The 57,671-nt window shown below is 63.8% G+C and carries 49 protein-coding genes and 1 riboswitch (1 of these 50 running past the window's edge); of the genes, 30 read left to right on the top strand and 19 right to left on the bottom strand.

The window, feature by feature from the left end:
* Window positions 1–54: the 5' end (the start) of a hypothetical protein gene (locus KBC96_08610; protein MBP6964453.1), read on the bottom strand. The gene continues 204 nt to the left of window position 1, outside the view; only the first 54 of its 258 coding nucleotides appear in the window; its start codon is at window positions 52–54; its stop codon lies off the left edge, out of view.
* Between the two features lie 244 nt (window positions 55–298).
* Here KBC96_08610 and KBC96_08605 point away from each other — a divergent pair, with 244 nt between their 5' ends.
* The 12 genes from KBC96_08605 (at window position 299) to KBC96_08550 (ending at window position 8,448) form a co-directional block, all read left to right on the top strand.
* Window positions 299–1,678: a DUF935 family protein gene (locus KBC96_08605; protein MBP6964452.1), complete on the top strand. Its 1,380-nt coding sequence runs from the start codon at window positions 299–301 to the stop codon at window positions 1,676–1,678.
* A 174-nt stretch (window positions 1,679–1,852) separates the two neighbouring features.
* A complete protein-coding gene (locus KBC96_08600) occupies window positions 1,853–2,716 on the top strand; it encodes a hypothetical protein (GenBank protein ID MBP6964451.1) in 864 nt (287 codons plus the stop codon).
* Between the two features lie 54 nt (window positions 2,717–2,770).
* The gene (locus tag KBC96_08595; GenBank protein MBP6964450.1) at window positions 2,771–3,193 is read left to right on the top strand and encodes a hypothetical protein; all 423 of its coding nucleotides are present in this window, start codon (window positions 2,771–2,773) and stop codon (window positions 3,191–3,193) included.
* 168 nt (window positions 3,194–3,361) lie between these two features.
* Window positions 3,362–4,267, top strand: coding sequence for a Mu-like prophage major head subunit gpT family protein (locus tag KBC96_08590; GenBank protein ID MBP6964449.1), 906 nt, complete (start codon window positions 3,362–3,364; stop codon window positions 4,265–4,267).
* A 166-nt stretch (window positions 4,268–4,433) separates the two neighbouring features.
* The gene (locus KBC96_08585) at window positions 4,434–4,781 is read left to right on the top strand and encodes a hypothetical protein (protein ID MBP6964448.1); all 348 of its coding nucleotides are present in this window, start codon (window positions 4,434–4,436) and stop codon (window positions 4,779–4,781) included.
* Window positions 4,782–5,041: 260 nt separating this feature from the next.
* Window positions 5,042–5,476: a hypothetical protein gene (locus tag KBC96_08580; GenBank protein MBP6964447.1), complete on the top strand. Its 435-nt coding sequence runs from the start codon at window positions 5,042–5,044 to the stop codon at window positions 5,474–5,476.
* 2 nt (window positions 5,477–5,478) lie between these two features.
* Complete coding sequence (locus KBC96_08575; GenBank protein MBP6964446.1) at window positions 5,479–5,784, top strand: hypothetical protein; 306 nt, start codon at window positions 5,479–5,481, stop codon at window positions 5,782–5,784.
* A gap of 11 nt (window positions 5,785–5,795) precedes the next feature.
* On the top strand, window positions 5,796–6,038 hold the full coding sequence (locus KBC96_08570) for a hypothetical protein (GenBank protein ID MBP6964445.1): 243 nt from the start codon (window positions 5,796–5,798) through the stop codon (window positions 6,036–6,038).
* A 171-nt stretch (window positions 6,039–6,209) separates the two neighbouring features.
* Window positions 6,210–6,542 (top strand): hypothetical protein, encoded by a 333-nt coding sequence (locus tag KBC96_08565; protein MBP6964444.1) that lies wholly within the window; start codon window positions 6,210–6,212, stop codon window positions 6,540–6,542.
* A 54-nt stretch (window positions 6,543–6,596) separates the two neighbouring features.
* A complete protein-coding gene (locus KBC96_08560; protein MBP6964443.1) occupies window positions 6,597–7,004 on the top strand; it encodes a M15 family metallopeptidase in 408 nt (135 codons plus the stop codon).
* 19 nt (window positions 7,005–7,023) lie between these two features.
* Window positions 7,024–7,371 (top strand): hypothetical protein, encoded by a 348-nt coding sequence (locus tag KBC96_08555; protein MBP6964442.1) that lies wholly within the window; start codon window positions 7,024–7,026, stop codon window positions 7,369–7,371.
* Between the two features lie 207 nt (window positions 7,372–7,578).
* Window positions 7,579–8,448, top strand: coding sequence for a hypothetical protein (locus KBC96_08550; protein ID MBP6964441.1), 870 nt, complete (start codon window positions 7,579–7,581; stop codon window positions 8,446–8,448).
* Window positions 8,449–9,073: 625 nt separating this feature from the next.
* Here the strand turns inward: KBC96_08550 and KBC96_08545 are convergent.
* The 6 genes from KBC96_08545 to KBC96_08520 all read right to left on the bottom strand — a co-directional run bounded on the left by KBC96_08545 (window position 9,074) and on the right by KBC96_08520 (window position 15,490).
* Complete coding sequence (locus KBC96_08545; protein ID MBP6964440.1) at window positions 9,074–10,480, bottom strand: HNH endonuclease; 1,407 nt, start codon at window positions 10,478–10,480, stop codon at window positions 9,074–9,076.
* A 98-nt stretch (window positions 10,481–10,578) separates the two neighbouring features.
* Window positions 10,579–11,409: a c-type cytochrome biogenesis protein CcsB gene (gene ccsB, locus KBC96_08540; GenBank protein ID MBP6964439.1), complete on the bottom strand. Its 831-nt coding sequence runs from the start codon at window positions 11,407–11,409 to the stop codon at window positions 10,579–10,581.
* Window positions 11,402–12,781, bottom strand: a complete 1,380-nt coding sequence (locus KBC96_08535; protein MBP6964438.1) for a glutamyl-tRNA reductase — start codon at window positions 12,779–12,781, stop codon at window positions 11,402–11,404. The genes ccsB (KBC96_08540) and KBC96_08535 overlap by 8 nt, the downstream gene beginning before the upstream one ends.
* Window positions 12,772–13,395, bottom strand: coding sequence for a bifunctional precorrin-2 dehydrogenase/sirohydrochlorin ferrochelatase (locus KBC96_08530; GenBank protein ID MBP6964437.1), 624 nt, complete (start codon window positions 13,393–13,395; stop codon window positions 12,772–12,774). The genes KBC96_08535 and KBC96_08530 overlap by 10 nt, the downstream gene beginning before the upstream one ends.
* A gap of 159 nt (window positions 13,396–13,554) precedes the next feature.
* Window positions 13,555–14,397: a c-type cytochrome biogenesis protein CcsB gene (gene ccsB / locus KBC96_08525; GenBank protein ID MBP6964436.1), complete on the bottom strand. Its 843-nt coding sequence runs from the start codon at window positions 14,395–14,397 to the stop codon at window positions 13,555–13,557.
* Window positions 14,398–14,536: 139 nt separating this feature from the next.
* Window positions 14,537–15,490 (bottom strand): hypothetical protein, encoded by a 954-nt coding sequence (locus tag KBC96_08520; protein MBP6964435.1) that lies wholly within the window; start codon window positions 15,488–15,490, stop codon window positions 14,537–14,539.
* A gap of 252 nt (window positions 15,491–15,742) precedes the next feature.
* Here KBC96_08520 and KBC96_08515 point away from each other — a divergent pair, with 252 nt between their 5' ends.
* Window positions 15,743–17,161, top strand: a complete 1,419-nt coding sequence (locus KBC96_08515; GenBank protein ID MBP6964434.1) for a Gfo/Idh/MocA family oxidoreductase — start codon at window positions 15,743–15,745, stop codon at window positions 17,159–17,161.
* Window positions 17,162–17,344: 183 nt separating this feature from the next.
* Here KBC96_08515 and KBC96_08510 read toward each other — a convergent pair whose 3' ends face one another.
* From KBC96_08510 to aroF, 5 genes are all read right to left on the bottom strand, one after another.
* The gene (locus tag KBC96_08510; protein MBP6964433.1) at window positions 17,345–19,519 is read right to left on the bottom strand and encodes a hypothetical protein; all 2,175 of its coding nucleotides are present in this window, start codon (window positions 19,517–19,519) and stop codon (window positions 17,345–17,347) included.
* Between the two features lie 25 nt (window positions 19,520–19,544).
* Window positions 19,545–20,180: a carboxypeptidase regulatory-like domain-containing protein gene (locus KBC96_08505; GenBank protein ID MBP6964432.1), complete on the bottom strand. Its 636-nt coding sequence runs from the start codon at window positions 20,178–20,180 to the stop codon at window positions 19,545–19,547.
* Between the two features lie 33 nt (window positions 20,181–20,213).
* Complete coding sequence (locus tag KBC96_08500; GenBank protein ID MBP6964431.1) at window positions 20,214–20,621, bottom strand: carboxypeptidase regulatory-like domain-containing protein; 408 nt, start codon at window positions 20,619–20,621, stop codon at window positions 20,214–20,216.
* Window positions 20,622–20,951: 330 nt separating this feature from the next.
* Window positions 20,952–22,382, bottom strand: coding sequence for a cobalamin-dependent protein (locus KBC96_08495; protein ID MBP6964430.1), 1,431 nt, complete (start codon window positions 22,380–22,382; stop codon window positions 20,952–20,954).
* A 40-nt stretch (window positions 22,383–22,422) separates the two neighbouring features.
* Window positions 22,423–23,445: a 3-deoxy-7-phosphoheptulonate synthase gene (gene aroF / locus KBC96_08490; protein MBP6964429.1), complete on the bottom strand. Its 1,023-nt coding sequence runs from the start codon at window positions 23,443–23,445 to the stop codon at window positions 22,423–22,425.
* A 243-nt stretch (window positions 23,446–23,688) separates the two neighbouring features.
* On the opposite strand from aroF, the gene KBC96_08485 reads away from it, so the two are divergent.
* Window positions 23,689–24,666, top strand: coding sequence for a hypothetical protein (locus KBC96_08485; GenBank protein MBP6964428.1), 978 nt, complete (start codon window positions 23,689–23,691; stop codon window positions 24,664–24,666).
* Between the two features lie 217 nt (window positions 24,667–24,883).
* Here KBC96_08485 and KBC96_08480 read toward each other — a convergent pair whose 3' ends face one another.
* Together KBC96_08480 and KBC96_08475 are read right to left on the bottom strand one after the other, a co-directional pair.
* Window positions 24,884–25,648, bottom strand: coding sequence for a hypothetical protein (locus KBC96_08480; protein MBP6964427.1), 765 nt, complete (start codon window positions 25,646–25,648; stop codon window positions 24,884–24,886).
* Window positions 25,649–25,669: 21 nt separating this feature from the next.
* Complete coding sequence (locus tag KBC96_08475; GenBank protein MBP6964426.1) at window positions 25,670–26,917, bottom strand: MFS transporter; 1,248 nt, start codon at window positions 26,915–26,917, stop codon at window positions 25,670–25,672.
* Between the two features lie 70 nt (window positions 26,918–26,987).
* Here KBC96_08475 and KBC96_08470 point away from each other — a divergent pair, with 70 nt between their 5' ends.
* Window positions 26,988–27,503 carry a hypothetical protein gene (locus KBC96_08470; GenBank protein MBP6964425.1) on the top strand — a complete coding sequence of 172 codons (516 nt, stop codon included), beginning with the start codon at window positions 26,988–26,990 and terminating at the stop codon, window positions 27,501–27,503.
* Window positions 27,504–27,546: 43 nt separating this feature from the next.
* On the opposite strand, the gene KBC96_08465 is transcribed toward KBC96_08470, so the two are convergent.
* Complete coding sequence (locus KBC96_08465) at window positions 27,547–31,629, bottom strand: hypothetical protein (protein ID MBP6964424.1); 4,083 nt, start codon at window positions 31,627–31,629, stop codon at window positions 27,547–27,549.
* A 209-nt stretch (window positions 31,630–31,838) separates the two neighbouring features.
* On the opposite strand from KBC96_08465, the gene KBC96_08460 reads away from it, so the two are divergent.
* From KBC96_08460 to KBC96_08390, 15 genes are all read left to right on the top strand, one after another.
* The gene (locus tag KBC96_08460) at window positions 31,839–33,320 is read left to right on the top strand and encodes a sulfatase (protein MBP6964423.1); all 1,482 of its coding nucleotides are present in this window, start codon (window positions 31,839–31,841) and stop codon (window positions 33,318–33,320) included.
* A gap of 74 nt (window positions 33,321–33,394) precedes the next feature.
* Window positions 33,395–34,642, top strand: coding sequence for a competence/damage-inducible protein A (locus tag KBC96_08455; protein ID MBP6964422.1), 1,248 nt, complete (start codon window positions 33,395–33,397; stop codon window positions 34,640–34,642).
* A 250-nt stretch (window positions 34,643–34,892) separates the two neighbouring features.
* The gene (gene thpR / locus KBC96_08450) at window positions 34,893–35,450 is read left to right on the top strand and encodes an RNA 2',3'-cyclic phosphodiesterase (GenBank protein ID MBP6964421.1); all 558 of its coding nucleotides are present in this window, start codon (window positions 34,893–34,895) and stop codon (window positions 35,448–35,450) included.
* Window positions 35,451–35,592: 142 nt separating this feature from the next.
* Window positions 35,593–36,633: a recombinase RecA gene (recA, locus tag KBC96_08445; GenBank protein ID MBP6964420.1), complete on the top strand. Its 1,041-nt coding sequence runs from the start codon at window positions 35,593–35,595 to the stop codon at window positions 36,631–36,633.
* An 83-nt stretch (window positions 36,634–36,716) separates the two neighbouring features.
* Entirely contained in the window at window positions 36,717–37,415 is a 699-nt protein-coding gene (locus KBC96_08440; protein ID MBP6964419.1) for a regulatory protein RecX, read from the top strand.
* 53 nt (window positions 37,416–37,468) lie between these two features.
* A complete protein-coding gene (gene rny, locus KBC96_08435; protein ID MBP6964418.1) occupies window positions 37,469–39,004 on the top strand; it encodes a ribonuclease Y in 1,536 nt (511 codons plus the stop codon).
* Between the two features lie 114 nt (window positions 39,005–39,118).
* Window positions 39,119–39,919 (top strand): TIGR00282 family metallophosphoesterase, encoded by an 801-nt coding sequence (locus KBC96_08430; protein MBP6964417.1) that lies wholly within the window; start codon window positions 39,119–39,121, stop codon window positions 39,917–39,919.
* Window positions 39,920–40,049: 130 nt separating this feature from the next.
* On the top strand, window positions 40,050–40,958 hold the full coding sequence (locus tag KBC96_08425; protein ID MBP6964416.1) for a PKD domain-containing protein: 909 nt from the start codon (window positions 40,050–40,052) through the stop codon (window positions 40,956–40,958).
* 122 nt (window positions 40,959–41,080) lie between these two features.
* Window positions 41,081–41,956 (top strand): decaprenyl-phosphate phosphoribosyltransferase, encoded by an 876-nt coding sequence (locus KBC96_08420; GenBank protein MBP6964415.1) that lies wholly within the window; start codon window positions 41,081–41,083, stop codon window positions 41,954–41,956.
* A gap of 126 nt (window positions 41,957–42,082) precedes the next feature.
* Window positions 42,083–44,773: a PQQ-binding-like beta-propeller repeat protein gene (locus KBC96_08415; GenBank protein MBP6964414.1), complete on the top strand. Its 2,691-nt coding sequence runs from the start codon at window positions 42,083–42,085 to the stop codon at window positions 44,771–44,773.
* A 144-nt stretch (window positions 44,774–44,917) separates the two neighbouring features.
* The gene (locus KBC96_08410) at window positions 44,918–46,015 is read left to right on the top strand and encodes a PEP-CTERM sorting domain-containing protein (protein ID MBP6964413.1); all 1,098 of its coding nucleotides are present in this window, start codon (window positions 44,918–44,920) and stop codon (window positions 46,013–46,015) included.
* Window positions 46,016–46,125: 110 nt separating this feature from the next.
* On the top strand, window positions 46,126–48,285 hold the full coding sequence (locus KBC96_08405) for a hypothetical protein (GenBank protein ID MBP6964412.1): 2,160 nt from the start codon (window positions 46,126–46,128) through the stop codon (window positions 48,283–48,285).
* A 123-nt stretch (window positions 48,286–48,408) separates the two neighbouring features.
* Window positions 48,409–48,507: riboswitch (cyclic di-GMP riboswitch) on the top strand.
* Window positions 48,508–48,947: 440 nt separating this feature from the next.
* Entirely contained in the window at window positions 48,948–51,317 is a 2,370-nt protein-coding gene (locus KBC96_08400) for a diguanylate cyclase (GenBank protein ID MBP6964411.1), read from the top strand.
* Window positions 51,318–51,345: 28 nt separating this feature from the next.
* On the top strand, window positions 51,346–51,729 hold the full coding sequence (locus tag KBC96_08395; protein ID MBP6964410.1) for a hypothetical protein: 384 nt from the start codon (window positions 51,346–51,348) through the stop codon (window positions 51,727–51,729).
* 130 nt (window positions 51,730–51,859) lie between these two features.
* Window positions 51,860–52,366: a tetratricopeptide repeat protein gene (locus KBC96_08390; protein ID MBP6964409.1), complete on the top strand. Its 507-nt coding sequence runs from the start codon at window positions 51,860–51,862 to the stop codon at window positions 52,364–52,366.
* A 281-nt stretch (window positions 52,367–52,647) separates the two neighbouring features.
* On the opposite strand, the gene KBC96_08385 is transcribed toward KBC96_08390, so the two are convergent.
* The 4 genes from KBC96_08385 to KBC96_08370 all read right to left on the bottom strand — a co-directional run bounded on the left by KBC96_08385 (window position 52,648) and on the right by KBC96_08370 (window position 57,371).
* Window positions 52,648–54,042 (bottom strand): hypothetical protein, encoded by a 1,395-nt coding sequence (locus tag KBC96_08385; protein MBP6964408.1) that lies wholly within the window; start codon window positions 54,040–54,042, stop codon window positions 52,648–52,650.
* Entirely contained in the window at window positions 54,035–54,868 is an 834-nt protein-coding gene (locus KBC96_08380; protein ID MBP6964407.1) for a zf-HC2 domain-containing protein, read from the bottom strand. The genes KBC96_08385 and KBC96_08380 overlap by 8 nt, the downstream gene beginning before the upstream one ends.
* On the bottom strand, window positions 54,865–55,434 hold the full coding sequence (locus KBC96_08375; GenBank protein ID MBP6964406.1) for an RNA polymerase sigma factor: 570 nt from the start codon (window positions 55,432–55,434) through the stop codon (window positions 54,865–54,867). Before KBC96_08375 ends, KBC96_08380 begins: the two co-directional genes overlap by 4 nt.
* 80 nt (window positions 55,435–55,514) lie before the next feature.
* Window positions 55,515–57,371 carry an ABC-F family ATP-binding cassette domain-containing protein gene (locus KBC96_08370; protein ID MBP6964405.1) on the bottom strand — a complete coding sequence of 619 codons (1,857 nt, stop codon included), beginning with the start codon at window positions 57,369–57,371 and terminating at the stop codon, window positions 55,515–55,517.
* Between the last annotated feature and the right edge of the window lie 300 nt (window positions 57,372–57,671).

Below are 57,671 nucleotides of genomic sequence, written 5' to 3'. Positions count from 1 at the left end.
GGCCTCCTTCATCCTGTTCGAAAGATGGACTCCAAGTACTATTCGCTTGCTCATGTCATTCCTCCATCGGATGTTGCAGAACCAGGCTGTCAACCAGGCCATTATACATCATCCTGACCTGCGGGCAGGACCCCGCCCCAAAGTTTCTCGAAAATTTCACGCTACGTTCATTCATTTTGGCCGTTTTCGCGCCCTTCATATATGAGAGAGAAAATTTCGGCCGTCTGCCGGGAGAGGGGCGAGTACGAGTACGATTGCGAGTACGATTACGAGTACGATTACGAGTAGGAGCAGGAGCATGAGGGAAGGTTGGATCAGGGAGAGAATCCTCGGGAGGTTCGAGCGGAAGGCGCCCGAGATGCGGGAGATCGCGGCGGCGAGGTCGGGCCTTGCGAGCGGCGCGTTCCGGCTGGCGGCATACTCGCCGGACGACCTGGTGAGCCGCAAGGGGTTCGCGGTCTACGACGAGATGCAGAACGACGCGCAGGTGCGCTCGTGCCTGAACACCAAGAAGTTCGCGGTTCTGTCGAAGGGATGGAGCGTCCGTCCGGCATCCGACTCTCCGGAGGACGTCCGGGTCGCCCGGTTCGTCGAGTTCTGCCTGAACGACATGAAGGGCTCGGTAGCGGACATGCTCTTCAAGGTGCTCGACGCGATCGCGAAGGGGTTCTCGGTCTGCGAGATCAACTACAGGCGGATCGAGGGCGGCCCGTTCGGCGGGATGATCGGCCTCGCGAGCGTGAAATCGAAGGACCCGGCGGAGTTCGGGTTCGAGATGGACGAGTTCCTGAACGTGCGGGGGCTGACGCATCTGGCTTCGGGGGCCGGAGTACAACTCCGGCCCCAACACTGTGGAGAGCCCCAGAATCTTGGAGGGTCCCAACACTGTGAAGACTCTGGGGCTGGAGTACAACTCGGGCCGCAACATTGTGGAAAGCCCCAACATCTTGGAGGGTCCCAACATAATAGAGACGTTGGGGCTGGAGTTGCACTCCAGCCCCGCCTGCTCCCCGCGGAGAAGTTCATCGTCTACACGCACATGCCGGTCTACGAGCTTCCGCACGGGCAGTCGGACCTCCGCGCGGCGTACAAGCACTGGTGGAGCAAAGAGGTGATCCTGAAGTTCTGGAACCTCTACCTGGAGAAGTTCGGGATGCCGACCGCGAAGGGCACGTACCGCCGGGGCGTCTCGAAGGACCAGCAGGACGAGCTGCTCCGGGTGCTCGACAAGATCCAGCAGGAGACCGCGCTGGTGGTGCCGGAGGACGTGACGATAGAACTGCTGGAGGCTCAGAGGAGCGGCGATGCGGGGTACGTCGCGGCGATCGAGTTTCACAACAAGCAGATCGCCAAGGCGATCCTCGGCCAGACGCTGACGAGCGACGAAGGCTCGCGGGTCGGGTCGCTCGCGCTGGCGAGGGTGCACATGGACGTGCTGAGGTTCTACCTGGAGCGGCTAGAGCGCGACCTGGAGGAGACGGTGATGCGGGAACAGCTCGTGCGGCGGCTGGTGGAGTTCAACTTCGGCCGGGCCGAATGCCCGCGGTTCGCGCTCGGCAGCCTCGAGGAGAGGGACCTCGGCCTGCTCGGCGGGGTGATCGGGAAGCTGATCGAGGGGAAGGTGGTCGCGCCGGACGAGCCGTGGATCAGGGAGCATCTGGGGATTCCGGCAGCGTGACAGAGGAAAACTCGAAGCACGAAGCACGAAGCACGAAACAAACTACAAATAGTGAGAAAGGGAAATCCCTGAAGGACATCCCTGTTCGCCGTTTTGCTCCTTTCCGTCATTTGGCATTGTTTCGAATTTCGTGCTTCGAATTTCGAATTTGCATCACCGAGAGGAGGGAGACCGATGATTCACTTCGATTTCGAGTGTACGCCTGAGGAGATGCCGGTGGAGAAGTCCGCGCGGATCTTCGAGGCGGGGGAGTATCCCGACAAGGGGATCACGGTGACCGAGGCCGACCTCGACGCGATCGTCGAGGGCTTCGCGGAGTGCCCGGTGAAGGTCGAGCATGCCGACAGCCCGCTCGACCCGCTCGGGACCGTGAAGCGGATCTGGCGCAAGGGAAAGGAGCTGTTCGCCACCCTGGCATTCCCGCAGGACCTGGCGAGCTTCCTGGAGCGGCGGGGGATCAGGCGGCTGAGCGTCGGCCTGCTGAGGGAGCCGCTGAGGCTGGCGGAGGTGTCGCTGGTGCTCAGCCCGAGGGTGGCGGGCGCGGCGATGTTTCGGGACGCGGAACGCAACCGCCGATACACGCAAATGGACGCGGATCAAACCGGACCGGATTTCGATTCCATCTGCGTTCATCGGCGTTCATCTGCGGATGAGTCGGAGGATGGAGAGGAGGTGAAGATGATGAGCGAAGACGAGAAGGATCGGCGAATCGAGGAGTTGAAGTTCGCGCTCCGGTCGAAGGTCGTTGAGGCGCGGCTGGAGCTGCTGAGGTCGCAGGGGAAGATCGTGCCCGCGTCGGAGCCGTTCGCGCGGGACCTGCTGATGCAGGGCGAGCAGGTAGTGAAGTTCGCGGATCGCGAGGCGACGGTGGGCGAGGTGTTCCTGAACTTCATCGAGGCCCAGCCGAAGGTGATCGAGTTCGGGGAACTCACTCCCGGCAGCACCGGCATGGCGGCGCGGATACTGTTGAGCGTGGAGGAGGAGGACGTGCTCTCGAAGCTCGGGGTCAGCCGGGAGCAGGTGGAGAAGTATGCGTAGGGCGCACGTCCGACGCGTCCGACCAGTCAGACCCGATGAAAGATGAGGTGAATCATGACAGCAACAACCACAGACAGAGACACCAGGCGCAGTGACGGCAAGCTGAAGGCGATGAAGATGTCGAACGTCAAGATCCCGAAGGGGGTGCTGGCGTGCATCAACACGAGCGGGCACGTCACCAACGGCGCGGACACGGCGAGCTTCCTCTTCGCCGGGGTCAGCTACGAGACGGCGGACAACTCCGCGGGATCGGCCGGCGCGAGGGAGATCCGCATCGAGAAGACAGGCGAACATACGTTCGCATACAACGGCGGCGACGCGGCCCAGGCGGTCGTCGGCAAGGAGGTCTACATCGTGGACAACCAGACGGTTGACGACGACGCGGGCGCGACGACCAACGACGTCAAGTGCGGGGTGATCGCGGAGATCGTGAGCGCGAGCCAGGTGCGCGTCAGGATAGACGGTTACGCGCGTTAGGAGAGAACGCTGAGAGCACGGAGGGGAAACGGAATACGCGGAACACCATCGGGAAGTCGGGAAGGGGCAGAAGACGACACCCTCCTCGGTTTCTGATGAGAGGCCTCTCCGTGTCCTCCGCTCTTCTCCGCGCTTCCGTGTTCTCTGCATTCAAGAAAGGAGACACAAATGCCAATCGTGAAGTCGGACATTCCCAACATGCTGGAGGCGGGGCTGCGCGCGGTCTTCTTCGACGCATACGAGTCCGCGGTCGGCGACTGGGAGCGCATCGCGACCGTCGTGCCGTCCGGGCAGGACACCGAGAAGTACGCCTGGCTCGGCTCCGTGCCGAAGATGCGCGAGTTCAAGGACGAGCGAGCGCCCACGAGCCTGCTCGAGCACAGCTATTCGATCGTCAACAAGACCTGGGAGTCCTCGATCTCCGTGGACCGCGCGGCGCTTGAGGACGACCAGTACGGCCAGATCAAGCTCCGGGTCCAGAGCCTCGCCGACGAGGCGCGGCGGCATCAGGACGAGCTGGTGTTCGGCCTGCTGAAGGACGGGTTCGCGAGCCTCGCCTACGACGGCCAGTACTTCTTCGACACCGATCACGCCGAGGGCGACTCCGGCACGCAGTCGAACAAGGGCACGACCGCCCTCTCCGCCACCTCGCTGCAGACCGCGATCACGAGCATGTCGAAGTTCAAGGACGACAAGGGGCGGATCATGGGCGTCGTGCCTGACACGCTGGTGGTTCCGCCCGACCTCAGGTGGACCGCGATGGAACTGCTCGAGTCGTGGCTCGCGCCGGACACGGCCGCGAACAAGACCGACAACCGCAGGAACGTGCTGCGCAACTCGCTCGACCTGGTCGTGAGCCCGTATCTCAGCGACGCGAACGACTGGTTCCTGCTCTGCACGAGGCGGGTCATCAAGCCGGTGATCTTCCAGTCGAGGGTGCCGGTTGAGTTCGCCGCGCTGGAGGGCAACTCCGAGAACGGGTTCATGCGCGACCAGTACGTCTACGGCGTGCGCGCCCGGTACAACGTCGGCTACGGGCTCTGGCAGCTCGCGTACGGCAGCGCGGTGGCTTAGGGAGACGCGGGGAGGAGAGACGCGGAGAGGACGGAGGAGGGACGTCATGCCGAACTTGATTCGGCATCCATGGATCCTGAATCAAGTTCAGGATGACGGTCACCAATCACTGGTTACCGGTCACTGGTTACTGGCCACTGGTCACGCGGAGAAGGAGGGTCGGGCTATGTTGACGGCGGCGAACAAGACCACGAGGCAGGCTCAGGAGGTGCTCTGCACCGCTCAGGGCGGCCTGATGACGGCTCAGGAGGAGTGCCGGTGCCACAGGGTCACGGAGACCGGGACGGTGGAGACCGGCGCGTGCAGGCTGGCGGGCGTGCTGCTGGTCTCCGGTATGGAGGCCGCGACCGTGACGGTGGAGTGCGACTCGGACCCGGTGGTGAAGCTGAGGGCTGCCTCGGGCTGGGCGCAGTCGGTGATGCTGCCGATGCCGCTCGGATGCCCTGCGGACCTGGCGGTCACGCTGACGGGGAACGGGGCCGAGGCCTACCTGTACGTGGCGGATGCGGTGTGAGCCGATGGTGGAGGTCGTCCTTCGATACACGCGCCGGAGCGCGCACTCAGGACCGGCGGTTTCGGTTACCGGTCACTGGTTACTGACTACTGGTTGCCGGCTGCCCACTCCGTGAGCCCTGAGTGCTCGGAGCGAAGCGGAGAGTGTATCGAAGGGCGGCCGGCCGGCACTGGGGCGCGGCCGCTACTGGAGGTTGTCGAGTACGAGCACGAGTAGGAGTACGAGTACGAGTATGAGCAGGAGTATGAGAGGAGGATGACATGGCGATTTCGATCAGCCGGGCGGAGGTCAAGCGCAAGTGCATGATCCCGACGTCGGACACGAGCCGCGATTCGGACATAGACGCGCTCATCGGCGAGATGCAGCCGAGCGTCGAGTACACGATATCGGACGATTGCCTGAATGACACGGGCAACACCAGGCTGCAGGCGACCCTGAAGCTCGGCATCCTGGAGATCATCAGCGGGGAGTGCCTGCGGCAGATGGACCGCGAATCCGGGGCGTCGGAGACCCTGTCGGCAGGGGGAATCACCCTCGGCGCGCGCAGGGATTACGGTGCGTCGCTCGCCGCGCAGGGGGCGGAGAGGTTGCGGCCCTACCTGAAGGCATACGCCGCCGACGGCGACGCCGGGATCGGGAGCACCACCACGGGCGTGCAGCTCTGCTTCACGGACGAAAGCATGAGGAGTTGGTAGGAATGAGCGCACTCAAGAGGAGGGCGGACGGTGTGTTCGACCGGGTCGGGGAGCAGTTCCTCATCAACGGGACGACCGCGGCGAAGGGGATCATCATGCTGCTCGACAAGAACCGCATGCACGTGTTCTTCGACGACGTCGAGCAGGACCAGTTCGACCGGCCCGCGCTGATCGTCCTGGCGCCGGCGGACACCCAGGTGGCGGTGAACAACACCGTCACGCGCGACGGGAGGACTTACACGGTCAGCAGGGTGGCGAAACGGCGGTACCGCGATGAAGTGGTGTCGCAGTTCATCCTGCTGACCTAGAGAGGCGGACGATGGCAAACAGGGCTGCTGTAAGGAGCGGATATGCGGGCGCGCGGCTGGCGGTCATCGAGGAGAAGCTCGAGATGATACTGGCGGAGCTGAGCGCGATACGCGCCTTCATCCCGGGCAGTATGGTCGAGCACTCGGAGCGGATCGGCGTCCTGGAGCGCAACATACGCGCGGTCCAGTGGCTGGGGGGCGTGATCGCGGTCGCGTTGATGGGAGCGTTCATCGGGCACGTGCTGGGGAAGTGATTGGTGAGCAGAGGCCAGTGATTAGTGATTAGCGATGAGTGACCGTCATCCTGAACTTGATTCAGGATCTACCGCTCTGCATGGATCCTGAAACGAGTTCAGGATGACGTGTGGTCGGTCAGTATGACGCACAGCGTATCGAAGGACGGCCTTGCGGAAAGGAGAATCATAATGAGCAAGAACGAACTGTGGCAGGTGATACCGTTCATCCTGCCGATCATCTCGTACATCATCGGGAAGCGGAAGAACGCGATCCGAGTGCCGAAACCGATCTCGGCGCTGTTGGAGAACGCGGACGCCGTCGCGGTCGTCGTCCAGGGCATCGAGGCGGCCGAGACGATGAAGGACACGACGAGTGAGCAGAAGCGGGCATACGTCCGGGCGTGGGCGAAGTCGGAACTGCAGACTCTGCTCGGCGGCCGGCTGCCGGAGAGCACGATCAACTTCCTGATCGAGCACGCGCTGGTGCGGCGGAAGGGGCGAGCGGGGGCCGGTGGTGGGTGATTAGTGATTAGTGATGGGTGATGGGTGATTAGTGATGGGTGGGGCGGCGAGAACATGAAGAACGAGAGCGCTTACAGGGGCCTCGATCCGGAGTTTCGGGCGAGTCTGGACGAGTTCGAGCGGCGGTTGGAGGCGGCCGGCATCGGGGTGAAGATGACCTGCGGATACCGGTCCGCCGCCGAGCAGAACCGCCTGTACGCTCAGGGGCGGACCGCGCCCGGGCGGATCGTGACCAACGCGAGGGGCGGTTACTCCTGGCACAACTATGGGCTCGCGGCCGACTACGCGTTCGCGGCCGGCGGGCGGATCACCTGGGACGGGCCCTGGAACGTCTTCGGCAGGATCGCGCGGGAGTGCGGCCTCGAGTGGGGCGGCGGCTGGAAGAAGCTCCCCGACCGCCCGCACGTCCAGTGGCGGAAGGGGCGCACTCTGGCGGAGATGCGGGCGGCAAAGAAGCGATGACGCGGAGAGGAGACATGAAATGCTTACGGCAGCGCACAGAACGACGAAACAGGCGCAGGAGGTTGCGGCTACGTCGAAGGGCGAGCTGGTGACGATACCGGCGGACGCGAAGGCGGCCGCGCTCACCGAAACGGGCACCATCGCCGGCCCGATCCGGCTGATCGGGATGATCGTGATATCCGGCACTGAGTCGGCGCAGATGACCGTCGCCGCCGACGGGAACACGGTGCTGGCATGGAAGACGACGGGGTCGGGCAACATCAGCGGGTTCACGCTCCCCTGCCCGGTCGCCTGCCCGAACGGCATCACTGCCACGAAGAACTTCGGCAGCGGCGGGGTGTTCCTGGTCTACTACATCGAGGGATGAAAAACCGGTATTGGTATTTGGCCCGGGATGTGACATAAAACCTCTGGGAGCGCGCGCCCTTGCCGTCATGCCGGGCCAAAGGCGTCATGCTGAACTCGTTTCACCATCCAGAGGGCGTGGATCCTGAATCAAGTTCAGGGTGACGACGGGCAGCCCCGGTGAGTGAGGCGGGCGGCGAGCCGGATGCTCCCAGGGGAGGTCGAGAACATGGTCCGAAGAGTAACGCTGGTCGTGATAGGATGCCTCGCGGCGGTCCTGCTTGCCGGGACCGAAGCTGCGGGCGCGGTTGACCTGCAGTACAAGTTCAAACCGGGGGAGGTGGTCCGCCACAAGATCGTGGTGGACATGGACGTGGCGCTGGCGATAAGCGCCCCGAACGCGCCTCAGATCCCGCCGATGCACATCAAGGTCGTCGGCTTCGTCAAGCAGAAGACGAACAGGGTGCTGCCCGACGGCAACGCCGAGGTGACGGACACCGTCGAGTCAATGACGATGATGATAGGCGGCGAGACGAGGAAGCTCCCGCTGGAGAAGGTTCCGCCGATCACCGGGATAGTCTCCAGGTTCGGGCCGGCGAACCCGCTCGCGAGCGCGGGCGGGAACGGAAGCGCGCTCTCGACGATGCCGCTCGGCAACTTCGGCATGACGCAGTACATCCTTCTGCCCGGGCAGGCGCTGAACATCGGCGACTACTGGACGGACACCGTCAACCTGCCGCTCGGCGCGAACATCCAGCAGCGCTCGACGCTCGTCTCCGAGAAGGCGGCGCTCGGCCGGTACAGCGTCGCGGTCATCAAGCAGGATCTGAGCGGCGACATTGACGTGCCGTTCTCCCAGCTCGCCGCGCTGGCCGGACAGATGCCCGGGGTCCAGCAGATACCGTTCGACGGCAACCTGAAGGCGCTGGTGGTCGGCGGCATGAACAGCTATTTCTCCGCCGAGAAGGGGCGGGTCATCCGCACCGAGGGGACGCTGGACATGCAGATGGACGCCGACGTGAAGGATGCGAGCGCCTCCGGCAAGGTGGCGGTTCGGGCGCACATGAACTTCTCGGTGAACGTGATGCCGCCGAAGTGAGGAGCCCTGTCACGCTCGAAATTATCATCTGGTGATAATCCAGGCCGGGCGCGACAAGGGCTCGATGGAAAAAAGTCCGGAAGAAATTCGCTAGAAATGCGGTGAATGGCACGATTCTTGCAAGTACATCTACCGGGTGATTACACGAATTTTCTTCTTTCCTTTCGTGGCAATCTTGCCGGTTGGCTACCGGCGCACATTATAAGCCCGGTCGAGCATTCGACCGGGCTTTTTCTTTTCGGGATGCAGTCTACTGATAGCAGCGGGGCGGCCGTCCTTCGATACACGCGCCGGAGCGCGCACTCAGGACTTGCGGTTCTGTTCCGTCAACTGATCGCCGGTCAACCACTCCGTGAGCCCTGAGTGCTCGGAGCGAAGCGGAGAGTGTATCGAAGGGCGCGTGGCGAGGGGTGAAGCTGGAGCCGGAAGTGCCGAACCCCAACATTGAACCTTGAACCCTCCCCAAGAACCCCCTCGGCCCGGAGGCCGGTCCCCCTTGATAAGGGGGACAGCGGAGAGCTGCCCGCGCCGTCGCCTTGGACTCAACTGAGGGTCTGTCTGTAAAAGAGCAGAGGCCGTTGCCGGCGTCGAACGAACCCACAGCGGAGGCCGGTGGAACTCAGGATCAGCTCTCTGGCGGAATGTATCTTGCAGTTCCCCTGCATCCCGTAACCGAATACTGCGTGCAGCCCCAGAATGCTTTCCATTTGTCATTGAGGCGCGGCCTAACAACCCTCATAGGTGAGCCGCATTCGGGACAGGTAGGGGCGAACTTCGTCGTCTGGACTCTTCCCTTATGCCGCTTCGGCGTCGCAGACATGGCAAAACTACTCCATGTGCCCCACGTTGCACTTCTCCTCTCAGCGAGCATATCCCATCTTGCCTGCCATCTGCCCTTGTTTCTGGTAACCCGCAACACTTCCGCCAGATGTGGGCCGGTTTCCTCTGTGAGTTGTTGGGGGCCTTCCGTTGCTTTCTGGCATGTGGGGCACTCGATTCTGATAAGGTTCTTGCGGCGATATAGGAGGAACTTTATCTTGCCTTCCCCACAGCTAGGACAGCGATAGCCGTATATCCTCGTCAGTTCTTGCAGTTCGTCCAACGTGACGAGTTGCAGCCGGCGGAGATGTGCCCGGACATGATGAGTTCCATTGCTTGCTCGGTTACTTCTCTCGTGGGTACAAACAAGAGTGAAATACCCTGTCTTGATACTACCCCATATCCTCTCGTGGCCCTTCTCCGGCTCCAACGCGTGATGGAAGATGCACAGCGAGACGAGGTTGTCCGGGGAATGAGTTCCGCCTTCTGCGACAGGGCGTACATGGTGAACGTGCAATTCGAGCCGAGACGGGCACCCCGTTACTTGGCAGCGATTGGAGTCTCTGCTGATAACAACAGAGCGAAGGTATTCCCAGAATGGCGGATAGCCAGGCCAGTGGTCAAAGACCTTGAGTATCTGTCGATCTCTGTCCGTCAGTTCGGCCGTTGGATCATGGAAGTGTTTCAGCGTTGGCTCGGTCGGCACGGGGTTACTCTGCTCCCATTGTGCTCTCCGGTTTAGCCACTCATTAGTCTTCTTCTTGTTCATGAAGCTCTTTGAATAGCCGACAGTCAATAGTATGGCAGTCAATACCAAGAACGCAGGGTTGGCAAGAACAAGAAGCAGCGATGCCCAGCCACAGACTACGAGCGCGCTGTCTTCCGATTGGAATTCAAACCTTTCGCGAAATCCTTCCCAGGCGAGCCGTCGCGCCTCAGTTGCCATAATGAACTGGCGGCGGAGCGCCTCATATCTCTCTGGGTATGAGATCAGTGCCACCTCTGAAAAGCAGGGCTGGCATAGGAACGACTTGTCACTTAGCAGAATGCCGTGGGTGTACGTCCTCCTACACAGCATGCAGGGGCTATTTGCATTGCTGATGGCACTTTCTTTGTAGGCCTCGTTACGTTCGACAAGCTGCGCCAGATTTACGCGACTCAGGAACTTCGAGGGATTGAACTCGGAATGCCATCTCTCGGCGGCTGTATCCAACAGCTATCACTTCCTTTTGAAACCCTTCGCTATGTTGGACATAGCTTAGCACCTGGGACCCAGTTCAGCATGACGGCCTTGCCCGTCCCGACGCGCCCTCACACTCCGTGGCTGTGGTAGCCGGTCATGAAGTATGTTACGCCGAAGTAGGTGATCAGGACCGCGGCGAACCCGATCACCAGCAGGCGGTTCGACCACTTGCCGCGCCAGCCCTGGACTATCCGCACGTGCAGGTAGGCCGCGTAGACCAGCCAGGTAACCAGCGACCACGTCTCCTTCGGGTCCCAGCTCCAGTACGCTCCCTGCGCCGTCTGCGCCCATATCGCGCCGGTGATGATGCCCAGCGTGAGCAGGGGGAAGCCGAGCGCGACCATCCGGTACGCCAGGACGTCCAGCGAGTCGAGCGAGGGCAGGTGGCGCTGGAGGCCGGTGATCCGCTTGGCCTTCAGCAGCCGCTCCTGCAGCATGTATCCCAGAGCCGCCCCGAAGGCCAGCACGAAGCTCGCGTAGGCCGCCAGACTGCTGACGATGTGCACGGCGCTCCACCGGTTGCCGAGCGCTTCCCGGAGATGCGCGTTGCCCTCCGCCTGAGGCATCAGGAAGACGTAGACGCCGAGCGCGACGAATGCCGCGAGGGAGGCGAACGCCCCGAGCGCGTTGACCTCGGGGCCGCGCCTCGTCGCGAGGTAGATCGCGGTGAGCGCCCACGCGACGAAGGCGAGCGATTCGAGCATCGTGGCGAACGGCAGGCGCTGGTGCTCGACGCCCCGGACGGCCATCGCGAGCGCGAGCAGGATCAGCCCGCCTATCCCCGACCACGCCGCCGCCCGCCCGATGCGCCCGGGCCTGAGCGCAAGGCTCCAGAGGTGCAGGACCGCCGTGGCCCCGAAGACGAACAGCGAGGCCGCGTAGAGCGTCGGGCTATGCATCGGGGCCTCCGTCCTCGGGCGGGCAGATGCCGAAGACCTCGCAGATCGTCTCCAGGCGGCCCGACGGGTCGTCTTCCGCCGCGTACTCCTTGATGCGGATCATCGGCTCGTGGCAGATCCTGTTCACGATCGAGCGCGTCGTCTGGTGGACGGCCTCGATCTCGTCGTCGGAGAGCTTCGGCAGCCTCGCGCGCAGCCTCTCGACCTCGGACTTCCTGATCTCCTCGAACTTGTCCCTCATCGCCGCGATCACCGGCACCGCGTCCAGAGTGCGGAACCATTCCATGGCCTTCCCCACCTCCTCCTCGATGATCCTATCCACTTTCGAAATCTCGGCCCTGCGCTCGCCAGCGTGCCGCTCGACGACTGCCTGGAGGTCGTCAATGTCGTACAGGAAGACGTTGTCGAGGTCCCCTGCCCCTGCCTCCACGTCTCGCGGGACGGCGACGTCTATCAGGAACATCGGCCGCCCGCGCCGGGCCTGCATCGCGGACGAGACCATCGCCCGCGTGACGATCGGCTCCTCCGCGCCCGTCGAGGTGATCACGATGTCCGACCTGCGGAGCGCCTCCGGGAGTTCGTCGAAGGCGACCGCCTGCCCCTCGAACCGCGCCGCGAGGTCCTCGGCCCTCGAGTGAGTCCTGTTCGCCACCAGCACTGAGGTCACTCCGGCGGACGAGAGGTGGGTGGCGGCAAGCTCGCCCATCTTGCCCGCGCCGACGATCAGCACCGTGCGGCCGTTCAGCGGGTCGAAGATCGAGCGCGCGAGCTGGACGGCCGTGTAGCCGACCGAGAACGCCCCGCGCCCGATGTCGGTCTCGGTCCGCGCGCGCTTCCCGACTGCGGCGGCCTGCTGGAAGAGAGGGTTCAGCACCGGGCCGGTCGCCCCCGCGGCGGCGGCGGCAGCGTAGGCGTTTCTCACCTGGCCGAGGACCTGCGCCTCGCCGATGACCATGGAATCGAGCCCGGAGGAGACTCGGAAGAGGTGCTCGATCGCCTTGTGGCCCGCGCGGGAGTAGAGGTAAGGCTCGAATGACGACGAAGGAACGCCGCAGAAATCGGAGATGGCGTCGAGGATGTCATCGTCGGCCAGGTACCCCCTCCCCCTGCCCCCTCCCTCAAGGGGAGGGGGAAAACCGTCCCTCACCCCCTCCCCTTGAGGGAGGGGGCAGGGGGAGGGGGCTCTCTCAGACGTCGTCCAGGCGTATATCTCGGTGCGGTTGCAGGTGGATAGGGCGACGGCCTCTCGGACTCCTTCGCACCGGGCGACTCTCGAAGCGAAGGCTCCGCACTCGGCCTCGGGGACGGCCAGCTTCTCGCGAATCTCCACCGGGGCGGTGGTGTGGTTCAGGCCGATGACGACTAGATGCACTCTCGCGCGGCCTCCAGGGCTTCGTCGAACGACTCTTCGGCGAGGAGTCTCAGGGCCTCGGATCGGAGGATGCGCTCGTACGCGGCGGCGCGCTCCTCCATGGAAGCGTACCTCTCCTTGACCTCGTCCCGGAGCGACCCGAGCAGGTCGGCGAGGCGGCCGTACTCCGGGCCGTAACGCGCCTCCAGTTCCTCGCGGATGGTGCGGGCGAGTGAGGGGCTGCTGCCGGACGTCGAGACGCTGATGACGAGGTCGCCGCGCCGGACGGATGCGGGCACGAAGAAGGTGCAGAGTTCCGGGTCGTCCACGATGTTGACGGGGATGCCCCTCGCCCGGGCGTCTTCGGATATGCGCCGGTTGACCTCGCGGTCGTCGGTCGCGCCGATGACGAGGAACGCGCCGTCGAGGTGCTCCGGGCGGTACTCGGACTCGACGTGCTCGATGCGTCCCTCGGACTTCAGGCCGGCCAGCCTGGGGGTGAGGTCGGGCGAGACGACGCGGACCGACGCGCCGTATTCGAGGAGCGACTCGGTCTTCCGCTCCGCGACGGCGCCTCCGCCGATGACCGCGCAGGTGCGTCCGCTCAGATTCAGGTTGATCGGGTAGTAGGGCATGGGTTGTCGGTGACCGGAAGCGAGCCCGCCAGTCCTGAGTGCGCGCTCCGGCGCGTGTATCGAAGGACGACGCTCCAAGGAGCGTCATGCCGAACTCGATTCGGCATCCATGGATCCTGAATCAAGTTCAGGATGACGGGTCCGTTGGTGAGAGCGCACTCAGTTCGTGTATGTGTGCAGGCTCGGGCCGAGCAGGCCCAGCTTGTCAAGCAGGTTGACCCCGAACAGGGTGAAGATCACCGCCCCGAAGCCGACGACCAAAACGATCGCGGACGTGCGGCCCTTCCATCCCTTCGAGAAGCGCATGTGCAGGTACGACGCGTAGATCAGCCAGGTGATCAGCGCCCAGGTCTCCTTCGGGTCCCACCCCCAATAGGTCCCCCACGCCTTCTGCGCCCAGAGCGCGCCGGTGATGAGGAGGAGGGTCTGCATCAGGAATCCGAAGCTGACCAGGCGGTAGGCCGTCCGATCGAGCGTGTCCGGCGCGGGAAGCCTGCTCGCCCAGAAGGAATCCGACCGAGTCTTCCGCTCGCGTATGAGATACATCAGCGCGAGGCCCGCCGCGATGGCGAACGCGGAATAGGCGAGGACGGCGGTCGCGATGTGCGGCACCCTCCACGCGCTCCGGAGGGCGGGCATCGTCGGGTTCACCTCCGTCGGCAGGCGCACCGCGAGCAGGGAAATGCAGGCTACGAGCGGCACGGCGAACGACCCGTAGACGCGCGTCCTGGTCAGGAACTCGAGCCCGAGGTAGACGAGCACCCCGCCCCACGCGAAAGAGAGCATATACTCGTACATGTTCAGGAACGGGGGACGCTCGGCTGCTACGGTCCTCACGACCAGCGAGCCGGTGTGGAACGCGAAACCGATCAGCAGGACGATCAGCCCCGCCCTGCCGGCCGCCTCACGCTTGCTGAAGAGGTAAGCGGCATACAGAACCGCCGCGGCGGCGTAGATCCAGAATGCGATCTGAAACAGCGTTGAGCCCAGCTCGACCGTCATGCTTTTCTCCGTATGAAGCGCGGCGGCGCGGCATCGCAGTCGTCACCCTGAACTTGATTCAGGGTCCATCCCGTCGCAGATGCTGAATCGAGTTCAGCTTGACGAGTCCGTCGGCACCACGCGACCGCGCACTGCAAGGCTACTGAGTCGCTTTCTTGAACGTGTGCACCCCGCCGTGCATGTGGCAAGTCGCGCAGGTCGCGTCGGCCGCCGCGGTCGGGGCGTGAGTCTTCATATCCTTTATCGTGCCCGCGTGGCACTCCAGGCAGAGGTCGTTCACGGGCTTGCGTATCTGCGCCTTGAGCCCTTCGACCGACTTGTGCGGGTCGTGACAGGTCGTGCAGTTCGTCCCGACCTTGGCGTGCTCGCTCTGAAGGTGCTCGGAGTACTGCTGGTTCGCTCCGGGCGCGGTCGGCTTGGCGTCCACGAAGGTCTTCGTCAGGTCGTCGCCGGGCCTGAAGCCGACGGGGTGAGGCAGCTTGCCGGTCGGGTCCTTGCCGGCGGAGTGGCACTGGCCGCAGATCATCCCCTTCTTCACGGGGTCGAGGTTCTTCGGGTTGACGATCGCCTTCTGGTTTCCGCCCACGTGGTCGCTGCCCGGGCCGTGGCACATCTCGCAGCCGACTCCCTCCGCGAGGAACTTCTTGGTGGCCGGGTCGAAGCCGGTGGTGTGGCAGGCGATGCACTGCGCGGCCCCGTCGGCGGCCTGAGCGGGCTTCCACTTCTTCTCCTTGACGTACCACATGGCGGGGAGCACCTGGAAGTTCGCGTCGAGATAGGCCTGCTTGTTGGTGCCCTTGCCGAGGACCCAGGCGACCTGTTCCTTCTTGAACACCGGATTGGTCGTGAAATCGCCGACGATCGCGCCCTCGACGGACGCCTTCTGCATCGCCTTCGGGTGAGCGGTCTTGTCGAAGCCCGGAACGAAGGCCTTGCCCTTCTCCTCGAGGGTCTGGTGGCACATCTTGCAGAGCATACTGCCCTTGTAGGATGCCTTGTGGACGTCCCAGGCATCCTGGGCGAGCGCGGTCAGCCCGAACACCGCGAGGATCGCGGCGGCAATCGGCCAGACGGCAAACGCTTTTCTGCGCATGAAAGTTACTCCTTGGCGGGACGGTGTTGCGGCCCGATTATAGCATATATCGCGGGCTTTTTGTGCAAGCCGCGAGCGCGCGGGCCTCATCTTGTTGATACGATGCGCGCCGCCCCGTTGTTACCGACCGGCGCCGCCCCGGCCGGCCGCTCCCCGCAAAGAGGGGTTTTGCCGGCGATGGAGAATGTGATCGTGAGGAGCGGCAGGCCTTCGGGCCTGCCCATCAGCGCGCGGAATCACTTGGAGGCAGTCATGAAAGGTCTCACTCGCAGGCAGTTCCTGGGGATGACGGCGGGAGCCACCGCGTCATTCGTCATCAGCAGTCGGTTCAGCCCCGTGCTGGGCGCGAACGACACCATCCGCGTGGCGGTGGTCGGCATCAACGGCAGGGGCGAGTCTCACATCAACAGTCTCCTCGGGCTGGAGGGCGTCGAGATAGCATACCTCGTGGACCCCGACAGCCGGCTGTTCGACCGCAGGAGCAAGAAGATAACCGACGCGGGCAAGCGGGCGCCGACCTGCGTGCAGGATATCCGCAGGGCGCTCGACGACAAGGACCTCGACGCGGTCTCGATCGCTTCGTGCAACCACCAGCACTGCATCCAGACGATATGGGCCTGCCAGGCGGGCAAGGACGTCTACGTCGAGAAGCCGCTCAGCCAGACCGTGCACGAGGGGCGCGTCGCCGTCGAGATCGCCCGCAAGCACGACCGGGTGGTCCAGTACGGCACGGACAAGGGGACCAAGGGCGACCTGATCGCGGCGCTCGCGCGAAGGGGCACGTACGGCAAGCTGCTGGTCTCGCGCGGGCTCTGCTACAAGCGGCGCAAGAGCATCGAGTTCCGAGACGTCAAGCAGCCGCCGGCCGAGCTCGATTTCGACCTCTGGTGCGGCCCCGCGGCGAAGAAGGGCTACCACGAGAACCTCGTCCACTACAACTGGCACTGGTTCTGGGAGTACGGGTGCGGCGACATCGGCAACCAGGGCGCGCACGAGATGCACGCCGCGCTCCACGCGATCCCCGACGCGACTCTCCCGCGCGGAGTCGTGAGCGTCGGCGGGAGGTTCGGCTACGTGGACCAGGGGCAGACGGCCAACACGCAGGTCGCGGTGTTCGACTACGGCGACACTCAACTCATCTTCGAGGTCCGAGGGCTCGAGACCGGCGGGTACTACGGGCAGGGCGTGGGCAACACCTTCCACTTCGAAGAAGGCGTGGTCGCGGGCGACAAGTTCTATCCGAACGGCGGGAAAGAGCCGGAGCCGGTCGTGAAGATCGAGCCGGACAAGACCAGCAGGAGCGCGAGCTTCCCGGAGTTCATAAGCGTGATGCGAAGCCGGGACAAGGCGCTCTTCGACTGGAACATCGAGACCGCGCACTACTCCTCGGCGCTCTGCCACCTGGCGAACATCTCCCAGCGGCTCGGCACGAGGGTGACGTTCGCGGGCATTCCCGATCCGTTCCAGGCGAACGAGTTCGGCAACGAGTCGTTCCGGAGGATGGGCGAGCACCTGAAGGCCAACGGCATCGAGGTGGAGCGTTCGTCGTACCGTCTGGGCCGGGAGCTGAAGTTCGACCCGGCGGCGGAGAGGTTCATCGGCGACGATCAGGCGAACGCGCTGCTCGCACGCGCGCCGAGGCCGCCGTTCGTCATCCCGGACAAGGCGTGACAGCCTTCTTCCGAGGTCCAGAACCGTCAGTCCTGAGTGCGCGCTCCGGCGCGTGTATCGAAGGACGGCCGGGAACTGCCAGCTGTTGTGCGACGAGGCCGCCCTTCGATACAATCCTGTCATTCACCAGGATCACTCAGGGCTGACGGGGATTGTTCCCCGACGCCTGACAGCCAACATCCCTCATCTTTCCGGCAGGATGCCCCATCCCGCGCACTGGATGTCTATCGAGTCGGCGGCGATGATCTTCTCGCCGTTCTCGGAGGCCACCTTGCCATGGACGTAGATGTAGTCGCCGACGTTGGGCTTGGCATCCGAGGTCTTGATGTGGATGCCGACGCGCGAGTCCGGGTGCTCGGCGAGGAGGTATCCCTCCGACTTCTTCGTCACCACCAGATGCCCGAAGTTCGCCGGTTTCCCGTCCTCCTGCTTCCTCGCCCAGACCGCGCCCGGGAGGCCCGCCGTGGAAGTGCGGATGATCGTCTGCCCGCCGACCGCCCAGCCGTTGTCGGCATCGAGGAAGGCGACATCCCAGAGCCCGTTCCAGGACCCGGTGTCCATGTCGGTCCACGTGTCCCCTCCGTCGTTCGTGTGCTGGATGGTGCGGTCACCCCCGGCCGCCCACGCGGTGTCCGCGTTTCTCACGGACAGCGCCACGATCTGGTCGTCGCTGCCCGAGTCCTGCTGGATCCACGTATTCCCGCCGTCCGTGGTCCTGAGCATGGTGCCCTTGACCCCGGAGATCCAGCCGGTGGTCGGGGAGACGAAACAGATTGCGCCAAGGAAGTTCGCGGTACCCGAAGGCTGACGCTTCCACGTCTCGCCGCCGTCCGTCGTCTTCATGATCCGCCCGTTGAGGCCGCAGACCCAGCCGGTGTTCCGGTCGAGGAAGAATATCCCGTGCAGGACGTCCATCGTCCCAAGGTTCAGCCTCTTCCATGTGCTCCCGCCGTCCGTGGTCCTGACGACGGTGCCCTCGTCACCCACGGCCCATCCCGTATCGGCGTCAACGAAGCTCAGGTTGAAGAGACTGACCTTGACGCCGGAGTGCTGCGCCTGCCAGGTCGAGCCTCCGTCACGCGTGACGACGATCGCCCCGCTCCAACCGACCGCCCACGCGGTCTGTTCGTCCAGGAAGCAGACCTTGTTAAGCTGCGCCTTCACGCCCGCGGTCCGGCAGCTCCAGGTCGCGCCTCCGTCCGCGGTGTTCATGATGACCGGCGCGAGGTCGTCGCGCCCGTTGTTCGAGCCGACGGTCCATACTCTCAGCGGATCGAGGGGATATACACCCATCGCAAGGTCGCCCTGGCCCCAGGACTGAGGCTGCCATGACGCCCCGCCGTCCGGCGAGCGGTAGATTACCCCGCGGCCGACCGCCCAGCCGTTCTTCGCGTCGGGAAAGCTGACGGCCTCGAACCACCAGCGCGGGTCGAAAGGCTTCGAGGCCGACCAGGTCTTGCCGCCGTCGGTGGTGTACCGAGGTTGGCCGGTGAGTCCGACGAGACATCCGTGCAGAGCATCGGTGAAACGGAAATCCATGGGCGCATTGTCCCTGCCCGTCTCGCGGGTTGTCCAGGTCCTGCCGCCGTCGGCCGTGGCGTAGACCGCAGCCCGCGAGCCAAGTATCCAGCCCTTGTTAGCATCGAGGAACTGGACCTTCCGGAATCCGCCCTCGCCCTCCAGCCGCGAGACCCGCCACGTCTTCCCGCCGTCGGTCGTCTTGTAGATGCTTCTGTCGTTCTCTACGACCCAGCCGGTGTTCGCGTCAACGAAGAACACGTCGTTGAAGGCTCTAAGGCTTCCGGCCTTCACGGGCACTTCGCAGTCCTGCTTCTGCCACGTCGCGCCGCCGTCGGTGGTCTTCAGGATGGCGCCCTCGCTGCCGGGGTATCCACCGACCGCCCAACCGATATCGCTGCTGACGAAGTGGACGGCGTTGAGGTTGTCTATGCCGCCATCCACTACCTTGCGCCACGTCGCGCCGCCGTCGCTCGTCTTGAAGATGATTCCCGTGCAGTCGAGGCTGAGCAGTCCAGCGCCGACAGCCCAGCCGTGATCCTTGTCGGTGAAATACACGTCGTTCAGGACCTTATGCTCTCTGACCCCCTGCGGCGCCCAGTGCTGCCCGCCGTCGGTCGTCTTGAGGATCGTGCAGTCGCTGCCGACGACCCAGCCGGTGCTGTCGTCGAGGAAGAAAACCCCCCGCCACCACTGGCCGCCGGGCGTAGGCTTGACCCACTCCCAGCCGCCGTCGCCGGTGGAGATGAACGATGAGGCCGATGAGGGATGCTGTCCCACGAGCAGCAACCAGGCCGCGCAGATCATGCCGAGAACCAGAGATGCCTTGATGAGCTTCATTGCGAGTCTTCCTTTCCCTGTCATTTCACCACTTCTCCGGGTCGAAGCCGGGAGGGAGCTTGCTGACCCTGATGGGATTCTTGTCGGGGTCCAGCACGCGCGCCTTGACGTAGTTGCTGCCGTAGAGGTCGCCCTTCCGCGCCTGGATGATGACCAGGCCCTTCGGCATCGAGGCCAGCGCGAACTCTCCCTTCGCATCCGTGACCGCTTCCGGCCCGAAGTCGGTGTATACCCGGAAGCCCGCGACAGGCTTGCCCTTGTCATCCACGACCTTCCCCTTGCGCTCATTGTTAGCGGTGTCAAGGATGACCTCCACGTTGTCTATCCAGTTCCCACTGCCGACGGACGGGCCGCCGGAACCGTAGCCGTAGAATCCCGGAAGGACCGCCCGGAACTGGTACTTGCCGCCTACGTAGACCGCCGGGACGACGTACTCGCCGCTCGCGTCGGTCTTGCCGCATCGTATGTCATCCCAGCCCAAGCCGTAGAACTCCCGAAGCCATATCCCCGCGCCTTCGATCGGCTTGCACCAGACGTCCATGACGGTGACCTTCGGCGAGTGGGCGGGAACGGCCTTGACCGTGATCCCCTTGCCGATAAGCTCGTAGCGGTCTATCTCCCGGACGAAGCCGAGCTTCTTCTCCGCGTGCTCGACGTGCATCACGACCGAACCGGCCGCGCATCCCTTGGGGCCTCACCCGCCGGGCTTCCACTCGAGCTGCGGGACCTCGATGCGGAACTTGCCGTCGGAGCCGGTGACCGCGTGAGTCACCCACGCCCCGCCGATCGTGATCTCCGCGCCCATGAGCGGCCTGCCCTCGGGGTCGGTCACATTCCCGCGGGCGTATTCCTTGTCGCTCGCGATCACCTTGCTGACGGCCTTAGTGGGAGATGGCTTGACGGGTCCGGCCGCTTTGGCGACGGGCTTGACCGGTGGAGGCTCAGGCTTCGGAGGCTGCTCGATGCTCTTGGGAACACTCACGTCGGCCGTCTTCGGCGCCTGCGGCGATGTTCGTCGCCCGCCGTACCGCGCGCCGGCGTAGAAGATGGACACACCGATCGCCAGGACCAGTGCGGAGAGAAGAAGATGTCTTGTTTTCACTGTGCGCCCCCGAGGTTTTCCGATTAGACGGAGAGAAGTCGCTGTTCGTTACACGTCCGGGTGTCAGGCAGGCCCGACCAGCCCTGAGTGCACTTCTCGAACTGGGACCGACAGCCCTGAGTGTCCGCTCCGGCGGATGTATCGAAGGGCGTTCTTGCTGCGGGAGGCCGTCCTTCGATGCACGCTCCGGAGAGCGCACTCAGGACTGGACGGTGCAGCAATCTGCACCGCGGTGGCTGCGCCGTCATGCTGAACGACGCCGTCATGCTGAACTTGGTTCAGCATCCATCCGGGTGGACCCTGAATAGAGTTCAGGGTGACGTGGAGAGATCAGGAAGCCCGCTCCCCCGCCTGTGCGCGGCGGAGGATGTCCCAGAAGGCCCCTCGGAAGCCCGACCGGATCGCGTCCACGAGCACGGTGTTGTCGTTGTAGTTGTAGTTGCCCTCGAGTTCGGCGGGCGAGGCGTGGAGGAAGCGTGAGTCGCCCCCAACGAGGTCATCCACCAGGCCGAAGACCTGCATCCCGACCGCAGGCGAGAGGTAGTAGATCGGCGCGAGGAAGCTCTCGTTGCCCTCGATGATGCCGTGGAGCGTCGGGTTCGACGGTGTGACACCATCACGCCGGACCATCTCCCCGAGCGCGGTGCCGTTGTAGACCCTCACGCCGATCGAGACGCCGACCCGGTCCGGCTCGATGCGCTTCATGAGCTCGATCGTGCGCCTGACCGATTCGGGGGTCTCCGCCGGGCCGCCGATGAGCAGGTCGTACATGAAGGTGATCCCGTGCCGATGGCATATCTCGGCCGTCCGGCGCACGTCCTCCGAGGTGAAGTCGCGCCCGAGCGAGCGCAGGACCCTGTCGTCGCCGGAATCCACGCCGAAATCTATCCCCCGGCACCCGGCGCGCACCATCAGGTCGGCGAGTTCGTCGGTGAACGGCTTCGGGCTCGCGTATGTGTACCAGCGGATCAGGTCGCCGAGGCCCGACCGGATGATCTCCCGGCAGACGTCCTCCGCATGGGCGATCGGGATGTTGAACTCGCAGTCGCAGAGGTGGTAGACGTCAATGCCCTGCTCGAGCAGCGCCCCGATCTCGGCGGTGACGTGCGACGGCGGTCGGACTCGGCACGCGCGTCCCTTCCCGGCGGGGTCGGCGCAGAAGATGCACTTCCGGTCGCACCCGCGCCTGGTCTCGATCCCGGCCTGACCGCCCTCGCGGAAGTAGCGCTCGTTGTCGAGCCACTTCCTGCTGTGCGCCGGGAGGTCGGCCAAACTCGTCCACTGCGGGGGATTGCTCCGGACGGCGCCGCCCTCTCGGAAGACCAGCCCGGGAACCTCGGAAAGGTCAGACATGTCGGACAGGTCGGACAGGGCCTTCTCCCCATCGCCCCGGATCGCATAATCCGCGCCGGTGAACTCCAGCACTGCCTCGGGGGCTACCGAGAGCCCCGCTCCTCCGAGCACGACCGGGGCGTCGGTCCGGGACCTGATGCGCTCGACGACCTCCTTGTAGTAGGGCACGAAGAAGTCGCGGCTGGCGAAGTAGCAGTCGTCGGTGTTGCGGATCGTGAGGCCGATGAGATCCGGCTGGTAGCCCGCGAAAAAGGAGTCCACATCCGCGCCCCAGTCCGGGGAGAAGCAGAGGTCGAGGATCGAGACCTCATGCCCGGCGGCATCGAGCGCATCGGCGATGTAGTCGAGCGCGATCGGCGCGACCGCCGGCTTCATCCGGTTCGGGTTGATGAGAGATACCCTGGACACCAGACACCTCCCGTCGGACCAGTCTGACTCGTCCGATCCGTCAGACCGCGCGACCTACCGCCGATGCCACGCGCCCGATCTGCTCCATCAGCGCGGCGAACCTGTCTGGCGTGAGGCTCTGCGGCCCGTCGCTCATCGCGTGGATCGGGTCGGGGTGCACCTCGATGATCAGTCCGTCCGCGCCGCCCGCCACCGCCGCCTTCGCGATCGGGCCGACGTAATGCCAGTCGCCGGTCGCGTGGCTCGGATCGAGGATCACCGGGAGATGCGTCCAGTGCTTGAGCACCGGGATCGCGTTGATGTCGGTCGTGTTCCGGCAGGAGTCCTCGAAGGTCGTGATGCCCCGCTCGCAGAGGATGACGTTCGGGTTGCCCTCGGACATGATGTACTCGGCGGACATGAGGAGGTCCTTGAGCTTCGCGCCGAGCCCCCTCTTGAGCAGGATCGGCTTCTCGAGCGTGCCGACCAGCTTGAGCAGCGAGTAGTTCTGCATGTTCCGCGTGCCGATCTGCAGGCAGTCGGCGTACCGTGCGACGAGGTCCACCTCGTGCGTGTCCATGACCTCTGTCACGACCGGGAGGCCGGTCTCCTCGCGCGCCTTCGCCATATACCGCAGGCCCTCCTCGCCGAGGCCCTGGAACGCGTACGGCGAGGTCCGAGGCTTGAACGCGCCCCCGCGGAGGAACTTCGCGCCCGCGGCCTTGACCGCCCGCGCGATCTCGAGCGTCTGTTCCTCGGTCTCGATGCTGCACGGCCCCGCGGCGACGACGACCTCGTTCCCGCCGACCTTCACCCCGGCGACCTCGATCACGGAGTCGGCGGGATGGTATTCGCGCGAGGCGAGCTTCCAGAGGTGCGATATCAGTTCGACGCGCCCGACGCCGGGGAACGCGCTGAAATGCTCGACCAGGTCGCCCTTCCGCGCGTCTATCGCGCCCAGCACGGCGATGACCTTCCGCTCGACGCCAGGGTTGATGAACGGCTTGCACCCGATCCGTTGGATCTCGCTCTCGATCTCACGGACCTGTTCCGGCGTCGCCTCGGTTCGCATGATGATGATCATGGCGTGTTCCCCTCACAAAGCGTTGCGCCATTATAGCAGATCGGGAGGGTTCCGGGTTCAACGCTGTTCGTGCCGGAGTACAACTCCAGCCCGAAAGAGGAGGTGCGTGACCGACGCGGAGGAACTCCGCCGGCCCGCGCGTAACCCTACCTTGCTGTAGGGGCGAGACATCGGCCTCCGGGACTGCGGACATGTCGGATGCCGGCAGCCGATGGTTCGCCCCCCAACGAGGAGGCACAACCCATGACCAGCCGAGAACGCGCCAAGCGGTGCATCGAGTTCGAGAACCCGGACCGGTGCCCGATGTCCCTTCCCGCCCCGCACCCCAACGACTTCTGCAGCGCGGGGATCTCCGCCGACCCGGAGTGGAAGCCCTGGCGCACCTGGGAGTTCGAGGACTGCAAGCAGTGGGAGGACGAGTGGCACAACGTCTGGAAGTGTCTTCCCAATACGTCGCGCGGCGAGGTCATCGAGGGCGTCATCAAGGACTGGTCGGAGGTCGAGGCGTATCAGATGCCGCGCATGGACCTCCCCCTGCGGTACGACGCGGCTCGGGCGAAGTTCGCCGAGAACCCGGAGATGTACCACCTCGGAAGCCTGCCCGGGTTCCCGTTCGCCATCATGCGGTACATGCGCCGGGTCGAGGAGTTCCTCGCCGACGTGCTGCTCTACCCCGACGAGGTGAACGCCCTCCAGCGGGACGTGGTGGACCTCCTGAAGCGGTGCCTCGATCAGTGGGCGACGACCGACTGCGACGGCGTGATATTCGCGGAGGACTGGGGCACTCAGGAGCGGCTGCTCGTCTCGCCTGCGCTCTGGCACGAGATGTTCGAGTGGGGCTTCCGCGAGATCGTCGGGCACGCGCGGAGCCTGAACATCGCGGTCTGGATGCACTCCTGCGGCTACATCAAGGATATCATCCCGGCGCTGGCGGACATGGGGATGAAGGTCCTCCAGCTCGATCAGCCGACGCTCTCCGACCTCGATTTCCTCGCCGAGACCTGCCACGGCCGGACCGCGATCTGGGCGCCGGTGGACATCCAGCGCGACCTGCCGACGGGTGACGAGCAGTACATCCGCGCCCGCGCCCGCGAGCTGATAGACAAGCTCGGGAGCAGGGGCGGAGGGTTCATCTGCGGCTACTACGGCGACCCCCGCTCCCTCGGCATAGACCCCGCCTGGCAGATGTGGGCGGTGGACGAGTTCGCGCGGTACGGCTGATTCCGGCAGTCCTCCCTCTCCGTCTAGGGGAGAGGGCCGGGGTGAGAGTCGGGCTCGGCACAACCCCTCGGCCGCCGGCCCGTCAGTTCTGAGCGGCGGAGCGTATCGGGCGACGGCTCCTTGCAGGGAGAACGCCCTTCGATACACGCGGCGGAGCGCGCACTCAGGGCTTTCGGTCTCTGTGCGCGGCGCCCGTCCTCCGCGAGTCCTTCTGCGCCTACCCGATCTCCGCGCGGGCGCCCGGGCGCAGGGGGTTCATGCGGGCGGCGAGCGAGAAGAGGAACGGGTAGTCGCTCCTGAGGTGGATCATGTACTCCAGCCACTGGGTGATCAGCGCGGTGTAAGCCCGCTCCGCGTCCGCGCAGAGGTGCGCCAGGTCCGCATCCGGGCATGCTTCCACGTCCTCCCGGTAGCTCAGCTCATCCTCGAGGTGGAAGACCGCCCACAGCAGATCGGTGAACGACTCGTGCTCGAGAAGCATCGGGTTCTCCAGCAGCCTGACCATGAACTCCCGCTTCTCCGCCAGGTGCGCCTGAAGGTCGAGAAACTGCGCGCGGGTCGCGGCGACGGCGAACTTTCGACCGTGCGTCCACTCGATCGCCTTGCGTATCCGCGCATCTCCCCAGCTCGGCGCGACCCCGGCGTTCTCGCCGATCGCGTCCCGATCCGAAGTCATGCCCCCCATCAGTTCCAGAAGCCGGTGCCCGACCTCGCTGTAGAACGCGCCGATCACCATGTTCATCTTGTACCGCCGCTCCCTGGCCTCGCGGGCCGAGAGCATGCGATCTATGACTATGGTGACGAGAAGCACCTCGATCGGCAGGAACGCGATGTCCCCTATCAGGTACAGGAAAATGTGGTGCGAGTCGCGGAACACGGCGTAGTGGATGCCGTACCCGACCGCAGAGGCGGCTATGAGCAGTATGGCTATGACGCGAGTTCGCATGGGACTGAGTGGCCGGTGACCGGTAATCAGTCTCACCGGTCACCGGTAACTCCTCTCCTACTCCGGCAGCGCCCGGCCCTTCGTCTCGGGCACGAACCAGATCAGGATCAGGCCGATCAGGTAGATGAACGCCATCGTGCTGCCGGCGCGCTCGAACGATCCGCCGAACAGCTTCGGTAGCTGGCCGAATCCCATCAGGATCGCCGCCGCCGCCACGACGCGCCCGATGTTGAACGAGATCCCCTCGCCGGTCGAGCGGATGCGCGTCGGGAACAGCTCAGGCAGATAGAGAGGCAGCCACCCGAAGAAGCTGGTCGTGAAGACCCCGGCGACCGCCGCGAAGACCAGCAGCCTCATGCCGTACCCGTCCGAGAACTGGAACACGAGGATCGCCGATACGAGGCTGGTGACGCAGAAGATCGCGTAGGACCACCGCCGCCCGAACCAGTCCGCCGCCGGACCTCCGAGGAACGACCCCGCGATCTGCCCGAACGCCATCCACATTGCCGCGACCGCGCGCTCGTGGGTCGCCGCGCCGCCGACCAGCGTGTTCACCCACGTCGGGATGAGCTGGAAGACGCCCCACGTGCCGATCACGGCCACCGATGACAGCAGGCACGCCATGATGGTGTTCCGGCGCAGAGCGGGCTCGAAAAGCTGCTTGAGGTCGGGCCGCTCTCCCCGTTCCTTCGCCTTGACCCACTTCTCCGGCTCCTTCACCAGGAACCGGATCGGGATGGAGAGCAGAGCCGGGACGAGCCCTATGCAGAAGATGAGCCGCCAGCCGAGGAAGCCGAAGTTGAGATTGACGAGCGAGCTGATCAGGAACCCGACGTTCGCCGAACTGCCCAGCAGTCCCGCCAGGACCGGGCGCTTCGCGTTCGGCCACGACTCCATCACCAGCGCGACCCCCAGGCCCCACTCGCCGCCGAGGCCCATCGCGCCGACGAACCGGAATATGCCGAGCTGCCACGGGGTCTGCGAGAGCGCGCTCAGGCCGGTGAAGACCGAGTAGAGCAGGACGGTGATGATCATCGTCTTGACCCGGCCGATCTTGTCGCCGAGCCGCCCGAAGATGAACCCTCCGGCCGACGCGCCGAGCAGAAAGAGGGCGAACATGTAGCCCGCGTACTGGGTGATGACCCCCTTGTCGGTCGTGTTCAGGAGTTCCTTCAGCGCCGGGTGCGCCAGCACGGAGTATATGCCCATCTCCATGCCGTCGAACATCCATCCCAGCCAGGCGACGATCAGGATCAGCCAGAGCGTGCCCCTGCGCTCCGGTCTCGCAGCCGTAATCTCGCTCATCCGCTCCTCGATTCCGGGCGGGCGCCCAGGTGATGCAAACCGACAGCTATGGTAAACCTTGAGGCGGTCCGTGTCAACCGAGGGGCCGGCGGCAAAAAGAAAGCCTCCCGGCTCTGGGCCGGAAGGCAATTGGGAAGGAGAAAAGATGTTGCTTTCCGAGTTGATATACTGCAGGAATCGTGCCAAAAGCGCGCTTGGGGCGAAAATACTCGGGGCCCGCGCACAAAAAAAGAACCCGCGGGTGATGCCCACGGGTCTTAGTAAGGAAGGAGAAAAAGATGTTGCTTTTCCAGGTAGGATTGCCTGCAAGATTCGTGCCAATCCGCGCGATAGGGTCAAATATGTTCGATATTTCATCCGTTGGACACTAGATGTTCACGAAATGCCATGGCTGTACGCACGATTCCCGGCCGCCGCCGGACAAAAAGAAAACCCGCGGGTGATGCCCGCGGGCCTAGTAAGGAAGGAGAAAAAGATGTTGCTTTTCCAAGTAAGAGTACCTGCAAGATTCGTGCCAATTCGCGTGTTTGCGCGAAAAAACCTGGAAATACTGCGAGGATGGGGGCGCAAAGAAGGCCCGGCTTGAATCAAGCCGGGCCGAGTGCCTTGTCTGTGATTCGACCTGCCGCCTACGGCGCGGCGGGAGACTCCGGCACGATCAGCGCGAGGTCGCCGCGATAGACCTGCAGCCAGTATCCGTGCCAGGGGAGCAGGGTGTCGGTGGACCCCCAACACTCCGGTATGCCGACATCCATGAGGCCCTGGGTCTCGGCGTCCCACCAGTAGCTCGCGCAGTCTATCCAACCCTCGGTGAGGATCGCGTCGCCCATGCCGACGATGCGGTCGCCCGCGTGGACCTTCACGTCCGCGAGGTGCGTGGGATGGTCCTTTGGATGGCCTATCAGCGCCCACCCGGCGCGGCATACCCCGATCCACTGGTCGAGCGCGCTGTTCCTGCCGGAGTAGCTGACCGGCCGGTCCTCGTCGAGGTTCAGCCAGTAGCCGTCGCCGAGAAGCAGTCCGCCGAACGCGCCGGGCCCCTCCCATTCGCTCCATGAGTCGTACGCGTACAGGCCGCCGGTGCAGCTCTCCCATCGGTACAGGCGCGAGTCCAGGTTGTCCGGGGTCTGATTCGGGCTGAGCACAATGTAAGGGGCCCACGGCTTGGCGCTCCACTCGCCGCCGTCGCCCGAACCGGCCGGAGCGGCGGGCAGGCCGATCAGGTTCCATCCCTCACCGAGAGAAGTGCTGATCGCGTCGAACGAGGTCACCTTTGAGGCCGATGTCGGTATGATCGTCGGGGCGACCTTTCCGGCGGCGATGGTCGCGTCGGCGCTTACGACGCCGGTGACCTCGACCCAGTCCTTCAAGATCGAGGCGGCGTCTATGCCGGCAGGCGGGGCGGCCTCGACCCTCACTCCGAGGAACCCGCGCGCGTTGGAGTCGCTCACCGGCGCGTCGGTCCTGTTCGCGCCGTCCCACAGGTAGTAGTACTCGCCGGCAACGGGATCGATGCCGGTCACCAGGCCCTGAACCCGCACCAGGAGGCCGACGTTCAGCGCACCCCGACCGTTCGTGACTCCCGGGTCAGCGAGGCACGGCCCGCCGCCGATCTCCCTCGTGCGAAGATCGAAGGGCTCGGGCAGGAAGTTGCCGGTGCTGGCGGTGACAATCGCTTCGGTGGGCTGGATGACACGCTCGCCGTCGATCAGGGCGATGGTGCCGTACACGTATACGCAGTCACTGACAGCCACGTATGACGGATTGACCATGACCCGCACGCCCGCATGCCTGTCCGTAGATTCGATCCAGAGGGAGTTGCCGATCTTTGCGGTCACAACACCCAGGGTCCGCACAGATGTGCCGATGTCGGCTGACCTCACGGCACTCAGATCCTCCACGGGGCCGCCGCAGTCACCCGTCATTGTGAAGTCGCTCGCGTCCCTCAGGCGGATACAGCCTTTATCGTACCTGTTGGTGCGGCCGGCAGCCCCACGGATCTGGTAGACGCAGTTGACCATCGGCCACCACCCCTGCATGTTGAGGGTATCCTGAGTCTGTATGGCGATCTCGCAGGTGTTGCCCTGTGCGTCGGCCACCAATGCGAACGGTACGGTATCCCCGAACGGAGGGTTGTCGTTGCCGGACGGATAGGTCGCGACCACCCTGCCGGTGATCTGGACGTACTGCCCCCAGTAATCGGAGAAGCCGGTGGTCGCGGGGTGTCCGATGTCCGCCACGGTCCCGGTGACCGGAGTTGACGGCAGGCCCCCCAGACTGCCCCTGTTCAGATATGTCCGCGCGAAGGTCCCGGCCGCAAGACCGGCTTCGAGGTCGCTGTTGCCGACGAGGACCCTGCGCTCGTGGCCTGCCGGAATGTCCAGTAGACCGGTGATCATGATCGTCTCACCCTGAGAGGGATACTTGCCGATGTAGGTCGAGTTGCCCAGCCAATCCTCGCCGGTAGGGCAGTCCCACTGCGGCAGGAAGCTCTCGGTCGGCTTGGTGACCAGGCACAGCATCCCGTTCGACGGATCGTTCGGATCGCAGACATACCACTGGTTGCGCAATACCATGGTATCAGTGCGGGGCGCCAGTCCAAACTGCGCGATCTGACCGAAGCAGTCGTATCCCACCGGCTGGGCGAAGCAGACGCCTTCCATGTTCACCTTCGTGCCGTTTGCCGTGGCTCGAGCTTCGGCGACGGTCAGCGGCCTCAGGTAGAGATCGAGCGTGCCGCCGCCGTAGGGAGCGGTGACGTTGATCGGCGCCTGGCTGCCAAAACCGGTCTTCTGAGCGGTCACCCCGAAGCTCCCTGCGCTGATCTCGATGGAGGCGCTGCCGCTCGCATTGGATGGCGTGGAGTAGTAGGTGAACGGCCCCGTGGCGCGGTGATCGGTCGTCCCCGGAATCCCGCCGCCGACCGCCCGAACCTGAGCGTCCTGGACGTACCACCCGGCCACGCGCGTGTGCCCGATGCGGGCGTTGACGGCATGTCCGGTAACCTGCGCCTGGACTTCCTCGTAGTCGGAACTGCAGCAACCACTGGAATCGCACGCCGTCACTGTAAGATAGTGAGGGGGCTGCCCGTAGCTCGTGGTGCAGCGCGCTCCCACCTTGGCCTTGATCCCGGAGAAGGTGGCGATCGCAGTCCTGCCGGTCGGATCGCTCGGGTCCTGGGTGATGACGGCATACTTGATACCGTAACCGAGGGGCGTCAGATCAAGGGTGACGCTGGTGATATCCCCCCATCCGCTCAGGTCTATCACCTTGACGGATACGGACGCGCTGTCCGTGTTGTCGGCGATCAGCGTGTTGTCCGGCGTCCACACCGCGCTGCCCGGAACTACCATCGGACAGCCGTCGGACGACGGCCCTGTGAACGGGGTCAGAAGCTTCTGGGCCGTGCTGTTTCCCGGTTCCGCGAAGAGTCCCCAGTATCTCTGCGCCCAGGTCGGCGAGGACTTGCCGAAGGTGACGGCGGGATTCCCCACGGCGTCAGCGGAGACCATGAGGCCGTACGCGACGATGTTGTAGGGATCGCCGGTTACCGAGCACGTATCGAGGTTCACCTTGTAGATCGCTCTGGAAGACTCGTCCGGGGTGGTTGCCGGATTATCATTCGCGTAGTAAGTCATCCGGGTCGTCCACAGGTAGTCGCTGCCGGCGGCGTCAACAAAGTCCACGTCTATGCACGCGCCGATCTCGCTGCCGCAGGTGAAGCTCATATCCCTGACGTAGATGCCGTCGCTCTCAGGATCGTTCCATCTGGTCAGGCCGACGCTCGGCCCCTGGTTGCACGCCTGATAGATCGTCCGCAGGTCAGGCGAGACCCACATGCCGTAGGCGTCCCAGCCGTCTCCGCCGCCGGTGTTGTACGGGGTCGTGATCGGCAGTGTCCACGTCAGGTGGTCCGGCTCGACGATGACCTTCTTGATCCCGGTCGAGGAACCGGACATGAAGATGTGGGTCCTGCCGTCGGGAGTCGTGCGGGCAAAGATCGCGCGCATATTGGTGACCGTCGGCGATGTTGACGCCAGGTTGCCGTCCGGGCTGAAGCAGTGGATGATCATGTTCGACCGGTCTGACACGTAGACCCAGCCGTCGTCCGCGACCGCCAGGTCCCAGGGCGCGCTAGCGCCCCACGCTATCCCGGCGTCGTTGAACTTGCCTAGGTAGTTCCCCGCCGGGCCGTACATGTAGATATCCTTCTGGGTCTTGTGGCTGACGTACATCCGGCCGTAGTACGCGCTGTTCGGGTTCTTGTTGATGCCGACCCCGTAGAAGCCCTCCACGTCGGGGACGGACGGCCACGGCATCGGAGCGTACTCCGTGTCCCAGTCGCTGTTCAGGTAGAGGCCGCTGATCGGGCCCCACTGAGGCTGATCGGCCGTAGCGGTGATCCGGGGAACGTAGTAACCGTAAGGCGCAGTCCCGCCGCCGTCCACGTCGCCAAGCCAGATGTATCTGTGGAAACCCTTGGACTGGCCGGACCATGTTATGGTCCTGACTGCGGAGCCCGCAGGGGTGCCGTCCCAGGTGCACGGCAGGATCTCGACAGTCACGTCCGCCGTGCAGTTCAGCGTGTAGTCAATGAACGTGGGCACGAACAGCGAGGCGCTCGCGTCGTAGATCTCGACCGCGGAATAGGCGCTGCCGACAAGTAGAAATGAAAGTAGTGCGAGGTGGAGCAGGAGCTTGCGGTACTGCATGATACCTACCTCCTTGCTTTGTTCCGGCGCAGGGGGACGTCGGCATGCGCTGAACCGGCCGTTCGCCGTACGATCCGTACACCCTCTATTATATCACACCTATCGGCGATTGCGGCCTCCTGATTCGAGGGGGAGCTGCGGAGGAGAAGGAGTATGAGTGTGAGTAGGAGTAAGAGTCAATAATGAGCGCCGAACTGAGGAGCAGGAACATGACCGAGAAGCATATCACCCGCAGGGAGTTCATCACCCGTGCCGCCGCCGCCGGGGCCGCCGCCGCTCTGCCTCTGTGGGGCGGGTCGCTCGAGGCCGCGCCAGCGAAGCGCCCGAACCTGATCTTCATCCTGACCGACGACCACCGCTACGACGCGATGGGCTTCATGGGGCGCACACCGTTCCTCGAGACGCCGAACATGGACCGCCTGGCGCGCGAGGGAGCGACTCTCACGAACGCCTTCGTCACGACCGCGCTCTGTTCGCCGAGCCGCGCGTCGTTCCTGACGGGCGCATATGCACACCGGCACGGCGTCGTGAACAATGAGGCGAACGATCCCGACCCCGCCTTCGAGACGTTCCCCCAGGCGCTCCGGACGGCCGGGTACGAGACCGCCTACGTCGGCAAGTGGCACATGGAGCGGAAGTCCGACCCCCGCCCCGGCTTCGACTACTGGCTGAGTTTCATGGGACAGGGCGTATACGTCAATCCGATGCTGAACGAGGACGGCCGCGAGTTTCAGGCCGAGGGATACATGACCGACCTGCTCACCGACTACGCGGTGAAATGGCTGGAGAAGGAACGCGACAAGCCGTTCTGTCTGATCCTCGCGCACAAGGCCGTCCACGAGCCGTTCACCCCCGCCGAACGCCACAAGGACGCCTTCCCGCTCGCGGAGGTGCCGGAGCCCGAGAGCTTCCGGGACGACTACCGCGGCAAGCCGGAGTGGCAGAGGCGCCTGCTCGCCCACGGCGGCGGCCGGAAGGACAAGTGGATCGCGTCGAAGGACAAGCCGGTCCCGGAGACCCTCGAGCCGACGAAGTGGGCCGGGAACGAGCCGAGGAGGCTCGACTACTACCGCGCGCTCCTCGCCGTGGACGACAGCGTCGGCAGGGTGCTGGAAACGCTGGAGGAGAAGGGCATCCTCGACGACACGGTGGTCGCCTTCGCGGGCGACAACGGCTTCTTCCAAGGCGAGCATCGGAAGGGCGACAAGCGGCTCATGTACGAGGAGTCAATCCGCATACCGTGGCTGATCCGCTACCCGAAGCTCATCAAGCCGGGCACGAAGATCGAGCAGATGACGCTGAACATTGACCTCGGCCCGACGTTCCTCGACCTCGCCGGAGCGAAGGCGCCCTCCACCATGCAGGGCCGCTCGATGGCGCCGCTCTTCGACGGGAAGCGGCATCCCTGGCGGAAGTCGTTCCTCTACGAGTATTTCCGCGAGGACTTCCAGGCGGGCATACCGACGATGCTCGGCGTGCGGACGGAAGACATGAAGTATGTCTCCTACCCGGACATCGAGGACATCGAGGAGCTATACGACCTGAAGGCCGACCGGTTCGAGATGGACAACCTCTCGCAGAACCCGCGCCGCGCCTCGGACGTCAGGCGGATGAGGGTCGAGCTCTCGAAGCTGAAGATGCGGACGGGCTATCCGCGCGGATCGCATCCCGGCGCGCCTCAGGTGGATTGAGGCGTTCTGGGTGACGCCTTGAATTCCTCACCCCGGGAAAGTATAATGTCCCCAGTAAACGTGGAGGAACCCGCGTGCGCGCTGAGATCATCTCCGTGGGGACGGAGCTTCTGCTCGGCCAGATCGTGGATACGAACGCCGCGTACCTGAGCCGGATGCTCTCCTCAGTCGGGATTGACATATACTACCGCTCCACCGTGGGCGACAACGCCCCCCGGCTCGCCGACATCCTGAAGACCGCGCTGTCCAGATCGGACGTCGTGATCACCATCGGCGGGCTCGGGCCGACCGAGGACGACCTCACCAAGGAGACGATAGCCGACGCGCTTGGCGACGAGATGGTCATGGACCCCGAGTCCGAGGCCCGGATTCGCGGCTTCTTCGAGAAACGGGGCCTGCCGATCGCCGAGAGCAACCTGAAGCAGGCGCTCCGCCCGAAGCGCGGCGAAGTCCTGCCGAACGACGTCGGCACCGCCCCAGGGGCGCTCTTCGAGAAGGACGGGAAGATCGTCATGGCGCTTCCCGGTCCGCCCGGGGAGTTCATCCCGATGGTGGACAGCTACGTCGCCCCGATCCTCGGCGAGCGCGCCGCCTCCACGTCCGGACGATCGGTCATCAAGTCGAGGGTCCTGCGCGTCTGCGGGATCGGCGAATCCGCCGCCGAGCAGAAAGTGAAGGACCTGCTGGCAGGTTCCAACCCGAGCCTCGCGCCCTACGCGAAGGGCGGCGAGGTGCACTTCCGGGTGACCGCCAAGGCGTCCGACGATGATGAGGCCGAACGTTTGATCGCCGGGCTCGAATCCGAGGTGCGGGAGCGGCTCGGCGAGTTCGTCTACGGCGTTGACGACGAGACCCTCGAAACCGTGGTCGTGCGGATGCTCGTCGAGCGGAAGCTGACCCTCGGGCTTGCGGAATCCTGCACGGGCGGGCTGGTGGCGCATCGGGTCACGAACGTGCCCGGCAGCTCGGCGGCGTTCCTCGGCGGGATCGTGGCGTATTCGAACGAGGCGAAGATGAACTTCCTCGGCGTGCCGGAGGAGACGCTCCGGGCGCGCGGCGCGGTCAGCCCCGAGACGGCTGAGGCGATGGCGGTCGGCGCGGCGCGGGAGTTCGGGTCCGACGTCGCGCTCGGGGTCACGGGCATCGCGGGGCCGGACGGCGGGACCGAGGAGAAGCCGGTCGGCCTGGTCTACATCGGGCTGAAGACGCCCGCGGGAGTCGAGGTCGCGAAGAACATCTTCGGCGGGAGCCGGGAGGACGTCAGGATGCGCGCGTCTCAGGCGGCGCTGAACATGCTGAGGATGTGGCTGATTGGAGTCTGACGGTCGGCACACCCCTCCTTGTCAAGGAGGGGTTAGGGGAGGTTCAGGGAGACCGTCCTTCGATACACGCGCCGGAGCGCGCACTCAGGACTAGCGGGTTTGTCCCGGATGCCGGATACCGGATGCCGTGAGCCCTGAGTGCTCGGAGCGAAGCGAAGAGTGTATCGAAGGGCGCCGGGGAGCAGGACCCCCTCGGCCGGGAGGCCGGTCCCCCTTGGCAAGGGGGACAGCGGAGGCGACAAGTCCGACCATGGAAAAGATTCGCACATTCATCGCCGTGAAGCTGCCGGGCGAAGTCCGGCGGCGGCTGGCGGAGATAGAGAAACGCTTGATGGAGTCCGGCGCGGACGTGAAGTGGGTGCCGGAGGAGAACTTCCACATCACCCTGAAGTTCCTGGGCGGCGTGGAGCAGGCGAAGATGTCCGGAGTCCGCGAGGCGGTCGAGCGCGCGGCGTCCGGCGTCCGGCCGTTCGACCTCGGGTTCGCCGGGGTCGGATCATTCGGCAGGCCGACGAGGGTCGTCTGGGTCGGGATCGAGTCCGGCCGTGACGAGCTGAGATCACTTGCGGCGCTGGTGGACGGCGAGCTCGCGGGCGTCGGCTTTCCGAGGGAGGACCGGCCTTTCGGCGCGCACGTCACGCTCGGGCGGGTGCGGTCTCCCAGGGGCGCCGAGAGTCTGCGGGAGCGCATCGAGGAACTGAAGAACGAGCGGGCCGGGTCGGCACCGGTAGACGGGGTTTCCGTGATGAGAAGCGAGCTTCGTCCCGGCGGGCCGGTGTATACCGCGCTCGCGGATGTCAGGTTCTAGTTGGTTCGGGAGTTGTACTCCCGAACCCGAGACGCCGGCGGAGTTGAACTCCGCATCTAGTCTCTCGCGGGATGGAGTACAACTCCATCCCGAACAGGTAGACCTCTGATTTCGAACATCGCACGAAGAGAGGAGAAGAGGGTTGGACAAGGACGGCGGCAACGGCAAGGAAAAACAGCAGGCCCTGGAACTCGCCCTCGGCCGCATAGAAAAGCAGTTCGGCAAGGGATCGGTGATGCGCCTCGGGGAGGCCACCAAGCTGAATGTTGACGTGATACCGACGGGATCGCTCGCGCTCGACCTCGCGCTCGGGGTCGGCGGCGTCCCCAGGGGCCGGATCACCGAGATCTACGGCCAGGAGTCCTCCGGCAAGACGACTCTGGCATACCACGTCATCGCGGAGGCGCAGAAGGCCGGCGGGATCGCCGCCTTCATAGACGCCGAGCACGCCGTGGACGCCGTCTACGCGCGAAACCTGGGCGTGGACGTGGACTCGCTGCTGATCTCCCAGCCGGACACCGGCGAGGAGGCGCTCGAGATCATTGACGCGCTCATAAGGAGCGGCGCGGTAGACGTGGTGGTGCTTGACTCGGTCGCGGCGCTCGTGCCGAAGTCCGAGATCGAGGGCGAGATGGGCGACTCTCACGTCGGCCTGCAGGCTAGATTGATGTCTCAGGCGATGAGGAAGATCGGCGGCTCGACCAGCAAGTCGCACACGTCGGCGATATTCATCAACCAGATCCGCGAGAAGATCGGCGTGATGTTCGGCAACCCGGAGACGACCCCTGGCGGGCGCGCGCTCAAGTTCTGGGCGTCGGTCCGGCTGGAGATACGCCGCGTCGAGACTCTGAAGCAGGGCAACGAGATGGTCGGCAACCGGGTGCGCGTGAAGGTCGTGAAGAACAAGGTCGCCCCACCCTTCCGCCAGGCGGAGTTCGACATCATGTTCGGCAAGGGCATATCGCGCTCCGGCGGGATACTCGACATCGGCACCGAGCTTGGGATCGTCGAGAAGACCGGCACCTGGTTCACGTACGAGGAGAACCGGCTGGGGCAGGGACGGGAGAACGCCAAGCAGCACCTCGAGGAGCATCCTGAGTTGATGGAGGAGATCGAGGCGAAGATCCGCGCGAACGGCACGGAGGACGTGCTCGTGGCGGCGGCGTCCGAGGATGAGGAGTAACTGGTAACCGGCGCTGTTGGTTCGGACGCCCGCAGCAGTCGTCATGCTGAACTCGGTTCAGCATCCACGACTCCCCCGGATGGATGCTGAACCGAGTTCAGCATGACGCGGATGACAAACCGGATAGAAGGTTGATTGACGGTCAACAGCGAATAACCGCAATAGAGGTCCAGGAGAGAAGAAAGGACCGCCGGTCCATATTCGTGGACGGCAAGTTCGTCATAGGCGCGCGCGAGGATGTAGTCGCCGAGCTGGGGCTGGAAGTCGGCCGCATGTTCAGCGAGGACGAACTGAAGGCAGTCGTGCGCGCGGAAACGCTTTCCAGGGCGAAGGCGAGGGCCCTGAACCTGCTCTCGTACCGGTCCCGCAGCAAGGCGGAACTGGCGCGGAGGCTGGGCATCGCGGGCTACGACGAAGACATAGTGGAAGAGACGTTGTCGCGCCTGGAGGCCGCGGGCCTCGTTGACGACGCGCAGTTCACCGAAGCATGGGTGAAATCACGTGTCTCCGGGAAGGGGCTCGGGAAGTCGCGCATCAGGTGGGAACTGAAGCGGAAGGGCGTGGCGGCCGAAGTAGTAGAGGAGGCTCTATCGTCGGTTGATCCGGGCGTAGAGCGAACACTAGCGGCAGATGCCGCGCGGCGCCGATGGGAGAAGGACCGGGATCCGGATCTCCGCGCAAGGCGGCGCAGAACGGCATCTTACCTGCAGAGGCAGGGCTTCGATTGGCAGGTCATATCCGAAATCATTGACGACCTCGCCCGCGAAGCGAACGATGAATAGCGTCCCAAACTCGCTCGACCTCAATCCCATTTACACAGGGGGTGAGGTAAGATATGTCATCGCTGGATATCGTTTTCATAGCGGCATCGGTCGCTATCGTAGTGCTCGGGTTTGTCGGCATAGTGCTGCCCGCCCGCCGAAAGGCGGAGGAGATCAAGGCAGAGGCCGTCAGGCTCCGAGATGACATACAGAAAGAGATCGAAACCAAACGCAAAGAGGTTCTCCTGGAAGCGAAGGACGAAGCCCATCGAATGAGGGCCGAGGTCGAAGCGGAGAACCGAGAGAAACGAGCCGAGATTCAGAGGTTAGAGCGAAGACTGACGCAGAAGGAAGAGCAACTCGACCGGAGACTCGACGGTCTCGAAAACAAGGAGAGGGCACTCTCCGCCAAAGAGACTGAAGCGGCGAAACTGAAGGAGGAACTCGACCGCGTGGTGGCCAGGCAGCGCTCGGAGCTGGAGCGCATGTCCGGCCTGACGCCGGAAGAGGCGAGGAACATCCTCCTCAAGATCATCGAAGACGAGACGAGGCACGACGCCGCGAAGCTGATACGCGACATCGAGGCCGAAGCGAAAGAAGAAGCGGACAAGCGCGCGAGGCACATCGTAACCCTGGCCCTCCAGAGATGCGCGGTGGACCAGACGTCCGAGACGACCGTCTCGGTGGTGCCTCTTCCCGGAGACGAGATGAAGGGCCGGATCATCGGCCGCGAGGGGCGGAACATCCGCGCCTTCGAGACCCTGACCGGCGTTGACCTGATCATAGACGACACGCCCGAGGCAGTCGTGCTCTCGGCGTTCGATCCCATCCGGCGCGAGATCGCCCGGATAGCCCTGAGCAACCTGATCTCCGACGGGCGCATCCATCCCGGGCGCATCGAGGAGATGATAACCAAGGCCGGGGCAGAGGTCGAGGTCAAGGTCCGGGAGTCCGGGGAGCGGGCGGTCTTCGAGACGGGCGTCACGGCGCTCGACCCGGAGATGGTGAAGCTGCTCGGGAAGCTTAGGTTCAGGACGAGTTACGGGCAGAACGTGCTCGATCACTCGATCGAGGTGGCGCACCTGGCGGGGGCGATGGCGGCCGAGCTGGGCGCGAACGTGGCATTGGCGAGGCGCGCCGGACTGCTGCACGACCTGGGCAAGGCGGTGGACTTCGAGGTGGAAGGCCCGCACGCCGTCATAAGCGCCGACCTGTGCCGCAAGTTCCGCGAGCACCCCGAGGTGATCCATGCGGTGGGCGCCCATCATCACGACGAGGAGCCTCAGACCATCGAGGCGACGCTCGTGGCCGTCGCGGACGCCGTGTCGGCGTCGAGGCCGGGGGCGCGCCGCGAGACGCTCGAGACATACGTCAAGCGCCTCCAGAAGCTCGAAACGATAGCGGATTCGTTCGCCGGAGTGGACAAGTCGTTCGCCGTGCAGGCCGGCCGCGAAATCCGCGTGATGGTGAGGCCGACCGATCTCGACGACGACGGGGCCGCCAAACTGGCCCGGGACACCGCCAAGAAGATACAGGAAGAGATGGAGTTCCCCGGCCAGATCAAGATCACGGTCATCCGGGAGACCCGGGCGGTCGAGTACGCGAAGTAGGCTTGTGCCGGGGTCGCCGTGCGGAAACGGCGGCCTTGGCGCACCTTGAACTTTGAACCTTGAACCTGAAACCCTGAGCGCCTTGTTTCAGTCTAACAGAACAGGAACCGCCGCTTGAGAATACTATTCATCGGCGACGTCGTCGGGAAACCTGGCCGGGAGGCCGTCCGCGCGCTCTTGCCGGGCCTCAGGAAGGAACTCTCGCCCGGGATAGTCATCGCCAACGGGGAGAACTCGGCCGGCGGGCTCGGCGTCACGAAGGAGACCGCCGTCGAGCTGCTCGACTCGGGGATTGACGCGCTGACTCTCGGCAACCACGTGTTCGCCAAGAAGGAAGTATACGGGTTCCTCGACGAGGACGCGCGAGTCGTGAGGCCGGCGAACTACCCGAACGGGTGCCCCGGGCGCGGATGGATTATCTGCAAGGACGACTGCGGGCGGAAGGTCGGGATCGTGAACCTCTGCGGCAGGGTGTTCATGCCCGAGCATTTCGACGACCCGTTCCGGGCGGCGGACCGCATCCTGAAGGAGATATCGGAGCAGGCGCAGATCGTCGTGGTGGACTTCCATGCGGAAGCGACCTCCGAGAAGGCCGCGCTGGCGTGGCATCTCGACGGTAGGGCGACCGCCGTGCTCGGCACGCACACCCACGTCGTCACCGCCGACGAGAGAGTCCTGCCGGAGGGTACCGCCTTCATCAGCGACGTGGGGATGACGGGCCCGGAGGACTCCGTGCTCGGCATACGGAGAGAACTGATCGTTCAGAAGTTCATGACGCAGATGCCGAACAAGTTCGAGGTGGCGGACGGGCCGGCGTCGCTCGCCGCGGTTCTCGTGGAGGCCGATCCCTCGACCGGCAGGGCGTCGAGCATACGCCGCATAGGCGCCGACTACCGGCCGGCGTCGGTCGGCTGATAGCTTGGCCCTTCGATACGTCCGCTGCGCGCACACTCAGGGCAGTCGGAGCGATGTTCCGCAAGTCCTGAGTGCTCCGAGCGAAGCGAGGAGTGTATCGAAGGACGGCGGCACCAATGGAGACAGACAAGTGAAGACAAAATGCACTCATGCACTCATCATCGCGGCCTGCATGCTGATCGCCGCGTCCGTTCCGGCGCTCGCCCAGGACCAGATCCTCTACAAGGGCGATCCCGTTGACGGCAAGTACATCTCGGTCGGAAGCTGGGGAAGCGGCTCGGCCGAGGACGTGGCGAAGAGCGGCTACAGCGGCAGCCGGTCGCTGAAGATCACGGCGCGCAGCCTCTTCGAGGGAGGCCGGATAGATTTCATCGAGCCGGTGGACCTGAGCAGGCATTTCGCCAACCCGAACGCCTACTTCCAGCTCCTGGCGAAGATGCAGTTGGACGAGGACCTCGGGTCCGACCCGCTGCTGGAGGGGTTCTTCCCCGCCGAGGCATACGGCGAGGTCGGGTCCGTCGCGGGGACCGGATCGCCCGTCAGCCGGGTGAGGCTCGTCCTGATGTTCGACGCCGGAGCGGCGTCGGAGTGCCAGGCCGACGTGAGCGGGTTCAGGCTCGGCGACGACGGCTGGCTCGCCCTCTCCTTCCCGATGTCCGCCCTGAAGGGCAAGACGGCGCGCACCGAGCACAAGCTGAAGCGCATCATCATCTCGGGCGACGGCTCAGAGCCGTTCTACATCGGCCAGATACAGATAGTCACCGACACGAAGCCGATCACCGCCGACGCCGGGCTGGACCAGTTCGTCGCGGCGAACGACGACATCATGTTCCGCGCGGTCGGCGACGGCGGGGCGGCCGCCCTGAGGTACGCGTGGGACTTCGACTCGAAGGACGGCATCCAGACCGACGCGCTCGGCGAGGTCGTCTACCACAAGTACCGGAAGGCCGGCGACTACACCATCACGCTCACCGTGTCCGACATCTTCAAGATCAAGGAGCCGGTGACCCGTACGGTCAAGGCCCAGGTGTTCGACTAGGGGACCGGCGGTCGGTTACGGGTGATTAGTGATGGGTGATTGGTGATGGGCGGACGTCGCTCCTGCCAATAACTAATCACTAATCACTAATAACTAATCACTCATTACTGTTCACTCTCCCTATGCCTATGCTCACGATCCTCGAGGCCATGCGCCCCCGGCAGTGGCTGAAGAACCTGTTTGTCTTCGCCGGGCTGATCTTCACGCTCGACGTGCCCCACCCGCCGGCGGACTACCTGCGGGCCGTCCTGGCATTCGCCCTCTTCTGCGTGCTTTCCGGCGCCGTCTACCTGCTCAACGACACGCTCGACGCCGGGCGCGACCGCCTTCACGAGAAGAAGCGCCTGCGCCCGGTCGCGTCCGGGCGGCTCAGCGGACGGTCGGCGGTCGGGGCATTCGCGGCGCTGACCGTACTCGGCCTCGGCGGGTCGTTCGCCCTGGGGTGGAAGTTCGGCGCGGCGGCATCCGTGTACATGCTCATCTTCACGGCCTACTCGGTGCGGCTGAAGGAGGTCGTGATCCTCGACGTGATGCTCATCGCGGCGGGATTCGTGCTGCGGGCGGCGGCGGGAGCGGTCGTGATCGGCGTCCAGATCTCCCGATGGCTGCTGATCTGCACGGCCCTTATCGCGCTCATGCTCGCGCTGGCGAAGCGCCGGGAGGAGCTGGCCGCGATGGAAGCGGCGGCCGGGGAGCACCGCCCGTCGCTGGAGGACTACACGATCGCCTTCGCGGATCAGATGATCAACATCACGGCGGCCTCGACGATCGTCTTCTACGCGCTCTACACCATCTTCTCGCGCACGGGGATAGCCCACCCGCTCCTGCTGGTCACCCTCCCGTTCGTGGTCTACGGCATCTTCCGCTACCTGTTCCTGATCCACCACCGGCTCGGGGTGGAGAGCCCGGAGATGCTCGTCGTGCGCGACAAGCCGCTCCTCGTCAACATCCTCCTCTGGGGCGTCACCGCGGCGCTGATCGTGGCGCTGGGGCGGTAGGGAAATTTCTCGAAACCGCACCTCTTGGCACGATTCTTGCAAGGTATGCATTGGAACAAATCGGCACGCCTGTTTGTCAAAGCAGGGTAGCAGCGCACATTCGCCATGCACCGGGAGGGCATCGAAGTGCAAGCCGTAAGAACAACGGGGGTGATATTACTCGCGCTTCTCTGCCTGACCGCCGGTATAGGACAAGCGGCGATGGACTACGCCGCCGGCCCCGGCACGATCGGGTACGCACTCACTCAGCCTGACGGAGCGCGCGCGAGCCTCACGATGGTGATCATCGGACGAGTAGACACCGCCGGAGTGTCCGTCCACGAATGGTGGGATAAGACGACCTCGCTCCCCGCGCTGTTCAGCCCTCCGCCGGGACTTCTCCCCGGGCAGACCATTGATCTCGAAGGCGTCATGACCACGCTGCCCAGGGGCGGAAGAGCCGTCCTCTGCGACCGGATCGCCTACTACCTCGACAGATACGGCTATCTCGCCCCGGCTGTTCCTCCCTTGAAGGGTCTCTTCGACGCGAGCGTATGGCCGACCCGAGGCTGGTTGGAAGTCAGGCCGTCCGTCTTCCTGTTCAGCCTTTCGTCTCCGGAGATGAACCTGCTCCTCGACGATCCCCAGCCGCCCGGCGAAGGCGACCCGCCGCCTCTCGCCCAGATGACGCTGCCGGATCACAGTATCGCGAAGGCCAAGAGCGCCGGAGATGACGACCCGATCCCGGAATCGTTGACCGGCAAGATAGTGACCGCCGGCACGAACCAGTTCTCGGGCTGTTTCTATGTCGAGGAACCGGATCGCTCGTGCGGCATTCGGGTAGTTCCGACCTCGGGCACATACGTTCCCGGTGACGTGGTAACGATCTCCGCAGGCACGATGGCTACCTCGGACGATGGGGAGAGATTCATAGATGAAGCGACCGTCAGCGTGACGGGCTCCGGCGAAGTCCTGCCGCTTGGCCTGCCGAACCGGGACATCGGCGGGTGCGACTTCGCCGACGGTCAGACCATACTCCAGGCGGGCGTCCTGAACGGCAGGGGGCTGAACAACATCGGCCTGCTCGTTAAGACCTGGGGCGTCGTGACCGAGGTCTGTCCCGCCGAACACTGCTTCTACCTGGACGACGGTTCCGCCCTCGATGATACCACCCATACCGATGCGCAGAGCAATCCGGTGCTGGGGATCAGAGTCAGTTGGGATTGGAGCACGGGTGGAGTAGTCGGCAGCGAACTGGCGCTCGTCGAGAAGGGGTGGCGGCTGCAGGTCATTGGTATCAGCAGTATGGCGTCCGTAGAGGAACCCGAGGAGGCGCTGATCCGCGTGCTCAGACCTCGGACCGGGATCGGAGGCGATGTGGCGTTCGATGATGTGGAGTTTTGTGACTGGCCGATGTTCATGCACGATCCCCATCACACTGGCCGCAGCCCGGTGCCCGATCTTGGCGGAGTGGGTGCGAACGAGACCATCACCATGTACAGGGCATGGACCGCAGAGGTGCCGACCCTCGACGGACAGAGGGCCCGTTATCCGAATCCCCCGTTTGTCCCGCAGCCAGACAATCATCGCAATGCCCTTCAGAACCAGGTCGATCATCCGATATTCGATTCGTCGCCTGTAGTGAAGATGTGGAGGGAGAACGGCGAGACCGTCAGGCGAGTCTACGTCGGCGGCTTCAACGGCACTTACACCAGCTCGTCCGGACGTCTTTACTGCTTCGATTTCGAGGGTGCGAGCGTCTGGACCTACCCGGACACCGGTCAGTCCGCGCTTTCAGGTGGAGTGGCGTCCACGCCGGCGGTCGCCTGGGTGGACACGGCTACCGGCCCGGACCTGCGAGTGTTCTTCGGCTGTGCGAAGGGGAAGCTCTACGCAGTCAGCGCATCCTCCGGTGCGCTTCGCTGGCAGTATGACACAGAGTCCATGATTCTCGCCGCGCCGGTCGTGTGGGAAGGCGTAGTCTACATCGGTAACGAGATGAACGAGCTTGTGGCAGTGGACGCCGCAACGGGCGACGAGGTGTTCACCACTACGTTGAACCAGTATGCCCAAGACGGCATCACGGGCACATCCTCCCCGATGTTGGCCGAGGCAGGCGGCGCGGATTATGTCTTCGTTACGTCGGATGACGGCTACGCGTACAAGGTCTACGCCGCCGGGCACGCCCTGGAGGGACAGATTGCGGCCAGGTATCCGAATGAGACCCCCACGCAGCAGGACCCCTACGGGCTCGATTGTCTCGAATCGTCTCCCTCGTATATGGATGGAATCGTGTACTTCGGCAGCACGCTCTGTGCTCCCGAAAGCGGGCAGTACAACATGTATGGTCTTGACGCCTCAACGTTCGGATTGCAGTGGAACGGCTTCACGAATGCAGAGGTCAGGACCACGCCGGCGCTCTGCCCGGATGGTATCTATGTCGGAGACGAAACCGGCATAGACCTCTACCACTTCGGCTTTGACACCAATGAAGTCGAAGCCATACAGATCTGGGACACAGACGGCCATGCATTTGCTTCCCCGGCATTGACGAGTGGAGTTGTCTTGCACGGGAATGACAAGGGTCTGTTGCAGGCACGTCGTCTGGTTGGTTTCACCGAACCGCCCGGAAACAAGCTGCTTCTCCCCGATGCGGTGGATGTGACAGGGGCGATTGGAGGACCGATATCCTCGTCCCCCGCTGTATGCTACACTCTCGACGAAGGCATATGGCGCAGGTGGCTATTCGTGACCACACGAAACGGACACATTTACGACCAGGAATGGATGCCTGTCGCAGTGCCGTCAATGCTGCAAGCTTTCTGTTCTGAACTCTGAAATGGCGCACTGCGAACTACGCCAAGGGAGGCTTAAGTGAATAGGATATGTGTTCTCAGCGGTTCTTGTTACTCTAACGCAGTCCACGCGGGCGTGGCCAAGCGGCTTGCCCATCTCCTTGGCTGCGAAGCTGCGCGTGGGGGGTTGTATCTGACAGTGAGGTGCGTCGCGCTCTTCGCGGCTACCCTCGCACTCACGCTCTGCGGTACGTCCGCGTTCGGCGGATGGACTGTGACATATCTCAACCCTGCGGGAAGCACGTCATCATACGCCTCCGGCGTTTCCGACGGTCAGCAGGTCGGCTCAGCGACGTTCATGGGCCGTCGCCACGCCGTGGTTTGGAATGGCGCGGCGGAGAACTTCGCTGACCTCCACCCGGCCGCTGTCGAGCACTCAGGCGCTGGCGCCGTCTGCGATGGAAAGCAGGTGGGGGCTACACAGATCGGCATCGAGTATCATGCGGCCCTGTGGTACGGGACAGCCGAGAGTTGGGTTGACCTGAACCCCGACGGCAGTTCCCAGTCTCAGGCCCACGGCGTCTCAGGCAGCCAGCAGGTGGGATACGCGACTGTCGGCCGCTATCACGCGGCGTTGTGGAGCGGGACTGCAGACAGCTTTGTTGACCTCAATCCATCTGGGGCTGAGCTCTCCCAAGCCCGCGGCGTCTCCGCTGGGTCGCAGGTCGGGTCTGCGTGGTTTGGCGGCTATGGTCACGCGGCCATGTGGTACGGGACTGCGGAGAGCTTCGTTGACCTCCATCCGGTGGGTAGCGTTCAGTCATCTGCTAGCGCCACTTCACAGGGGGAACAGGCAGGGTGGGCGCAGGTCGGCATATTCCACCACGCCGCCCTGTGGCATGGCACTGCGGAGAGCTTCGTTGACCTCCATCCGTCGGCAGCAGTATCCTCTAGTGTTGCCGGTATTTCGCACGGGATGCAGGTCGGCCGCGTGGAGGTCGTGAGCCACACCTGGCACGCGGCATTGTGGAGCGGGACCCCAGACAGTTGGATAGACCTGCACGGCATGCTGGGGAGTCACTACGTGTCGTCGTACGCGACCGACGTTGATGTGGCGGACGACGGCACCTGGATCACGGGCTGGGCCTATAACACCCTCACGGGTTACGACGAAGCGATCCTGTGGCACTACGTCGTCCCCGAGCCGTCCTCACTCCTGGCGTTCGGAGTGGGTGGAATCGGCATCCTCGGGGCGCTGAGGAGGCGCGTCCGCGGGAAGGTGTGACCTCTGGGAGCGTTGATGCGTGTTTCGTGCCACCAAGGCCCGGGTTATGGATGAACCCGAGCCTTTCTGCTATCATGGCAAGGAATGCTCTGCATGCGAGGTGTACATCCATGACAGGACGACTCGCCCCGGTACTGCTGGGGCTCTGCATATTACTGAGCACGATGGAGGCAGCTATGGCGGCGCAGTCCGTACGAATCTCGAAGACACCGGATGCCGTCACCCTCGAGAACGGCATCATCAGCCTGACGTTCGGCACGTCTGAGAAGCATCTCGCCCTGAATAGCATCTTCGGCCGCGGCGGCGAGCGGCTCGGCGCGTTCGGACCGGGCGCTTCGCTGTGGAGGCTCGATCTCCGCTGGCCCGGGAACGCCTCCCGCGAGGTCGGCAGCGGCGATGTCGAACTTACCGGCGTAAAGACCGGCGGCGGCAAGGCCGAGTTCACGTCTACCATCCCGCTCGGATCGCAGTCGGCGACCGTGACGATGAGTGTCCGGCTCGAGCCGAACGATCCGATCTCCTGCTGGACGCTCCGGGTCGAACTTCCCGACGGCTGGAAGGTGATGCGCGCCGACTTCCCGATCATCCCGAACATCAAGCAGGAGAAAGGCCTGAAGCTGGCGGCGCCGGCGGGGTGGGGCGTCGAGTACGCCATGAGGCCCGGGGTCGGCTACGGCGGCACTTATCCTTCATGCTCGGCCGCGATGCAGTTCGTCGCGTTTTACAGCAAGGGGCGCGGGCTCTACATCGCCGCGCACGACTCGAACGCCAACCACAAGCATCTCTCGGCGCATGCCCGGGAGGACGGTGTCGGCTTCACCATGGCCAACTACCCCGCGATCCCTGAGAAGTCCGGCGGCACGTTCAAGCTCCCGTATGAGTTCGCGGTCGGCGTCTTCGACGGCGACTACTGGGACGCGGCCCAGATCTACAGTAAGTGGACCTTCACCACTAAGTGGGGCAGCGCCGGGCCGATCTCGAAGCGCCCGATACCGAAGTGGGTCAAGGAGACCGATCTCTGGCTTCGACCGGACGGCTCGGCGGAGCAGAACGTCGAGGTGACGAAGAAGGCGCTCGCGTACTTCGACGTGCCGACCTCGCTCCACTGGTACCGCTGGCACGTCATCCCCTATGACACGCTCTACCCAGAGTACTTCCCGCCGCTCCCAGGCTTCGCGGAGGGCATCCGGGAGGTCCAGGAGGCCGGCACGCGCGTGATGCCGTATATCAACGGCCGGCTGTGCGATCCGAACTCGAAGACATGGAACGAGGAGGGGGGCAGCAAGTCCGCCGCCCGCCAGGAGAACGGCGAGCCGTACACCGAGATCTACGGCTCGAAAGTGCCGCTCAACGCAATGTGCCCGTACACCAAGCAGTGGCAGGACAAGGTTTCCGGCCTGGTGAAGCGGATGTTCTCCGAGCTAGGCGTGAACGGCGTGTACGTTGACCAGATCGGCGCGGCGTACCCGGTCCAGTGCTTCGATCCCGAACACGGGCATCCGGTCGGCGGCGGCGACTTCTGGTACCGAGGCTACCGGAAGCTTCTGGACAAGACCCGGAAGCTGATCCCGAAGGACCGCATGATCACGACCGAGGAGAATGCCGAGTGCTGGCTCGACCAGTTCGACGCGCTCCTGCTAGTCAACACCCCGATCGGCGAGCACCCGATCATCCCGCTGTGGCAGGCGGTCTACTCGGGCAGGGTGGTCAACTTCGGGTTCCTCTACTACCCGGCGACCGACATGCAGAGGACACTTCCGTTCAACTTCAAGACCGCGAGGTGCTTCATATTCGGCTCGCAGATGGGGTGGATCCAGCCCGCCGTCATCATGGCCGACGATAACAGGGACGAGGCCGAGTACCTGCGCACGCTGGCACGGACGCGACGGTTCGCGCATCAGTTCGTGACGTACGGGCGCTTCCTCGGGCTGGTTACCCCGACGGGCGACAATCCTGGTTTGACGGTCGAGGGAAGCGGCTCGTTCAGCGGGTCGTACAAGATCGACACGCCATCGGTGATCGGGTCCGCGTGGCAGGCGGAGGACGGCGCGCTTGGAGTCCTGCTGGCGAATGTTTCGGACAAGGAGCGGGAGGTCGAAGTGCATCTCCCACTCATCCGGGCCGGGAACACTCCCTCGAAGGGCTTCACAATCGAGCGCTTCGGCCCCGAGGGACTCGAATCGTCCTCGCAGGGTGACTCCTCTGATCAGAGGATCAGGGTTCCCGGTCGCAGTGGACTTGTGCTGGTTATCGCCGAAGCCCGGAGCTGAAACCTCCGGGCAACTGCCACCGTCCAACTCCCTTAGTGGTATCCCGCAAAACCCCGCAGAAGTACCAGCACCCCACCATCCCCAAACGTGGCATAGACCAGATGAGAGACAATAGCGACCGAGCACCGACAAAGGCAAACCCGTCGAGAGGCGGAGACGCAAAGCCAATGGATCTGAACCCCGCCGGCCGGAGGTCGGGGGTCTGATAGCCAGGCTGCCGAAGTGAGCCGCGAGTAACCGGAGCATGGAGTTCCGGTGAACGCGGTTGGCTGGGGCAGCCTGGTTACTTTTTTGGCTGTGCATCAGAAAGACCAGCGTCCGGTATCGGCAAGTCGGACACTGATCTCCTGCGAGACCCGGAACAAGGGGGCACGAGGAGGTTCGAGATGTCTAGCCGATGCAGCGAATACGACGTCAGAGGTTGTCCGGCATTCGAGGAAGGTCTCAACTGCTGGGATGTTCGCAACACGCCTTGTTGTGACAGGCACCGGCCGGATGCCTGCAGAATCTGCGCGGTTCAAAGAAGAGCGATGGTTCTCTCGGATAGGCGTTGATCCACCTGCTTAGTGAGAGGAGCGCAGGCGGAGTCTAAAGAAGCTTGGCGGTTCGTCCGAAACCAACTATAGGCGGGATTCGCGCCCAGCCGGCTTTCGGGGATGCCTATGACATACAGAGAAGCTACAAAACAGCAGACCGCAGCAGTCTTCTTCACCGTCTTCTGGCTTGCCATCCTTACAGTGTTCTCCTTCGGATCGCTGTATGCAAACATGCTGGCAACGTACGCGCTACTTGCGTTCCTGGTCGGAGTGAAGTCCGCCAGCCTGGTGAGGCGGGATGTGCCGAAGGCTGTGTCGGCAGCCCTCGCCTTCGCAGGGGCCATCCAGTTCGGCCCGGTCGGCGGCCTCACGGTCGGAATGGCGGCGGGTATCGGCACGGGAGTCTCCGGATCGTCCGCGTATTCGACTGTGCGGGTGCTCAAGACGGGGTTGCAGGCCGCGCTCGCAGGCGCGGTGGCGGGCCTGGCTCGGATGTTCATCGTTCAGAACACCGCACATACCGCCTATCTGCAGGTCATTGCAGTGGTCGTGCCGGCCGTTGCGTGTCTTGTGGCGCTGTTGGCAAGTGAGCTCTTCGCCGGGCATCAGCGAAGCTGGTCGCTCGCGAACCGTCGAATACGCGGCTATCGTCTCGCGGGTGAGTTTGTCGCAGGAGCGGGCATCGCAGTCGCGGCCGACATGCTGCAAGCGATCACTCTGTGGCAGCCGATCGCTGTCCTGATGCCGCTTGCATACCTGATCAATGTTTCGCTGTTGGAGATCGCCGCCGACCCCTTCTCACGCCTCACTAAGAGGTCCGGAAGCATCGCGGATGTGTACCTCGCTACGATCGAATCCATCGCAGGCGCGATAGACGCCAAGGAGAAGTTCAAGTCCTATCACACCAAGGGAGTGGAGCGGGTGGCGGTGGCCATCGCTCAGCAAATGAAGCTCTCACCCAACGATGTGGAGGGAATCCGCACGGCGGCCATACTGCACGACATAGGGCGGCTCGGGGTCCCGGATCATGTACTCCACAAGCCGGGGAAGCTGGATGACCAGGATTTCGAGAAAGTCAGGGCACACTCGGCCATCGGCGAGAAGGTTCTGCGCGGCGTGAACTTCCCCTGGCCGGTGGGCGCCATGATCCGCAGCCATCATGAGCGATGGGACGGCGGCGGCTACCCGGACGGTCTCAAAGGCAATGAGATTCCCGTCGGGGCTCGGATACTGGCCGCGGCCGACGTGTTCGACGCGATGACCAATAAGCGTTCCTATCGGGAGAACAGCACCCCTGAACAGGTCTTGGAGTACGTCAAGGGTGCGGCCGGAACGCACTTCGATCCGGCCGTCGTGGAAGCGTTCGTCGAAGGTGTCGAGCAGTACGGGCTCGATCATTTCCTCGATTCGCGCGGTGAGTCGCCCGACACGAGCGGCGTCGAACCCTCGCCGGAAGCCGATGAGAGCGCGGGCCGCGTCATCGAGGACGGCATATCCGGATATACGGATGAGTTCCTGGCCATGTATGAGATAGCCCAGACGGCCAGCACTACACTGAACCTCGAAGAAGTACTCAGCCTGATGGCGAACAAGATACGGAACATGGTATCCTGCTCGACCTGCGTCATCTACCTCAGGGACGACCAGTCAGACAGGTTGGCCGCGAAGATCGCCGTGGGGGTGAACGGTCGTTACTTCGAGGACAGCCGGACTCTCGTGGGCCACGGGTTGACAGGCATGGTCGCCAGGAGCGGCGAGGGACTTGTGGCCGCTTACGACCGGTTCGACCTGATGCTGAAACAGCTGTACATACAGTGGATCGAACTGCAGTCTACCATGATCGTGCCGATTCTGAGCGGGGAAGAGGTCATCGGGACCCTCAATCTCTACGACATCGCCCCGGACGCCTTCCGGCCGGACGATCTGCGAATGTTGACGGTGGTGTCTCCTCAGGTCGGCAGGGCGATACAGAACGCGCAGCTCTTCGAGCAGACGAGAGAGTCAGCGCTGACCGATCCGCTTACCGGACTCCACAATGCCCGGTACATGCTGCTCCACCTGGAGCAGGAACTGAGCCGCGCGAAGCGTTCCAAGTCGTCCGTGTCCGTGCTCTGCCTGGATCTGGACAACTTCAAGCCGGTCAACGACACATTCGGCCATCAGCAGGGTGATCAGGCGCTGAGAGAGCTGGGAAGCCTGTTCAAAGCGCAGGTAAGGGACTACGACGCTGTCTGCCGGTACGCCGGCGACGAGTTCGTCATCATACTTCCGGGGGTTTCCGGGAAGGAAGCGCAGGAGACCGCGGAACGCATCAAGCATGCGGTGGATGCATACGATCCTGGATTCCATCACGATCAGCCCGTCAGAATCGGGGTCAGCATAGGTCTGGCGGCGTTCCCCGATGACGGCGACGACGTCAAGTCGCTGGTCGCCCGAGCCGATACGGAGATGTACGCGGACAAGCGCCGGCGCCATCCGGAGCGCCACGCGGCCTGATCCGCGATTCCTGCGCCGACAACAGCCCATGAAACGCGTCTGCGAGCGTTGGCTCGCCACAGAGAGCTGCATCATACTCGGGATATGCGCGCTGGATCTGGTCGTCACGATCTGGCTGGTTCGCACCCATCGTGCAGTAGAGGGCAATCCCTTGATGTCCTACTATCTGGACAGGGGGTGGAACGTCCTTGTCGAAGTGAAGCTGCTGCTGGTGCTGTTTCCCATATTCGTTGCGGAGTGGGGCCGGCGATACCGCCCGCATTTCGTCCGACGGATGCTTCGGCTGGCAATCGCGGTCTACGTGGGGGTCTATGTCTTTGCCCTCGCCGACATTGACATTCTGGCGTCCGTCAGGGACTCGGTGAATACTCGAGCCGCTCCGTCTGCTGCTGTGCGATTCAGCGCTAGGTAACATGCACATATCACTCGTTCCGAGCGACATGATCTTGATAGAGGATTGACAATTGCAGGCAAACGCGATACAGTCTAACAGACCCCCGAGCACAGGTCAGGAGAAACGCGGGTTTCAGGAGGGGATGTGGATGATCGGTCAGACCTCCCTCGACCAGGGACTGTTGGCGCTGAAGGCCGGGCAGTTCGATGCCGCCGTCGGGTTTCTGGAGCGCGCCTGCTCCGAGTTTCCGAACGACTATCGGGGTTTCAACTACCTGGGCGTCGCCTACGCGCAGAAGAAGCTCTACGATCGCGCGGTCGGCGCATTCCAGACCGCCATGAGCATCCGGCCGAATATCGCCAACATCCACTACAACCTCGGGTTGGCGTACCAGGCGGATGGGCTTCACGACCTCGCTCGAGAGGCTTACCGCACTGCTCTAAGGCTCGACCCCGACTACGCCAAGGCGGCCGAGGCTCTGGATAGGCTTGCCGAAGAGGACGAAGGGATGACACCGCTGTCGGCGCAGGCTTGCGCCCGCCACACCGATGAGCCCGCGGTAGGCGTATGCTCATTCTGCCATCTGCCGGTGTGCAAGGCCTGCAAGGTCGTCGTGGCTGATCAGGTATTCTGTGCCCACTGCGCCGGCAAGTAGCCCGCACCTGCACTCTCTCTCACCTGAACGAAGCTCCCTTAGTGTTGCAGGGGGCGGTTTTTCGGAAAGGGGTGTACTAACATGGGGAGACTGCTCTGGTTTCTGCCGTTTCTTCTCGTGATCTCCATTGCCCTTTCGGGATGCCAGAAATGGGGATGAGGGTTCTGATTTTCGTTTCCCGGTCGGGAAACATGCAAGATGGTTCATGAACGAAAAAAGGTGCCGGAGCGGGGGATTCATTCTCTCTCCGGCACCTGTCAGTAGTGGTATGCCCAGCCGACTCACGGTTTGAAGGTCGGCTTCTCCGTAAGGATTCTCACACTGCCATCTGCGAAACCGTAGACGACGCCGCCCGGATGCCTCAGCGTCCGGATCACGTCGTCCTCCGTGCCGTATCCCTGGTTGTTGTCGCATTCGAAAATCAACACCACCTGAGCAGGATTCTTGATCTCGCCTAACTTCGTGCCGCTCAGATAAGAGTTCATGCCGTATGAGTACTGATATCGGCCTCCGGGCATACGGCGCTCGAGGTACTCGTTCCGCAACGGAACCAACTCGACCCACTTCGCCGCTTCCGGAAGCGCATCGCCGTTCTTCTTCGCGTAGTCGAGCAGCGCCTGGGTCATCTCCCTGGTGTACTCCATGCAGATGCCCTGCTCCCGGGCCTCGCGCGTGGCGGTGCTCCAATAGGATATCGGCGGGCTCGGCAAGCTGTTCTCGGAGGCCACCGTGACGTCGGGGATTATGAGGAAGCTCGGTATCCCGGGCTTCGGAATCGTGATGTAGAACTTCCCCGCTTCCGATAGCTGAGTCAGGGCATCGGCCACCGGCGTGTTGCGAATCTCCAGGGTCACCCGTCGTCTGGACGTTTTGCTGAGCGCTTCCTTGATCTTTACCGCGTCGTCCGGCGATTGCAGCGCCAGGTAGTCATCTAGGCTCATGACGACATAGTTTGCGCCCTTTATCTGTTTGATGAGGTTTGTGACCGCCTCGATCGGTTCGGCCCTCTTCAGGGACGCCGAGACCTTCCCCATGTTGACAACTACCCCTTCGATCCTCGGGTTGAGGATCGTGACGTGGGTGACGGTCAGCAGCCTTCGAGGAATAGGCGGTCCGTCCCTGCGCCTCGAGTCGGCAGAGGGTTCGCTCTGCGAATCGGGAGAGGGCAATTCCTTGGCAGCAGCTTTCTCCGATTCCGCGGCGCCGTCCGAGTTCTGCCGACCTTCTGCCACGTAAGTGAGGTTCGTGGTGGATGTGAAAGTGTCGAGGAACTCCCTGACACGCATCTTGTTCACGTGTATCGTGATCTTGAGGTCCGAGGGAACGCCTTCACTCACTTCAAACTGAATCTGGGTCTGCTCCTGCAGCGTCGCGGCGATATCGGATACGGCGGCGTTCTTGACGTCCAGGGTTATCCGCTTGTCCGGCCATCTCAGCCACATGGATTCGCCGAAGAATGTGTCGCCTATCCGGAAGAGGTCCGGGCTGCCCGGCATGAACTGCCGCACGTTCTCCCACATCTGCTGCATATTCGGATCAGCATTCTCTGATCGCGCGCCCAAACGCCCCCGAGCCTCACCGGGACCGCTCCTTGCAGGGTCGTCGGGTGGTTGCGCGCAGCATTCAGACGCGGCCAGCGCGAGCAATGCGAGTGCGATAACCAGCAGTCTACGCATCCTTCAAACTCCCTTCGGCGGCCGGAGGCGGTTCGGGAACGAGGGTCCTGTCGAGAGTCCGCACGTCGCTGCCCGTCCCGTCATTGCCGGCAACCGTTCCGCTGATGGTCACAGAGGTGATGTTGCCCCCTTCGTCAAACTCGCGGACGACTGTCAGTTCAGTGGCGGATTCCTCACCCTCGGCCTGAGTGTGCATCACGTAGATCTCAGGCTCCCTTGGCCTCAGGGCGAACAGGATGACCGAGTCGGAATCGTCCACCTTTGCGTCGAACCGCTCGGACGACGGCTTGTCGGCCGCGCCTGATATGCCTTGTTTCGCCACCGACCTCAGCGGTTTCCTCTTTGGAGCCGCGGCCTTCGACGGGGTACGCTCCCGATCGGCGGCAGCGGTATCCGCTGAAGCCGTTTCTTGCTGAACTGTGGTGGGCTGCGTCTGCACCGTGGCCGCTTTCTGCTGAACGCCGGGCTGACCGGTCGGCGCCACCGCCGTCGCGGCACCGCGGTCGAGGTCGCCGTATCGCAGCCAGCCGGTCACTATGAGCGCGACCATTGCGGCCGCCGAGAACCCTATCGCCAGCCCGGGCATGATCGCCGGGCGCCTCTGTACGCTTCCCGGGAGCCTCGTCCTGACTGCCGCGACGAGGTCCGGGTAGGGCGACTCGTTCGCGAGCGCCTTGAGGGCAGACGATGCCTTTCGAGCCTTCTCGACTTCGGCGCGGCACGCCTCACAGCCGACCAGATGCATGTTGATCTGCTGAAGTTCGCCCGGCGGCAGTTCGGCCGGGATGTAATCCATCAGCCTTTCGCGTACTTTCGAGCACTTCATTGCTGTCCCCCAAACTCGGCTTCGTAGAGCCCCTTGAATATGTTTCTCGCCCGATGCAGGTAGCACTTCACCTTGTCCGGCGACCACGACAGGATCTCGGCTATCTCTTCGTACGACAGCTCTCTATAGTACTTCAGCACCAGTACCGCTCTGTAGTGAGGGGCCAACTTCTGCATCAGGCGAGATATCTCACCCCTGGTTTCCGCGCCCTCAAAGTGCCGTGACGTGTCGAGGATATCCTCCTCGATCGGCAGTTCCTCCCGCCGGCCGCGCCGCCAGCTTATGCACTGGTTGACTGCGATACGATAGATCCACGTGGAGACTTTTGACTGCATTCGAAACTTCGGCAGAGACTTATAGACGGCGATGAACACGTTCTGCGCGGCATCCTCGGCGTCCGACGGATTGTAGAGCATCTGCAGGCAGACGTTGTACACGTAAGGTTGATAACGAGTCACGATTTCGTCAAACGCGGCTTCTTCGCCCGCGAGATACCGGCGTACGAGCACCGCGCCGTCGTCCTCGACGGCGGCATTCAAGGTTGCCGGCTTTCCGGGTCTATTCATCGGCATCGCTGCGTCGAGAGTCCACATATCCGACTTTTAGTCGCATGTGGCGAGTGAAATGTGAACATAGTGTAAAGCGATCACTGTGTTTCGAGGGCTGCTTCCCACTCCGCATAGAGCCTCTCGATAGTGGCTGCCTCTTCGCGATACTCCGCTTGGGTTGCAGCCGCAACCGAACCGTCCGCGTAGGTTTCCGGCCTGCCGAGCAGATGGGTCAGCTCGGCGAGACGTGCCTCAGCGGCTTCGATCTCCCGCTCATAGTCGGCAGCGGTCGGACCTTTCGGTCCGGCCGGCGCTTCGGGTTTCGGTTTCGGCTTCCTTCTCGCGGGTCTGATGCGCGCCCTCTGACTGCGGGCGCGCTCCACGAAGAAATCGTAGTTCCCATCGAACACCCTCGCGGCCCCGTCGGCTATCTCGACGATCCGGGTAGCCACCGAGTTCAGAAGATACCGGTCGTGCGATGTCAGGACGATCGTTCCGCCGAACTCTTTTAGAGCCCGATCTAGGGCTTGTCGCGAGTCTATGTCCAGGTGGTTTGTCGGCTCGTCGAGGAGCAGCAGGTTCGGCTTGCTCAGCATCAACTTGGCGAGGACGAGCCTGTTCCTCTCGCCACCGCTCAACTTGGAGACCGGCTTGAACACATCATCTCCCCTGAACATGAACCGGGCGAGTATGTCCCTCGCCTCCCCGGGAGTCAGGTCGGCCGACTCGAGCAGCTCCTCAATAACGGTGTTCTCCGGGTCGAGCCCTGCCAGGTCCTGCGCGAAGTACCCGGCCTCCACGCCGTATCCCACACTGAGAGTACCCATCGAAGGCGCTTCCTCACCCATGATCATCCGCAGCAGGGTGGTCTTACCCGCCCCGTTCGGCCCGACGAGGCCGATCCGGTCGCCGCTCTCGACCAGCAGGTTCAGACCGCTGAAGAGAGGCTTCTCATCGAAGCTCTTGCCGACCTCGCGAAGGTCGAGCACGATGTGGCCGCTCGAACTGCCCGTCTCGAGTCTGACGTGTATACTGGACGCCTCGGTCCGTGGCTTTCGGATTCGCTCCATCTTATCGAGCCGTTTCCCTCGGCTCTTGGCTTCGCGATGCCGCTGACCGGCGTGATATCGAGCGATGAAGTCCTCGAGTCTGGCAATCTCGGCCTGCTGGCGCTCGTAGCTCTCGACCTGCTGCCGGAGGAGTTCCTCCTTCTGCCGTGCGTAAGCAGTGTAGTTGCCGTGGTAGCTCCGCGTGGATCCCTCGTGGAGGTCCACGACCTTTGTGACGACGCGGTCGAGGAAATACCTGTCATGCGACACTACGAGCACCGCGCCGGGAAAGCCCTGCAGGAACTCTTCGAGCCACTCGCACGCCTCGATGTCCAGGTGGTTCGTCGGCTCATCGAGCAGAAGGACATCGGGTTTCTGGAGGAGCAGCTTGGCCAGCGCCGCACGTGTCTTCTGACCTCCGCTGAGCACGCCGACCGGTTTGTCCCAATGCGCCGGGCCGAGTCCGAGGCCGCTCAACGTGGACTTCACCTCGGCGTCGAATGCGTATCCCCCGAGCCGTTCGAACTCGTGCTGGACTTCACCGTACTCCGCAAGCAGGGATTCGATCTCAAGATGCGCGCTCATCGCTGATTCCAGGCGCCGCAGCTCCCGTTCGAGGTGCTTGATCTCGGTCGTCGCATTGGAGACTTCATCCACGAGGTTGCCGCCCCCGGATAGCTCGGTATCCTGAGGCATGAAGCCGATCGTCGTGCCGGGAAGGAGGTCCGCCGAGCCGCCGTCCGGGTCCTCCTGGCCCACGATCATGCGGAGGATGGTGGTCTTGCCCGAACCGTTCGGGCCGACGAGCGCGACCTTCTCCGACGCTCCGATGGTGAAGGTCACCTCGTCGAGCACGTCGAATCCGCCGAAGGACTTGCGGACACAGCTAAGCGAGATCAGGGCCATAGGAGGATGGTCGGGAGTGAAGGAGTCCTCGAGTGTCGGGTGTCCATCACTCCGATGCTCCCGTTAGTTGATATGCCGTCATAGCGAAGGCCGTGAGCGCCAGCCTTGCCCACGGCCCGATCCAGCGGTATCCTATCACAGAGGCATGGCGCTGTCAACGAATCTGCCGGAAGCAGGTCACTCCTGCTGGAGTGTGTACATTTGTTTTGGGCTCGTGTCTCGCGGACTTGATTTTCATCACTATGCCGCCAGCGCTTCCAGGGCTTTCTGGCGGGCGCGCTTCGCCTTCTGCGCGCGCTC

The sequence above is a fragment of the Armatimonadota bacterium genome (genome assembly GCA_017993055.1).
In the GTDB taxonomy this organism is placed as follows: Bacteria; Armatimonadota; UBA5829; order DTJY01; family DTJY01; genus JAGONM01.
The sequence above is the reverse complement of the archived record's forward strand: the minus strand, read 5'-3'. Positions and strand labels throughout refer to the sequence as shown.

Excerpts from the sequence above, each read along its gene's own strand:
- KBC96_08605 (MBP6964452.1), top strand. The coding sequence starts at position 299 with ATGAGGGAAGGTTGGATCAGGGAGAGAATCCTCGGGAGGTTCGAGCGG.
- KBC96_08600 (MBP6964451.1), top strand. The coding sequence starts at position 1,853 with ATGATTCACTTCGATTTCGAGTGTACGCCTGAGGAGATGCCGGTGGAG.
- KBC96_08595 (MBP6964450.1), top strand. The coding sequence starts at position 2,771 with ATGACAGCAACAACCACAGACAGAGACACCAGGCGCAGTGACGGCAAG.
- KBC96_08590 (MBP6964449.1), top strand. The coding sequence starts at position 3,362 with ATGCCAATCGTGAAGTCGGACATTCCCAACATGCTGGAGGCGGGGCTG.
- KBC96_08585 (MBP6964448.1), top strand. The coding sequence starts at position 4,434 with ATGTTGACGGCGGCGAACAAGACCACGAGGCAGGCTCAGGAGGTGCTC.
- KBC96_08580 (MBP6964447.1), top strand. The coding sequence starts at position 5,042 with ATGGCGATTTCGATCAGCCGGGCGGAGGTCAAGCGCAAGTGCATGATC.
- KBC96_08575 (MBP6964446.1), top strand. The coding sequence starts at position 5,479 with ATGAGCGCACTCAAGAGGAGGGCGGACGGTGTGTTCGACCGGGTCGGG.
- KBC96_08570 (MBP6964445.1), top strand. The coding sequence starts at position 5,796 with ATGGCAAACAGGGCTGCTGTAAGGAGCGGATATGCGGGCGCGCGGCTG.
- KBC96_08565 (MBP6964444.1), top strand. The coding sequence starts at position 6,210 with ATGAGCAAGAACGAACTGTGGCAGGTGATACCGTTCATCCTGCCGATC.
- KBC96_08560 (MBP6964443.1), top strand. The coding sequence starts at position 6,597 with ATGAAGAACGAGAGCGCTTACAGGGGCCTCGATCCGGAGTTTCGGGCG.
- KBC96_08555 (MBP6964442.1), top strand. The coding sequence starts at position 7,024 with ATGCTTACGGCAGCGCACAGAACGACGAAACAGGCGCAGGAGGTTGCG.
- KBC96_08550 (MBP6964441.1), top strand. The coding sequence starts at position 7,579 with ATGGTCCGAAGAGTAACGCTGGTCGTGATAGGATGCCTCGCGGCGGTC.
- ccsB (MBP6964439.1), bottom strand. The coding sequence starts at position 11,409 with ATGCATAGCCCGACGCTCTACGCGGCCTCGCTGTTCGTCTTCGGGGCC.
- KBC96_08530 (MBP6964437.1), bottom strand. The coding sequence starts at position 13,395 with ATGCCCTACTACCCGATCAACCTGAATCTGAGCGGACGCACCTGCGCG.
- ccsB (MBP6964436.1), bottom strand. The coding sequence starts at position 14,397 with ATGACGGTCGAGCTGGGCTCAACGCTGTTTCAGATCGCATTCTGGATC.
- KBC96_08520 (MBP6964435.1), bottom strand. The coding sequence starts at position 15,490 with ATGCGCAGAAAAGCGTTTGCCGTCTGGCCGATTGCCGCCGCGATCCTC.
- KBC96_08515 (MBP6964434.1), top strand. The coding sequence starts at position 15,743 with ATGAAAGGTCTCACTCGCAGGCAGTTCCTGGGGATGACGGCGGGAGCC.
- KBC96_08510 (MBP6964433.1), bottom strand. The coding sequence starts at position 19,519 with ATGAAGCTCATCAAGGCATCTCTGGTTCTCGGCATGATCTGCGCGGCC.
- KBC96_08505 (MBP6964432.1), bottom strand. The coding sequence starts at position 20,180 with ATGCACGTCGAGCACGCGGAGAAGAAGCTCGGCTTCGTCCGGGAGATA.
- aroF (MBP6964429.1), bottom strand. The coding sequence starts at position 23,445 with ATGATCATCATCATGCGAACCGAGGCGACGCCGGAACAGGTCCGTGAG.
- KBC96_08485 (MBP6964428.1), top strand. The coding sequence starts at position 23,689 with ATGACCAGCCGAGAACGCGCCAAGCGGTGCATCGAGTTCGAGAACCCG.
- KBC96_08475 (MBP6964426.1), bottom strand. The coding sequence starts at position 26,917 with ATGAGCGAGATTACGGCTGCGAGACCGGAGCGCAGGGGCACGCTCTGG.
- KBC96_08465 (MBP6964424.1), bottom strand. The coding sequence starts at position 31,629 with ATGCAGTACCGCAAGCTCCTGCTCCACCTCGCACTACTTTCATTTCTA.
- KBC96_08460 (MBP6964423.1), top strand. The coding sequence starts at position 31,839 with ATGACCGAGAAGCATATCACCCGCAGGGAGTTCATCACCCGTGCCGCC.
- thpR (MBP6964421.1), top strand. The coding sequence starts at position 34,893 with ATGGAAAAGATTCGCACATTCATCGCCGTGAAGCTGCCGGGCGAAGTC.
- KBC96_08440 (MBP6964419.1), top strand. The coding sequence starts at position 36,717 with ATGCTGAACCGAGTTCAGCATGACGCGGATGACAAACCGGATAGAAGG.
- rny (MBP6964418.1), top strand. The coding sequence starts at position 37,469 with ATGTCATCGCTGGATATCGTTTTCATAGCGGCATCGGTCGCTATCGTA.
- KBC96_08420 (MBP6964415.1), top strand. The coding sequence starts at position 41,081 with ATGCCTATGCTCACGATCCTCGAGGCCATGCGCCCCCGGCAGTGGCTG.
- KBC96_08405 (MBP6964412.1), top strand. The coding sequence starts at position 46,126 with ATGACAGGACGACTCGCCCCGGTACTGCTGGGGCTCTGCATATTACTG.
- KBC96_08400 (MBP6964411.1), top strand. The coding sequence starts at position 48,948 with ATGACATACAGAGAAGCTACAAAACAGCAGACCGCAGCAGTCTTCTTC.
- KBC96_08395 (MBP6964410.1), top strand. The coding sequence starts at position 51,346 with ATGAAACGCGTCTGCGAGCGTTGGCTCGCCACAGAGAGCTGCATCATA.
- KBC96_08390 (MBP6964409.1), top strand. The coding sequence starts at position 51,860 with ATGATCGGTCAGACCTCCCTCGACCAGGGACTGTTGGCGCTGAAGGCC.
- KBC96_08385 (MBP6964408.1), bottom strand. The coding sequence starts at position 54,042 with ATGCGTAGACTGCTGGTTATCGCACTCGCATTGCTCGCGCTGGCCGCG.
- KBC96_08380 (MBP6964407.1), bottom strand. The coding sequence starts at position 54,868 with ATGAAGTGCTCGAAAGTACGCGAAAGGCTGATGGATTACATCCCGGCC.
- KBC96_08375 (MBP6964406.1), bottom strand. The coding sequence starts at position 55,434 with ATGAATAGACCCGGAAAGCCGGCAACCTTGAATGCCGCCGTCGAGGAC.
- KBC96_08370 (MBP6964405.1), bottom strand. The coding sequence starts at position 57,371 with ATGGCCCTGATCTCGCTTAGCTGTGTCCGCAAGTCCTTCGGCGGATTC.